Source organism: Pedobacter sp. GW460-11-11-14-TSB4 (assembly GCF_059423705.1).
This window is the reverse complement of record NZ_JBWKYI010000014.1, coordinates 1-57,671: the sequence shown is the minus strand read 5'-3', so window position 1 is coordinate 57,671 and position 57,671 is coordinate 1. Positions and strand designations below refer to the sequence as shown.

The following is a 57,671-nucleotide window of genomic DNA, read 5'->3' as shown; positions in this document are numbered from 1 at the left end:
GTTACCAGTTTTGACCTTAACGGTACTCAGAAAACTACCACTAACTTTACACTGGCACAAGCTGGCGATTTTAAAACATTCGAGCATGGTTTTGTTTCCGGAACCTATAGCGCGGCAAATCCGCCGGGCATAAATACAGGGAGGTATTCATCTTCAAGAATTGAAGCCACTAAAAATGTGGGTGTATTTTCAGGTACAGCTGGTATTTCTGGCGGCGGTGGTTGCGAGGTAGATGTTGCTACTTTGGTACCAATATCCAGCTGTTCGGGATCTAAAAAAGTTGAAACCAATAAGTTTACCGATTATAACAATAGTGATTTATCTTATTTTGGTTACATCATTACAAAAAGCACGGCCAAAATCTACCTCACAACCCAGTTTGGTACAACCAATTATACCAATACTGATATTGAAAGTATAGCAGGTATAGGAAACCGTAAAACACTGGGAACTTCGGGCTTATATTTAATCAGTTTTACAAAAGCGGATATTGGCTCACCAAAGGCAATCACCATTACCAGTGCAGAGCGGCTCACGGTTTCGATGGTGCAACAAGGTGATGGATTCTCGATGTCGAACTTTATTTCCCGTTTCCCTGAAAAGGGCGATCAACCACTGGTATCTCAAACCAATTGCGCATCAGCAACTCTTATAGCAAATCCCAATGCTTCCAATTATCAGTGGTACCTTAACGAAAGCCCGATAAATGGAGCAAACTCCAATACTTATGTAGCTAGTGCTTCGGGTAATTATTCGGTTAGTTATAGTTTAGATTGCGGACTGAGTGCACCTTCTCTACCCTTAAAGGTTTCCCTTTGTAATATCGACCGCTCTATTACTAAAACGGTTGATGTAGCTTATCCGGAATTGAACAGCAATGTCGTATTTACGCTTAAGGCCGAAAATTTAGGTAATGGTAATGCGGTTGGAGTATCGGTTAACGACCTGCTTCCCAGTGGTTTCACTTATGTATCTAGCGTAGCGCCATCAGGCACGAGTTACGATCCTATTTCAGGTATATGGACCATTGGCGATTTGGCCAGTAATGCCAGTATTTCCTTAAGCATCACCGCAAAAGTTGTAACAACAGGAACTAATATTAATACAGCAACGATTACTGGCTCGCAACCCGATCAGGTAACCAATAACGATCAGAGCTCGGTGAGTACCATAACTGGTTCTAAAGATAGAGAAGTTTGTGTGGGTACAGCCATAGACGATATCATCATCAATATTCCATCAGGCTCAAACGGTATTCAAGTTACAGGTTTACCAACCGGAATAACGTCGAGCTATAATTCATCTACTAGAAAACTTACCATTTCAGGCACGCCAACTACAGCAGGTCCGGCAATGACTTATACGGTTTCCAACACTACAGGAACTCCATTCACTACAACGGGAAAGATAACCGTAAACGGAAATGTAAGCAGTCCGGTTTTTAATAATGGATTAACGGATAAACGTTGTACGGGTAGCGGAACTGATACTTATGTTGCAACGGCAACAAATGCCACAAGCATCGTTTATTCCATATTGCCTTTAGCGGCAGGTATTATAGATGCAAACAGTGGAAAAGTAACCTGGGATAATACATTTACAGGGACAGCCACCATAACGGCTACCGCAAAAGGCTGTGTGGAGAAAACAACCGATTTTATCGTCACCGTAAGTGCACTACCCAACTTAACCTTAGGCAATGATCCTGAAATATGCCAGGGTTTTACCACTTCATCGCTCAGTTACACCAATGCATTAAACAACCCCACAACCTATAACATTAGCTGGAATACGGCAGGTTTTGATCCGGTTAACAACCAGCCTTTGCCCGCAGGAAACATTCCGATTAGCATCCCTGCAAATGCAGCATTAGGGATTCATTCTGGCATATTGACCATTAAAAATCCGGCGGGTTGCAGTACGCAAATTAATTTTAACATTAAAATAAATCCAAAACCATCAGCACCACATGTATTGGTGCCCACTTCATCACAATATTAATTAAACAAACAAAAAAAATCGTCCCCATGAACAATTCAATTACAAAAACAATTTTAGCGATTACCTTTCTGTTAATCTGCACATTTTCAACAGTATCGGCCCAGGTATTACCCACCACAAGTGGCGTAAGTTTATTTTGCAAAGGGTCTGACCTTACTTTACCTGCTGCACCATCCGGAGAAAACTGGATTGTTAAATACAGCGCAACGCAAACCACCACACCCAGTACCGGTATTACTTTAGTTTCGGGAAATAAAATTGCGGCAGCCGATTTAAACACAGGTTATTATTATTTAAGTTCTAAATCAACCACACCAGGATCTTGCGAGTCAGAATTACAGGAAATTCCGGTGTATGTGCTTAAACCTTTAGTGGTTGATTTTACGCCAGCTAATTTCTGTCTTGAAAGTCCATTAGCCCAGGTTGGTGCAGTGACCAATCCTGAAGATCCAACGATTACCTCACTGGCCTATCAATGGTATACCGTAACCGGCGGGGTAGAAACGGCTATATCAGGTGCTACAACAAAAGATTATACACCATCGGCGCCGGCGACAGTTGGAACAAAAACGCATCGCTTAAAAGTAGGTTATGTAATCAATGGCAATAAATATTGTGCACAGATGGCCGATCATGATGTTACGGTAACGGCTAAACCTGTAAAACCAACCATTACGCCAGGAACCATCACCGGTACAGCAACAGCAGTTACTTTCTAGGCTAAAGTTTCGTTCGTTTTCTGAAGATTATTGTTTCAATGAAGCTAAGGATATCCTCCTTTCTGTCATTGGCTTTGATGTTGTTTTTTATTCAAACAGCGATAAGCCAGATTGCTCCCAAAGGGCGGCAAAGCATTACGATCAGGCAAGGGTCGTCAGTGGTTTTGCGCGCAAATTCGGTTGGGGCAGCTTCGTATATATGGTACAAGGATGATGTGTTAGTGAACGGCCAGAATAAAGCAACACTTATTACGGCAACCGCTGGTATTTATAAAGTTGCTACGGTAAATAAATTTGGTTGTACCTCCGATATCTCAGATGAAATAGAAGTGATGGTATTGCCACAGCTTATTGCAGATGTAGCCATAACAAAGCGATCAGAATCAAAGATTGTCGTGAGCGATCAGGTTTTTGAGTATTACCTGAATGTTAGAAATAATGGTACAGATGATGCCACCCAGCTGGTGATAAAAGATGCACTTCCGGATAACCTTTCTTTAGAAAACCTGGCCCAGCCCACAGATGGAGTAGCCACATACGATCAGCTAAACCGAACCATCAACTGGAACATTCCGTTACTCGCCAATGGTAAGTTTGCCGAACTGATCATCAGGGTAAAATCTAAACAATCAGGAATGGTGAGTAATACCGCCACTGTAACGGCAACAGAATTTGATCCTAATCTGGCTAACAATACATCAACCGATAATAAAGAGATTTCAGGCTTAAGAATACCAAATGTTTTCACGCCCAATGGGGACGGCAAGAACGACACTTTTTATATTGAACACCTGGAATCTTTTGAATCGAACGAAGTAACGATCATCAATCGCTGGGGAAGTACGGTTTATCAATCCAATCACTACCAGAACGACTGGACTGCTCCGGGGCTAACAGACGGAACCTACTTCTACGTGGTTAAGGTTAGAAATGGAACAGCCACCTGGCAAGATTACAAAGGTTATGTAACCGTAATCAGGTAAATAAAACGAAATACAGACATGAACATTTTGAAAAGGATATTTTTTGTTTTGATCATTACGATATCAGCTGTTAAGGTTTTTGCGCAGCAAGATGCCCAGTTTGGGCAATATGTTTTTAATGGCATGTACATCAATCCTGCCTACACGGGCTACAAGGAAGAGCTTTACCTCCAGGCTTTTGCCAGAGCACAATGGACTGGTGTTCGGGGTGCACCACAAACGCTTTCTATATCGGCTGATGAAGCTGTAAATGATGAAAGCCTTGGCATTGGGATGATTGTAACCAAAGATAAAATAGGGGCACAAAATACGTTGAATGCATCGGCAAACTTTGCTTACCGGATAAAACTCGATCGTACTGAAACCAACATCCTTGCTTTCGGTTTAGGCGTAGGCGTAATACAAGCCTCTCTAAATGGCAGTATGTTAGATCCTATTGAAATGGGCGATAACCGCATCCCTACGGGATCAATAAGCCAGACCATGCCTGACATACGCGCTGGCATCCATTATTCAAATGAGAAGTTTTTTATTGGCTTTTCGGCAAATAACCTCTTATCAAAACCCTTATCGGTATTTGGCGATTATAATTCACTTAACGTAAAAATTCAACCGCATTTTTACCTCAGTGCAGGAGTGGCCTTACCGGTAAATGATGATTTTGTTTTTAAACCAACCTTTTTAATTAAAGACGATTTACACGGACCAACTTCGTTAGATTTAAATGCCTTTCTACTGGTAAAAGAGCGTTTCTGGTTAGGGGCAGTTTATCGCACTTCGGTAAAAATTTACCCGAAAGAGAACCTGCAGCGCGGATTAACCAGCAGAGCCGCCGTTGGTTTCATCAGCGAATTATTCATCAGATCTAATTTACGCATTGGCTATGGCTATGATTACAGCCTCAACAAACTGAGCAATTATGATTACGGATCGCACGAAATCTCAGTCGGTTATTACATCGAAACCAAAAAGAGCCGAAGACCAAAGTGTTATTTTTAGCGCTTAATGAAAGCGGGAGATACAGATCATTTATTAAATTAATCCCCTACCATGCAATACCATAATCTTCGCCATGGTTACTCGATCCGCCTTGCAAACTATTGTGCTTCCAGTCAAAATAAATGGCATTAATAGGCCCGCTGGTGCGCTCTGAAAAACTGAGCGTATAACCCATTTTTTTCAGTTCACTACGTACCTCCTCTTTAGTATTGGTATTTAACAAGATCTGACCGGGCTTTGGTTCCCTATCACTCGTTTTAGTCCCACCAAGTGAAAGCCAAAGCTGATTGGTGTTGAAATTAGCCGCTTCGGTTGCCCTTTGAACATTCATCCCAAACTCAGCCATGTTTAAAAAGAACTGCAGCAAATTCTGGTCCTGGGTATCTCCGCCCTGCACTGCTGCCGATACAAAAGGTTTGCCGTCTTTGATAAACAATGAGGGCGACAAGGTTACCCTTGGCCGTTTGCCCGGTGCAACAACATTAAAGGGATTTAAGGCAGAATCGAGCACAAAACTTTGCATGCGCTGACTCATCCCAATACCTGTATTACCAGCAATACAGGCCGGAAGCCAGCCTCCGCTTGGCGTAACCGATACCACCCAACCCGCTTTATCGGCAGCTTCTATCGATGTTGTTCCCCGCCATAAACGGTCTTCATAAATTTCTTTTGGTGTATGGTTACCCAGGTCGTGTTTCGGTGCAAAGTTCCGTTTAGCTGTATCGGGATTAAAACCTCTGCTTTTTAACAGATTTAAGTACGGGTTTTTCCTGCCCTCATATGGGTAAGGATCGCCAGGGCCAATGCTTGCATCATTTTTATCAGTCTGAATAAGCGATGCCCGTTGTTTTGCATAATCTTTACTCAACAGGCCTTTTATCGGCTCAGCAGGATTTTGGTTTGGATCGCCATAATAAAAATCACGGTCAGCGAAAGACAGGTTCATGGCCTGATAAACCGTATGGATATATTTTGAGCTATTGTAACCCATTGCTTTTAGGTCGAAATTCTCTAATATATTCAAAGCCTGAAGTAAAACCGGTCCCTGTGTCCACTGTTTTAATTTATATACTTTAATGCCTTTATAATCGGTACTTAGTGCTTCTTCTTCAACCGGTTTCCATTTAGCTAGGTCATCCATGGTGATTAAGCCACCTTGTTCTTTACTTCCACGAACAAACTCCTGTGCAATATCTCCTTTATAAAAACGATCATAAGCAGCCATTAAAGCCTCTTGTCGCGAGCGACCTTTCTTCAGCGCAGCCTGCTCTGCTTCAACCATTTTGGTTAGCGTGGCCAACAATTCTTTTTGAATAAAAACCTCTCCTGCTTCCGGGGCTTCACGTTTTTCGCCCAAATGTGGCAACAGCACTTTTTTACTGTAAGGCCAGGTTTTAATTAGTTCTTTATCACGCTCCATACTGTTTGCCGCCTGTGCTTCTATGGCATAACCTGCAGCCATATGCATGGCAGGTGCCAGCACCTGCCCCAGGCTCATGCTGCCATATTTACTGAGCATGTAGATCAGTCCGCCGGGTGTACCTGGGGTAGTTGCGGCTAAAGGACCATATTCCGGTGGAAAGTTATAACCTTTCGCTTTAAAAAAGGCTACAGTTGCACCTGTTGGCGCAACACCCATGGCATTAATGGCGATCACCTTTTTTGTGTTCGGGTTATAGATCAGCGCCTGTGTTTCTCCTCCCCAGCTCAGGGTATCCCACATGGTGCAAGTGGCAGCCAGCATGGCACATGCCGCATCAACGGCATTCCCACCCTGCTGAAAGATCATCGATCCTGCCGTTGCGGCCATCGGCTTTCCGGTAATGGCCATCCAACTGTTGCCGTAAAGCATTGGCTTTTGCGTTTGCTGTGCAAATAAAGGCTGAAGAGAGAGTGATAATAGCAGAAACATGGCTAAATTTTTCATAGCTCCAATATAGCCAAAATATGAACCATAGCTGTACTATACTCAAACCCCATTCCTCCATTTAGCGCATTAAAACAAGCTTGTTACAAATTTAAGTGCTATGCAGACAAATTATCATCACACATGCATCTTCACCAGCACATTACCCTTTCGCGTATGGTGATGATTTATCCCCCTCATTAAACCGATTCCTGACCCTATGCTTTTTGGCTTTTCATTGAAATTAGTATATCACCCTGGTTGCCAGCCACAACCATTGTGTACCATCCATACGCAACCAATTAAAACTTAACCAAATACTAATCTCAAAAAACAATGAAAAGAAAAACCCAATTTCTATGCCTGGCTTTAAGCCTTCTCTTATTATCCTGCAAAAAAGAAAATGAGGAGCAGGCCACAACCTTCGATGCAAAAAAGGTATCGATGATGGAAAGTCAGACAAGTTCGGTGAGCGATTTAACCATTAACACCGGAATGACCCTTGCACAGATTAATCAGGTAATTGCCGCTGCAATAGCCGGAGATACAGTTTGGGTAGAAGCCGGCACCTATGCTATTACCGGTAAAGTGGTAATGAAAACCGGTGTGATATTGGCTAAAAAAACGGCCACCAACCCTATTTTTGATGCTACAGCAACCACTACCGACCTGCTCGCTGCAAGTTATGGAACAGAACTAAGCAACTGTGTTTTTTCGGGGATCACTTTTTGGAATTACAGGTTCGTAATAGCCAATGCGGCTAAAGTAACCTTTAAGTACTGCATTTTTGATTATGGAAGAAGAAAGGCTGGAACCACTGAAAGCTATTATTCGGATGCTTACCTTCAATTCAGTGATACCGATTCTTCATTGATCAATACCTGTACTTTTTCACGAAGGGAGAATAATAGTGGAAGAGGGATCTGGCTAAAAAGCACCACTAACAGTAAAATTTTAAATTGCACCTTTGGCAATGGCGGCACAACGGGTTATTTTGTTACTGCAATTAACGACAACAGCGAAAGCAATAGCCTGATCATCAACAATGTAGCCAATAGAAACCCCGCTTTAAACACCGATTTAGCACAAACCGACCATGGCATCTATGCCCATAGCTTTAATGGTTTAACAATAAGCGGCAATACGATTTCAGGGTGGCCGCCAAACGCCGATGGTGGTGCGGTAAAAGCAAGAAACGGACAACAGGTAACCATTTCTGGCAATACTTTTAATACCTCAGGGATTCTACTTTACGAATATGCAAATACGCCCGCGTATCCGTATTTAAACAATGTTATTGTACTCAACAATACCATTAATATTGGCACTAATGTTAATGATATTTATCATGGAATAGGTTACTACCGCGATAATACCACAGGTACTGAATATTCTTTCCGCATTGAAGGGAACCTGGTAACGAATGGAACCATTAGTTTTGCGGGGAATAACCTTAATGTTGCTAATTTTAATGCCGCAAATGGAGGAGTTTACACCAATGATTACGGTATACTTAACCTTAAAGCAGGCATTAACCAATCTGGCAATTATTAAATAAAAAAAAGATAGCAGCCATTTTTAATGACTGCTATCTTTTAAAGTGATGAAGTGACTATAACTACTAACCTACTTCTGGTATTTATTGGATGAGTTGATTGCCTTTCCGGTTTCGCTGAGTGCGGGTGATTGTCCTTTCAGTTTTTGGTACCTCAACAAGGCCTCCAGAAAATAATAATCAGCATAAATAAGCGGAACATCGATTTCGGAGTTGTGAGGAAAACTACCCACACTATGTTTTAAGATAAAGCCCGAATTAGCACCTGGTTTTGCCAAATACTCATTTCCTGAAAGCGATTCGAGCATCTGCTCTGCTGATTTAAAATACCTGCTCCCCTGTGCAGAAAATGTGCTCAATTCTAACAAGGCCGAACTTACCAAAGCACCAGCTGAGGCATCACGTGGGATATATGAAAGTTTCCGTGAGGCATAATCCCAATCTGGTGTATAACCTTTCTCGCCAACATTAAAATCCCAGTACGGAACCTTATCCTTTGGCAGGTTAGGATGCCCCAGATAAAAATCGGCAGCTTTTTCTGCTGCCTGCAAAAAGCGTTTATCCTTTGTTTCCCTATACATCATGGTAAAGCCATATATGGCCCATCCCTGCCCTCTAGACCAGGTAGAATTATCTGAATAACCCTGATTAGTTTGTTGATGCAGCACCTTGCCTCCGACACCATAATCGACCACATGATAAGTGCTAAAATCAGGACGAAAGTGGTTTTTCATCGTATTTAATGCATGGCTTACGGCCACATCTTTGTACTTAGGGTTACCTGTAATTTTCGAAACATAACACAACATTTCCAGGTTCATCATATTATCTATAATTACCGGATATTGCCAGGTGGTTTTATTGTCCCATGATTTTTTAGCTTGCCAGGATTTGATCAGTCCAACTTTAGGATCGAAACGTGTAAGTGCAGATTCGGCCGACTGGATCAGGATCTTACGGTATTTTTCTAATTTTTGCGGATCTTTTTCTAAACGCATGGCATTGCCGTAAGAACAATACATTACAAAACCTACATCATGGTGTTTGGTTATAAATTGTCCCTGTGCTAATGCTTCGGTCCATTTTGTAGCAGCAGCTTTCCATTCCGGCTTTTTGGTATACTCATAAATATACCATAAACCGCCCGGAAAAAAGCCGCCTGTCCAATCCCAAACATCAGTTCCTTTAACCGTTCCATCTTTTTTGGTTGTCCTCGGAAAACTGGTCAGATCGGTAGAGGTTTTAAGTAAGGTTTTATACTGCTCTTCGGCTACGCTAAAATCTTTCCTGATCAATTCTTCTTTTGGCGACAGCGATAAAAATGCTGAGGCGCTAACTGCAACCATTAACAACAGGGTAAGGAAAAAAGCCAATTGCCTGTTATTAAAATATTTTTTTTTCATAGATGTAATATTTTTAAATTTCAAAAAAAGATTATGATGAATATTGGGCTAGGGAGCGATGATTGTTAAAGGGATTTCTTTTACAACAGCTGAAGTTCCATCAACGGTGTTATTAGTCGCTACAAAAGTTGGCTTGTAATTACCTACTGGGTATACAGTTGCAGCAGTATAACTCGCTACCTTAGCCGTAATATCTTTGATTCCCACCCCTGCATCAGGCGTTACTTTTCGCAGGTCGACCGGACCAACTATGGCCCAAGCTTCAGCAGAAGCCGTTGCCGTAGCCACCGTTGAAGCACCTGTAATGACCAGCGAACCAGCCGTTCCAACACCGGTAGTATACACCCAGGCGTACTTGTTTGCATTCACTTTTTCATCGAGTATGCTAAGCCAGCCTAAACCCGGGGTATTTACACCATAATTAGTGATAGACTGATTGGAAGCGGCAAAATTAGCCTGTGTATAAATGGTGTTGTCTTCCAAAAGATTATTTAGTGAAAAATTGGTAATCGTCCATTTATTCTGGATACTACCTGCAGCAGCATTGTACTTAAAAGCGATAAACACTGGTTTTTCCTGTTTGGCGTAATCAGACAGGTTGATGATACCAGATGCCGTTGCTGTTATTCCTCCTGCTGACCATGTTGCCCGGGCCGAAATATCTGTCCAGCCTGCAGCCGCAATATTTGCATTAGTTGCCGCTGTATCCCTGGTAATCACACCTGTAATGGTCTGCGATTTGGCTACCACACCTTTAAAATCAGAAGAGATGAGTAACTGTATAGAATTTGTTTGTGTACCATTAGCCCTCAGCGAACTAAATTGAAGCTGAGGCGTACCATTTGCTGTGGTCCTGTTCCTAAACGCATATCGCTGACCTATTGCTCCGGAATAGAAAGTGATGATATCGGCATTGCCACTCAACTGATAAACAATAGTGTCTGTTGTTTTAAATGTAGCGGTAGACTGGCCATTAGTTTTTGTACTGAAGACATCAAAAACAACTGGTTTTGACTCAATCGTTTTTTCGCATGCGGCCAAAGTTAGTACCCCTGCTAACATGATGATATTTAATAATTTCATGATCTTTTCTATTTAAAATTTACCAACCTGGATTTTGGGTAGCCTGCTTATTTACCGTAATTTCTGCTGCCGGAATCGGGAACAGTTGATGTTTGGATAATACGTTTGAACCGGCCAAACCACCGTAAGAAAAAGTAGCACCAGCGTTTGCCCTAATCTCAGCGCCAATGCTATTCATCGTTTCAACCCACTTACCCCATCTAATGAGATCGGGTTTTCTCAGTGCCTCAAAACACAATTCTCTCGAACGTTCATCTTCAATGGCCTGCTGAAAGCTGCTTTGGCTTAATCCGCTCAGATCAACCGCTGTTGTTGCGATAGTAGCCGTAGCAGTAGCCCGTGTACCAGTCCAGGTAAATACCGCTCCGGTTGTTGCCGCAGCAGAAGCCCCTGAAGTTTGTACCGGTGCCGTCGCAGTAGATTTACCAGCCGTTGTAACCGTATAAACATTGTTTCCATTAAAGATTTGTGTACCCACCGCATAATCTGTATTGCTTAGCCATTGCATCCCAATGGTTACCGTTGGAGCAGCAGTATAACCTTTGCCTGGATTAAGTACAGCAAGAGCGATTACTTTACCTGTACTGGCCGAAACCGTTGCATCGGCAGTTGCACCCGTACCACCACCGCCTGATAATGTTACAGGAATATTATTCACCGTGGTGAGGTATCCGGTATTTCCTGCAGTAGCTAACGTCATGTTGTTTACCACTGAAACGGTTGCGCCAGCAGTTGCCGCATCTACTCCATATCCTCTTCTTCTAACCTGGTTAATGGCATCGTAGGCTAAGGCTGTTGGTCCATTAAGGTGATTTTCTGCCTCAGCAAGCATTAACAATACATCCGAATACCGCAATAAAGGATAATTGATCGGTGTGGTATTCTGGTTTTTGTTATCCAGCACATAAGCTTCTCTTCTAAATTTAGCGGCGTCGCGGTTATATATCTGGGCAGCCGTATAATAGTTATAGTAGTATCGATCGGGATAAGTGGCAATATAATTGAACTGTGCAAGGTTCCAATCTCTTCTTAAATCTCCCGGCTGAAAAAGGTTGAAGAGTTTTGCGGTGGTATGCAAAAAGCCATAACTGTATCCGATTTTCAGCCCTATACCAGTTGCAACCTGCATTTGAATACCGCCTAAACTGCCTACCCTGCCATTAGAGCCCAATCCATCGGCACCATTACCCTTAAATTCTACTTCCCACATGCTATCTTTAATGTCGTACAAATCCTGATGCATGTTTACAAAAAGCTGTTTATAACTTGGATTTAAACGGTGTTCGCCTGATTCTTTCACTTTTAAAGCCCAGGCTTTGGCATCAGCATATTTAGATTCGTCTTTAAGCGGAGCACCAGCCATAGTCAGACAAACCCTGGCCAATATACCTTCAACAGTGGTTTTGCTTACCCTGCCGCTAAAGCCCAGATCAGTTATTTTACTGGTCAATCCTTCGGCTTTGGTCATATCTTCAAGTATCTGTGCATATACCTGTTTTAATGGTGTACGCGGAACCTGTACATCTTCTGCTGAGGGCGATTTTGTAGGTAGGGTTTTAAGGGGAACATCGCCATAGTTACTGGCCAGTAAGAAATAATAATAGCCCCTTAAAAAGAGCGCTTCTCCTAAAATCGGCGCACGTTTGTTCTCTGCAATATTGGCCACATTGATATTGGCAATAAGCATGTTTGCCCGTTCAATACCAACATAACACTGCTGCCACAAGGCGGCAACGCTGGCATCAGAATAGTCGAAATTATAAACCGATACACCAGTAGTTTGCGCACTTCGCTGATAAAATGCTTCATCAGAAATATTATAATCACTGCTAAGGAAATTCCCATACAACGCTGAGGTTTCTAATGGATAATACACGCCAGCCAGCGCATTAAGTAACTTCGCTTCCGAATCGTAGTATTCTTCCGGCAAAAGATTGTCGGTCGGTACCGTAGCTAAAAACTTTTTACAGGAGCCTAAACCTGTAGATATAATGAGGAGAAAATATAATATCTTTTTCATGTCAATTGAATTTCTGTGAATGTCTTCCGTTCTTAAAAAGTAACATTAGCGCCAAAAGCGATGGTTCTGGCCCTTGGATAGGCACTATAATCAAAGCCACCGGTAAGCACCGAGCTGTAAGTACTCACCTCAGGGTCTAATCCTGTATATTTAGTCCAGGTGTAGAGGTTTTGCCCCGATACGAAAATACGTGCAGTTTTAATTTTCACCCTATCTAACAACGGTTTAGGAATATTATAACCTAGTGAAACCGTTTTTAAACGGAGAAACGATCCGTCTTCAATGGTTCTGGATGAATAACCTGCAACAGAGAAACCACCGGTCCGGTAATTAGATGATGCCTGATTTTCTGGCGACCACCGGTCTGTATAGCTTGAATATTGCTGCAGAAATCTTTTACCTAGTGCATTTCCTTCAAAAACCTGCCGGTTAATATTCTGAATATCATTACCGTACGACCATTGAAAGAAAACATTCAGGTCGAATTGTTTATAGGTAAAATTATTGCTAAAACCACCGGTGTGCAGCGGCAAACTATTTCCGATAACAGCATAATCAGAGGCATTTACATTCCCATCGCCGTTAAGATCTCTGTACCTGATATCTCCGGGCTGAATGTTTTGGCGGGCACTGCCATTAGCGGGCACATTGTCTTTTAACAGGTACTCTCCTGTTGAGGTCCGGTTAAAATCGCTGTACTGGTATACGCCATCCCATATAAACCCGTACATCAGCCCCAAAGGCTCGCCGATTTTCGCAATGTAAGAAGGGATATTGGTATAAGCGTTATCCCAATTTGTGGTCGAAAGTAAAGTTTGCTGGTCTTCGGCAAGTGCCAAAACCTTATTTCTATTAAAGGAGATATTAAAACTGCTGTTCCATTGAAAATTCTTGTTGCTGATATTTATTGTACTCAGGCTAATTTCTAGACCGCGGTTAGCAACAGCACCTACATTTTTAAATGCACTTGTATAGCCTGATGAGGTAGGCAATGTTGCCCTTAGCAAAAGATCTTTGGTGTTTTTCTTGTACACATCAGCAGTTAAGGAAATTCTGTTTTTCAGAAAACCAAGGTCAACGCCCGCATCGTACTGATCGGTAGTTTCCCACTTTACTTTGGGATTGCCCAGTGAGGTAGGAATAATACTGCTTACATAACTGTTGTTCCATGGGTAAGAGTTTCCAGGCACTACATCATTAGAAGAGAGGTAAGCAAAATCATTTACCCTATTGTTACCTGTTTTTCCGAAACTGGCCCGTAATTTACCTTCTGATAATACTTTGCTATTTTTAAGAAAATCTTCTTTAATAAAACGCCATGAGCCACCGATTGAAGGAAAATAACTCCATTTATTGCCATCGGCAAATTTAGAAGAACCATCAGCGCGATAAGAGGCTTCGAGGTAATATTTAGATTTAAAATTATACTTAATCCTTCCAAAAAAAGAAGATAAAGTCCATAATGAGCTGGTTGCTATCGTTACCGGATTCAGAATCCCCTCGTTTAAACCACTAAGACCTAATTTTTCGTTTGGCAAAAATGTAGCCCCGAAACCAAAAGCGTTACTGGTGTTGCCCTGTGTAGAAAAACCGCCTAAAATATTCAGGTTATGGCTTTTATTATAGGTTTTGGTCCAGGTTAAGGTATTTTCATTCGACCAGTTGTTTGTATTGGCTTCGGCAATAGATCCATTTACACCGCTGGTTCTGCCAGGCGTGGTATTAGGGCTTCCGGGATAAGTTTTAGAATTATTGAATTCTTCGCTAATTACCCTGGTATTATTGATCCCACCAGTTATTTTCAGTTTTAAATTATCGGTAATGGCATAATCAAAATACCCGCTTACATTTAAGTTATGTGTTTTATTATTCCGAAGCAGGTTGTTCTGGTTCATGATCGGGTTGAACTTATAATCTACACCGCTGGCAGTGGTTTCATCAATAGCTTCATCTTCGGTGAGCTCACTTAGCGGACTATAACCCCATACACTGTATAAAATATTGGTTGTTCCACTACCACCAGTGCCTTGCGCAGCCGAATTTCCTGAACGAAGTAAATAAGCATAGTTGGCATTTACACCCACTTTTATTTTTTTACTTAAGGTTTGATCGAGGGTTATCCTCCCCTGATATCTTTTGTAGGCGGTATTGATAATGGTACCTTTTTGATCGTTCAGGTTACCAGATAAAGCATAAATGGTTTTATCAGTTCCTCCCCTAAGGGCAAGCGAATAATCTTGCCTTAAACCGGTTTGAAAAAAAGGCGACTGCCAATCGGTTGCCGGTGCGTTTCGATAATCCTCAAGGGTTTTACCGGGTCTGGTGAGTAAGATATAAATCGGTGTAGGATCGTTTGCCGAACCTGGTGCACCTGGAACCAGCTCGAGCTGCATTTTGGCAAAATCGTAACTGTTCATCAGCTCCATGGTTTTAATATTGTTATCAAAACTTACCGTTGGACTGAAAGAGATAACTGGTGCACCCATCTTTCCTTTTTTGGTGGTGATCATAATTACGCCATTAGCACCCCTTGCTCCATAAATAGCCGTGGCTGAGGCATCTTTTAACACATCAATAGATTCTACTTCCTGTGGATCGAATACATTCAGGTTAAAGCCTTCAATCGGGAAACCATCAACCACGTAAAGCGGACTATTGTTCTGGGTAATGGAGTTCGCACCCCTGATTACAATATTTACGGATGATCCAGGCTGGCCGTCAGAAGAATTAACCTGCACACCAGCTACACGTCCTGCAAGCGACTCATCAATGGAACGAACAGGTGCTTTGGCCATATCATTCATATCGACCTGCCCGACTGAACTTACTAAATCGCCCTTTTTACTTGTTCCATAACCAACCACCACTACATCGCCCAGTGCTTTTTCGTCAGAGGCGAGGCTCAGGTTGATTACGCCCTTATCGCCCACCGGCATTTCTCTTTGAAGATAGCCTACATAGCTAAAAACAAGCGTGCTTTTCTCCTTGGTGGAGACTTGAATGGCATAATGACCGTCCTTATCGGTAGAGGCCCCAGTTTTGGTTCCTTTTACCGATACACTCACCCCAACAAGGGCTATCCCCGATCCCTGCTCGGTCACCGTTCCTTCCACCTTTCGGGTTTGTGAAAAGGCACCGAGGGCGTAGATCATACACATTAAAAAGAGGTAAATCTTTCTCATATTTCATTTGTTTAAATTTGGTTTTCTCATCATCAATCCGCAGATTAATCCATCAAATTTGCAAAGCAACCGACTGAAACGAGGGGTATAAATTAATTTATATAAGGGTAATAATAAGTTAACATGTGGCTAATGCGCATAATTAACCGATTTTTTCAGAAAAAGTCTTAGTGTAATAAAACTGTTGAGCCAGCAAGTTCCCGCTGTGGAAGTTCAGCGCTTAGTTTTTTTATCTTTCCTGTTTTAACATCTTTACAAATCATATTAATCAAAAGTTCTTTTTGCAAAGGATCAGCAACTGACCATAGCTGGTTTCCATTAACATGATTAACCATTAGCGCACAGGCTTTATCTGTACTGATTTCCATTCCCGCCAAAGTTATGGTGCCTGCCTGATAGAATATAACCTGGAAAATGTCTAAGGCTTTATGGTAAACTGCTTGTATTTTTTCAGTATTGGCTACAATAATCAGATCACTGGCTTTAAAGTTTTTGAGTTCTCCTGCTTTAGTTATACCAGGTAAAATGATATAAGAATATTTGGCATCGACAGGTTTAGCGCCATGATTTATCCATAATTTAAAAACCTGCCCCGAAACATCGCTTTTAGCATGGGCATTATTAATGTGGTACCAGTTCCCCTTTTGGGTTTCGGTACTCAAAGTAAGGTTGTTTTGCTCAGGGAAATAATAACCAACTCCATCGTGCAGCAACCAGCTGGGGTGCTTATCGTTAAACACAGCAACCTTCCCGCCAGCAATTTGCTCATGATCAGCACCCAGCACCTCTCCATTCAACCAACATTGGTTAACGGTCGTCGTAACCGATTCAGGCGCATTACTGTTTATACCTGCACCAAGACAAACAATCTCTTTATCAAAAAAGAACCATGATTTTTTTGCCTGTAAACTATCGTAATCCAGCATATACCCACTGGCACCATATACACCATCAGATACACCACCTGCAAAATCATTGCTACCCTGTTCTCCCCAGAATTGGGTTAACGGCCGGTCTACCAGATAATCTCTACTGGTAACGCCCGGTATTTTGTCCCACTCCCATACAGGCATAATATTATAATACTCGGGGCCCCGCAATTGTATATTGGTGGCTCCATCAGATAGGTATCTACCCAAAAGATTTTCCTTATTGCCCGATTCGCTTCGTTTGGTGCGCTTACTAACCATCCGTACATTAAAGGCATAAGTACTTCTGCCGTGCTGAACGTAATCTCCGTTCCAGAAATGTTGATGATAAGGTTGTATTTTGTAATCTGGCGTTTCTTTATTTTCGGTCCTTGCAATGGCTGCATTCCAATCGCTGGTATTTTTAAAATCCAGTAACTGTGCAACCAGAAGCCTGTTTCGTTCGTTGCTTTTATCCAGGATGTTAGGTCTGCTTATTCCCCTGCCTTCTACATTAAAATCGATATAACTTCCACGTATTGCTTTTAAATAACTATTGCGGTAATATTTCGAGAACAGCTCCAGTTTTTCACCGTTCAGGCCGTACTCAGTTCCCCTTACATAATTAGCCAGTTTTAATACTCCGGTGATAAACACAGAACCATAACTGGATATCTGGAGCTGTGGCCCGTGCTGCAGATAGGAATAATCGTACTGAAGGCCTTCTTTACGGTATACCAACTGGATAGGCTCGAAAAGCTGATCGGTAGAAAAACGAAGCAAATCCTGGTTATTCGTTAACAGTGCGCGATAAAAATAATGTAAAGCTACATCTGTTTTGTTAGCTCCGGTCTGCTTTCCAATATCTCCACGTTTCATCCGCTCAATCAGTTTATTTTCGAGGTTCACATCTAAATGTTCCTTTCCATAACGCATCATAATGAGCATTTCGCCCAAGGCCTGTGGCGTAGCTATTTCATTGTGCCACCAGTTGCTGCTTTTGGGATCGTGATCGTACCAATATTGAAATGACCTGCCAATGCCATCAAATACTTTTTCATCTTCAAAGTAGCGGCTTTCTTTTCCAACATAAGCCTGTATCAGGTTTTCAAGGTTAACCAGGTGCCTGGCAGGTTGCCATTTGGTAATCTCCTTATCCTGATAGGGAATATCTTTCCAGCTTCCGTCAGCTTGTATCGTCTTCAAACTTACAGCAGCTGCGACATCAACAGATTTTGCCGGTCTTTTAAGATCGTTTATTATCCTGTCCATGATTAATTTGGTCGTTTCCGTTTGCTGTGCCCTGATTACGTTTGGCAAACACATCCATAAAAAAAGCAGACCGGTATTCAATAATTTATTCATTTTGGTTTTGTGGTTGGTTAGTTGGTATTATTTTATGATTGATTAAGGATACAGTCTTTCCATAGCCCTGCCTTTTGTTTCCATGCGGTGTTTCATAATCTGGTTCTTGCCACCATAAGAACTGCCCCAATGAGGTGTATCCAGGTCATTTTCCCACCGTGCAAGACTATGCAACATCAGTTTAACCTGTTTTGGATACTTAGCCGCTAAATCGGTGCTTTCGGAGAGGTCATTAGTGAGATCGAAAAGCAATACATGCTCGAGTTTGCTGTTTTCCCTAACGCGGATCAATTTCCAGTTGCCAGTTCGCATGGCGGCTGCGATTCCCCTTCGCCAGAAAAGGGCCTGGTGTGGTGTATTTTGATTACCTGCCTTTAAATAAGGAATCAGGTTTACGCCATCAAGTTTCTTTATGCCTTTTTGAGTGCCATGACCAGCGGCAATAGCTGTTGGCAAAATATCTAATGCGCTTACGGGCTTGGCATAAATATTACCTGCTGCAAGGTGATCGGGCCACTTCATCATCATCGCCACACGGATACCGCCTTCCCATTTCGATCCTTTCATTCCCCTTAACACACCATTATCGGATGAATTGTTGGTCGCTCCACCATTATCGTTAATAAAGATTAAAAGGGTATTTTTATCTAGTCCTTGCGCTTTTAGACTTGCCATGAGCTTGCCTATGCCATCATCAAGAGAAGTCATCATGGCGGCGTAGGCTCTTCGTCCACTATCAGGAATATTGGCATAACGGGCCATCAGTTCTTTTTTGGCGTTCATGGGGCTATGCACGGCATTATACGCCAGGTACATAAAAAATGGACGATCTTTATTTTCCTCAATAAACCTTGTCGCCCTGTCGGTTAGCATATCCGTTAGATAAGTAATCTTACTTTCGGGAACAGGTTCATGGTTATCGTAGAGCAAATTCTCCCGCGCAGGCTTAGCTTTATAGGCGAAAAAACTCCTCTGACCACCGGTAAACCCATAAAATTCATCGAATCCCCGTTTCAATGGAAAATGCTGTTCTTCATCCCCCTGATGCCATTTACCTATAGCAATTGTCCGATATCCGTTGGCCTGCATCTCGTTGCCAATGGTACGCTCACCGGGGTCCATTCCTACATCAGCCAGGGTATAGCCAGGCGAAACCAATGTTGAGGTATTGTGCTCGAAGCCAAAGCGCTGCTGATAACGGCCAGTTAAAAGGCCTGCCCTGGAGGGTGCACATACTGAAGCTGAAACATAAGCACTGGTAAAACGAACACCGTGACGGGCAATAGCATCGATATTCGGAGTCGGTATTTCCTTTCCGCCATAACAACCAAAATCTGCATAACCTGCATCGTCGCTTACAATTAGAATAACATTGGGTTTATCAGGATGGGCTACTTGCGCAATACCTGGTACTGATGTTACGAATAGAACCGATATAATAAGGATATAACTACGCTTACATTTTATAAAAGTAGTATCAAGCGCATGTAGGCTTTTACCCTGACCGCAAAAGTTCAATAATATTCGAAAAGAATTAATCAATGTTCTGCTACAGGCCTTTGAGAAGGCAATGAAAAGGTCTTTCATATTTAATCTTTTGTGAATTTATATTTCATTTAGATCAAATATTGAATTTAACGGATAAAAAAAGGAGGAAAAATCGGTTTAAAAAGGGGGATTAATCTGTTTTTTGCTGGTATTCTGATGGCGCCACTCCAAATTGCTTCCTAAATTCCTTACTAAAATACTTCCTATCGTTAAAGCCAACCGAATAGGCTACTTCAGCAATATTCATTTTATGATCGTTTAGTAATTGTGCTGCCCTTTTTAGTCGTTGGGATTTAATAAAATCTGAAATAGATAATCCGGTTAAGGCCTTTATTTTTTTATACAACACAGTTTGGCTCATGCCGATCTGATCAACCAGGCCGCCCACATTAAATTCGGGGTCTTCCATTCCATCTTCAATCAACTGCATCAGCCGGTTTAAAAACTTCTCCTCTGGCGAAGCGGTTTCCAATTTCCGTGGATTAAGCATAATCTGCTTGATGTATTTCTGCCTGAGCTCCTCACGCCCCTGTAACAAATTGCGGATACTCAGTTCGAGTACCTGAATACTGAAAGGTTTCGTAATGTATACGTCTGCACCTGCCTCTAGTCCATCTATCTGATGAACGTGTGAAGCCATTGCCGTTAGCATAATCACCGGAATATGATTGGTGGTCTCTTCCTGCTTTAATCTCTGGCAAAGTTCAAAGCCATTCAATTCAGGCATGGTTACATCGCTTACCACAATATCGGGCACATGTTCCGTAGCTACTTCCCAGCCCACTAAGCCATTTTTGCCTTCTAAAATATGATAGGTATGCTTTAACGATTGTACAATAAAGTCACGGAGTTCATCATTATCCTCAACCACCAGCACTGTATGTCGTTTTTTATCCTCAGGCGCTACCAGTTGTATTTTAGCCAATTCATGATCTAATGAGCCAACCGCTACAGGTTTGTCTGTCACGATCGGATTGGATGCAATTTGTTCATCGCTAAAATGATTTTTACCTAAAAGCAAGCTTACGTGAAGAATGGTAATGCCCTGTCGTTTATTGTTAGCAGGCTCACTGTATACATTAACCTCTCCTTTATGAAGGTCTAAAATATTCTTAGCTAATGCCAAACCAATACCCCAGCCTTCGGTCGCAGCAGCTCCGTTTTTTACCTGAAAAAAATTTGTAAATATCTTATCCTGCAGGTCGGCAGGTATGCCAATTCCAGTATCTGTTATGGCTATTTTGGCAAGCCCATCTGATTGTTTAAGGCTAAAGGTTATTTTTCCATTATCAGGTGTAAATTTAAAAGCATTGGAAAGGATGTTATAAAATACCTTCTCCATTTGTGCCGGATCGTAGTAAACCAACATCGATTCTGCTTCGCATTCGAAACGATAATCTATATTCTTAATTTCTGCAAGGCCGAGATAAGATTCATAGATCTGGCGACAAAAGCTAACCAGATCGTTTTCTGAAACTTTTAAGCTCAAATTTCCACTTTCTATTTTTCTAAAATCAAGAAGTTCGCTAATGAGCCGCACCAAACGATCGGTATTTCTTTTTATATTTTGCAACTGGAGGTTAACGGCACCGTTTTCAGCGGTTATTTTGATCAGTTTTTCTAAGGGTGCAAAAATTAAGGTCAAAGGTGTACGGATCTCATGAGAAATACGGGTAAAGAAATCCAGTTTCATCTGGTAAAGTTCGCTCTGGCGTTCACTGTTAAGGTGTTCATAATACAACTCTGTTTTCAGTTTCTGCTGCCTTCTGGTAAAGCGGAGCACAAAATAAAGCAGCAAACCGCCTGCAATAAAATACAAGGTATAAGCCCACCAGGTTTGCCACAGTGGCGGAAGTACCCGGATTTCCATTACCACGGGCGCTTTACTCCATAAGCCATCATTGTTGCTCCCCTTTACCAATAACTTATAATTACCTGATGGAAGATTGGTATAACTTGCTGATGGGATAGTTACATAATTCCAGTCTTTTTCAAAGCCTTCTAATTTGTAAGCATAACGGTTACGTTGTGGCTGCACATAATTTAACGATACAAACTCTAAACTAAAGATGTTTTGTTCGGCGGTAAAAGTAATCCCTTTGGTAAAACTGATGTCTTGTTTCAAAAGGCCGTTATCCTCATTGATGCCTACCGGTTTATTAAAAAGTTTCAATCCTGAAAAAACCGTGCGGGGTATAAGTGTATTCTCGGTTATTTCTCTTGGCGTAAACACCACCAATCCATCATAACTCCCGAAATAAAGCTTACCATGGATATCTCTGTAGGCTGAATTTACATTGAACTCGTTGGTTGGAAGGCCATCTCCAGTATTGTAATTTTTAAATACACCACGCTTATAATCGAACTTACTAAGTCCTCTATCAGTACTGATCCACAGATTTCCATCATTATCGTCTAAAACATCGATGATATTGTCGCTGGCCAGCCCCTGGGCCCTGGTATAAGTGCTAAACGATTTGGAGTCGGGATGATATAAACTTAGTCCTCCTCGCATGGTACCCACCCAGATGTGTCCCAGGCGATCTTCCCATAAACAGGTAATCTGACTGGATTTAAGACTTCCTTTAGTTTTATCATCCCTAGAAAAAACGCTAAAATGATTTGCTCCGGGTGGTAAAAAGTTCAAACCTCTTGGTGTACCCACCCAAAGATTCTTTTTGGTATCCTGATAAGCAAACCTGATATAACTGCTGCTTAGTTTTAAGCCATGACCAGGTTGATCATCAATGAGCTGGAAACTTTCTTTTTCAGGGTCGAAGATATTCAGTCCTTTGGAAGAAGTACCCAGCAATAACCTTCCCTGGTCGTCTTCACTAATGCTGCTGAGGTAACCCTGACTCAATCCGTTTCTGCCGGGCGGATAATGCTTAAATTTACCTGTTGAGGGAATAAAAAGTTCTAATCCGCCTTGGTAAAGTCCGATCCATATCCGGCCCTTACGATCATTAAAAATAGCTTTTATGGTGTTATTGCTAAGGCTGCCCGGATCGCGGGGATCGTTTATATATTTTTTGAATAGTCCGGTTTTAACATTGTAGAAATTCAATCCCTGCCCCTCTGTTCCGATCCATAAATTCTGATCATTATCAGCCGCTATTACACTACTAATATCGCTACTGATGCTGTTACGGTACTTACTGTATTTGAATACGGTAAATGGAATTGTATTGCGATGGGCTACATTTACCCCACCAAACATCGTCCCTATCCAAATGGATCCCTGATCATCCTGAAAAATCTCTTTAATAGAGTTATCACTTAAACTTTTCCGGTTATCGGCGTCATGTTTATAGGAAGTAAAACCCAGGGTTTGCGTATCAAGAATGTTGAGGCCATTCATGGTGGCTATCCATAAATTACCCTTTCCATCGGGCATAATTTTCCGGACAATATCGTTACTTAAAGCATTTGGCTGTAGTGCACTGTACCTAAACCTTTTAAATGAATGCGATTGAGGAAGAAAAAGATTTAAACCTTCAGATTCTGACCCAATCCAGATCCGTCCTTTTCCATCTTCTGCAATAGTGCGGATGGAATTGCCGCTGATACTACCGGGATCTCCTGCCCGATGATAAAAGGACTGGATATGATATTTACCCTCCTTGAACGATAACCGGCTCAGGCCTGTGGTGGTACCCACCCAGATATTCCCCTTACTATCTTCAAAAATAGTGTACACCGAGTTTCCGGCAAGACCGTCTTTTTGGTAGATCTTTTTAAATTTTCGGGAGCTCCCATTCTCGAGCATGCTTAGGCCCTGGTTTGTACCAAACCATACTTTTCCGCTCCTATCGGCGTAGATAGAAAGAATAATCTTATCGCTAATGCTGTTGGCATTTTTTGGATCAAAAGCAATCCTTTCAAAAGCATCTTTTTCGGGAATGTAACGGTTTAGACCGTTTTGTGTTCCTATCCAGAGATTTTTTTGCCGGTCTTCCTCCAAGGCATAAATATAATCTTCGGTACTGATAGAGGCTGGATTGTCTGGATCTGTGCGGTAAATCTTAACACTCTTCCCATCATATCTGTTCAAACAATCGCGTGTACCAAACCACATATAACCACGGCTATCTTTACAAATGGAAAGCACTGTACTTTGCGACAACCCGTTGTTTACCGATAGGTGATCGAAGGAAAGCTGTCCAAATACCGGTTTCATCAAGCATAAGAAGCTTAAATGCAGCAGCACACTGAAGATGAGTATAGGTTTGGGCAGTCGGTTTGTCATTGGTTTGATTCAGGGAATAAAAATAGAGATTTTCCTGACTTGTCAAAAAATACTTCCATCATACCTAATACATCAACCAGGTTATACGGTTTTCTTATGCCATCTTTGAGAAATCGTCTACTTATAATCAAGCAAAATTCTATTCTTATTTCTTTTTTTTGGGTTTGGGTTCAGGCAGTTCGGCTACAGTGATGCTTACCAGTTTTTTCAGCCAATCGCGATCTTCTAATTGTGCTTCGATTAGAAACTGATTTTTTGCGCCGGGATAAGGCGGTGCTTCCACCACATCTTTTATATAGGCCTTTCCAGATAAAGTTGGTTTGATAAACAGCTTATTGTCGCACACCAGGGCAAACAACTTACCATCAAAATACAAGCCGTATTCGCCAAACATTTTTTTATAGCTAACCTGTTCGGAATAATCTATCTGATCTATTATAAAGTCTACGAATTTCTGGTCTGATGCCATTTGTAATTTGATCTAATTGGAATATGAGTAAGGTTGAAGAATAATCAAAAAGCAGCTTTTAAGTGCATATAAGATCAAATTTAGTCAACTGCACTAAGATAAGCACAATCAACCATTAAATTAAACCTACAGGCAGACTAATCACCGGCTGATTGCTTTTCTTTTAATTCTGGTTTGCAATAATGGGGCTAATCACTAAATTTGCCGCCCAAATGAACAGTTGATGGTTAAGTACATTGTTGTTCTAAACCGTAAAAAAAGAATAAAATGGAAGAAAACGATTTTGTTTCGATCTGGCTGGAAGAAACCGGAAATCCTGCAATTGAGCAACTCACGCAGCTAAACCTGGAAGTTGCCCATAAAACCAGAGACATACTTGCAGAAAAGAGTTCAACAGAAAACGATCTTGCGACTATACTGGATATTAATCCTGATGAAATCAAAAGGTGGTTAACCGGCAGACATGTTTTCAGCGTCAAAACCCTTAACGAAATCGCTGTTGCAATGACTGAAATTACACAAAGAGAACAGCAGCCTGAATTACAATAACTTATTCAACTACACTTGAAGTCGTTGTTAAGGACTGATTTGAATCAATGCGATCTTCTTTGAGCTTAATGTATGACGATACAATGCTCAGCATAATTTCATGATAGCGGTTTGTGGTTCCGTTACCGGTACTTACCGAAACAATGTTTGCGTTATCCGCCTCAGCGTGGGTATAAACAATATTAAAAGCGGTTGTTAATAGCCATTCGGGCTGATTTTCGGCACTCAACATCACCTTACAGTTTACTAAACAAACGCCTGTCTTATCGCCTTCCATAACATAAACCAGCGGTAATTCTACAATACCAAAATCGGGTAAATCAACCAATACGTTTATCGTTTTTAACATATATTCCTTTCCGCTCACCAGTGTTACTATTTTCCGGCTTATTGCCTCCGTAGTAATTATGGTATAGCGAAGTTGTTAAAAAAAGCAGGCCTTTAATTGGATTTAGACGTATTTATTTGCGTAAACGTTTAAGTAGAAAAGCCTTAAACAGACACTTGAGGGCATAGCAGGGCTTGACTAACCGAAGTACAGCCAAAGGTTTAATGCTTAGGGGAACCCTTAATTATTTATCTGCGGTACTTTCGCTAAAGTTCACTGTTTTGAGCTGACTTACATTCTTTTGTTCCAGGGCTTTTCCGGCATAGCCGGGTTTATTTACACCCCATACCACATTGCTGTTCAGTAGGCTGATGTATCCGGTATTTTCGAAATGAAACCCTGCAATTGCACTTTTAACCAGTCCCTCCACATTGCTTGGCCTACGATCGTATACGCCGCCTTCTTGCTTTGTTGTTTTATCGAGATAAACAGTAACCTGATCAAAGTAGATCCCGGAAATTTTATCTGGACTTTCGCCACTGATGTACACACCGCTTTCTCCGGTACACCGGATATTACTGAAATAAATATTTTTAACCGCCCCAACCCTGCCCTTGCTTTGTCCTTTTGGCAAACGCCAACCGGCATCTTTATTGTTGCTGCTTGCCCTGGGGTAAGCCGTAATGTAAATCGGCTCTGCCTTGCCCCACCATACATCCGAAAAAAGCTTCGATTCGATAAAGAGGTTGGAGAAAATCACATTATCTACTGTACCCTCATCGCGGTTTTGAATGCCAATGCCGCGGTTGCTCTTCCTGATATTACAATTATTGATGAGCACATTGCTAATCCGGTCCATATTTTCAGAACCTATTTTGATGGCGCATGAGCTGGAAGTCATGGTGCAGTTGCTGATCACGATGTTTTCGCAGGCACCATATTCTTCAAACTCCCGCCTGTTTTTCAAGCAGATACAATCATCACCCGATTCGATAAAACAGTTCGTAATTCTCACATTTTTACTGTGATCCAGATCAATGCCATCGCTGTTACGGATCTTAATGCTGTTCAGCAAGGTGATATTTGATATCGAGACATCATTGCAACCCACTAAATGAACCGTCCAGTAGGCTGAATTCTGAAAAGTTACCCCCTCTATATTCAGTTTATTACAGCCGATCAGAGTAAGCAAATGCGGTCGCGGATCAACAATATTGAAAGGTTTTAATACATACGAGTCGTTAAGCTCCTCCCCCATAAAGGAAATCCCATTTCCATCAATTACACCTGTTCCGCTAATGCTCACCTGTTCGAGCTTTTCTCCGCCGATCCAGATGGTACCTTCGCCTTTATTTTCTCTAAAAGCGCTTTGGGTATACAGTTTTTCATCTGGACTAGCCAGGAGTTTAGCGCCACCTTCCACCCTTAAATTAACGAAGGATTTTAAGTTAAAAGGACCGGTTAAAAATACATGACCAGCGGGTACAATTACCTGTCCACCGCCAGCTGCTGAACAGGCATCAATGGTTTTCTGAATAGCAACGGCATCGTTGGTTTTGCCATCGCCAACCGCACCATAGGTTTTAATGTTGTATAATTTATTTTGAGCCACTGCGCTAAAAGAAATCAGCAATGCCAAAAAGGATAAGGTTTTAATCTTCATGATCAATTCGTTAAAAATAAATAAATCAGCTATTTAAAGCTTTGCTTACCAAAAAACAGTATAAAGTGCGGCAAGGATACCACAGATCATCACTGAGGCAATGGTAAATGCAGGAGTAACCTTAAACATGCTGCTGTCAATTTCAAGTCCCTGCGGGTTATCTTTACTTTTCGGATCGGTTAAGGTTACCACAATCATTAATCCTATGATAATCATAAACACCCACGACATTCTGTTTAAGAAAGGAATCGGTGCGATAGCTCCATTGGTAACTGCAGGCAGGAATTTAAATAATGTAGATAAGGGAATGGTTAATAATGCAGCGGTAAGTGCCGCACGCGAAGTGGTTTTCTTCCAGAAAAAGCCGAGTAAAAAGATAGCAAAAACACCCGGCGAAATAAAGCCGACATATTCCTGAATAAACTGATAAACCTGATCGAAACTACGCAATGCGGGAGCAATGATGATCGCAATTAATGATGCAATAACCACAGACCAGCGGCCAACTGAAACCAGGCGCGTTTCTGAAGCTTCGGGTTTGATAAACTTTTTATAAATATCGAGTGTAAAAATGGTGGCTATGCTATTACATTTTCCGGCAAGAGAGGCTACAATAGCGGCAGTAAGCGCAGCAAAAGCCAGTCCTTTTATCCCTGCAGGCAATAAGTTCATCAGTACCGGATAAGCATGATCGGGTTTAACCACTCCCGCAGCATCGAGCATTTCGGAATGGAAATAACCACGTTGATAAAGTACATAGGCCGCAATACCCGGGATAACCACAATTACCGGAATGAGTAATTTCAAAAATGCCGCAAATATTAATCCGTTACGTCCGGTTTTTAAATCAGCGCCCAACGCCCTTTGAACAATGTATTGGTTACAGCCCCAGTAATTTAAATTATTGATCCACAAACCACCTACCAGCACCGCAATACCGGGCAGTTCATTATAAAATTTATCTCCTTTCGAAAATATCATATGAAAATGATCGGATGCTTCACTGCGTAATAAAGGAAGTGAGGCTAAAACACTGGGGGCATCTAATTTTTCGGACACCAGTTTAAGCGCCATATAACAGGTAATCAGTCCGCCTGCCACTAAAACAAAAACCTGTATTACATCGGTATAACCAATTACCTTCATCCCTCCCAAAGTAATAATGGCAGAAAAAATGGCCAGAAAAATGATGCAGATATTAAAAGGAACGCCCGTAATGGTTTCGATGGCAATAGCACCAAGAAAGAAAATGGAAGTTAAGTTTACAAACACATAAACGAGCAGCCAAAAAACAGCCATTAGCGTACTTACCGTATTATTATAGCGGTTAGACAGAAACTGCGGCATCGTGTAAATTTTATTCTTGATGTAAATGGGCAGAAAGAATATGGCTACAATAATGAGCGTAGCGGCGGCCATCCATTCGTAACTGGCAATGGCAAGGCCCATAGCAAAACCCGAACCCGACATGCCAATAAAATGTTCGGCAGAAATATTAGAAGCAATAATTGATGCACCAATGGCCCACCAGGTGAGCGAACCTTCTGCCAGAAAATAATCTTTGGTATCGGTACGTTTTTTTTTCTTGCTCCGATAAACCCAATAGCCGTAAGCCGAAACAATAACAAAATACATCAAAAAAACAGCATAATCGAATGCAGACAAGTGGTTCATAAGGGTTTTTTATATTTGGTTTTTTTTAAAAATCAGAAAAAATCCCAATGTTGGCGGCTTAATTGGATTATTTAATTACGTAAACGTTTTCGCGTAGCAGACAGCAATAACATCGATTTATCCTCATTAACAACCCGTCGATTCGCGCTTGATCAGCACCGATTTCAGGATGATATTCTGCTCATCATCAAGCTGTTTATTATTGAGAATTTTGAACAGGCATTTTGCCGCTTCACGCCCGATTTCGAACGCTGGCTGTGTAATTGTAGTAAGCGAAGGGCTCAGCAGTCTGGCGGTATTCAGGTTCGAAAAACTGAGTATTTTAACATCATCAGGAATTTTAAGATCTGATTCCCTGCAAGCGCAATAAGCAGGAATGATAAATTCTTCGATGGAAGAAAAAAGTGCATCTGGTTTATCTTTCGCAAGCAACTCCTTAATATGCTGCAGGTTTAATTCTTCGTCATCATGGTATTTAACAACAAGTTGTTCCGCAGCATCTATCCCATGTGTTTTCAATGCATCGAGATAACCGGCAAACCGGGCTTTACCCGCAGGAAGGTTTTCCAATCCATATAAATACGCAATTTTGGTACAGCCACATTCAATTAAATGTTCAGTCGCCTGAAAAGCTATCTCGTAATCATCGGTGGTTACTTTTACCGCATCCAGATTTTCATAAACACGATCGAAAAATACCAAAGGAATTTTCTTCACCAGATTAGTATAATATTCGCTGTTATATTCACTGCTCGATACTGAGGTAAGAATGCCATCTACACGACCATTTAACAGGCTATTGGTAAAGGCAACTTCTGCTTCTATATTTTCATGGGTTTGGTAAATCAATACATGATAACCGTATTGCCTGGCAATCTCCTCAATTCCTTTTATAGCCAGTGAGAAAAAATTATTGGCTACACAGGGAATAACCACGGCTACCGTTTTCGTTTTATGGCTCCGCAGGTTGCTGGCTGCCGGATTGGGCGTATAATTTAGTTCCTTAGCCAAAGTCCATACCCTGTTCTTGGTTTTTAAACTAATCTCGTAGCTGTCATTAAGTGCTTTAGAAACGGTTGCTATTGAAATATTCAACTCCTGAGCCAACCGCTTAATATTTACTGCTTCCGCCATGTTATTAAAATTTGTTTTGTTAGTTATTTTATTGAGAAAACGGCTGTGTTTAGCAGTAAAAATTATTGAAACAATAGCTTTGGCGCTTCCTCTTTTTTACCAAAATCTTAAAAAACAAACAGCTGCTGGCAACACAGATCGGGCCGGGTGAAGTTGATGTTCATAACAATTATTTGGTTTAGCAAGCCGATATCTCTTACGACTAAGAAAAGATACCTTGCTTATAAACGAAAATAAGAAATAATCGTAACAACAACGTTTATTTTTTATTATTTAACGTATCTCCCCTCCGAATGCACCTAACTTAAAAATATACCTGCAGGCGCAGCAATACAAATTAAATACTTGATTTAAAGATATTTAAATAAAAAACAGACGTAAAAAATAATATTTTACTTAATCGTTTACGTAAATAAAATAGGCAGAATATAAAAGTTTAAGCTTTCAAAAACTCAACTTTAACTTATAAAATCAAAGAAAATTTTTTAACCAAATCAATTTCTGGCCTTATGAGAAACCAAAGCGAAGCTTCAAAGGATAATCAAAATCCATTGCAAAATCTTGATCAATGGGAAGAGGATATATTGATCCGCTACCCTGATCCGAAAAACATCAATGCTGAAAAAAAAGAAGAGCAGTTTAGAAATTATGATGAAACAGAAAAGGATAGCGTAAAAGAATTTTACAGGCTTAACCATACCTATCAGACCTATGATTTCGTAAAACAGAAAAAAGCAGATTATTTAAAGTTCGACAAACAGGAGATGCCTATCTGGAGTGCATTTGATTTTCTGAACAAGTTAGTGGATGATTCTGACCCTGATACCGACCTGGACCAGATGCAGCACCTGTTGCAAACATCAGAAGCCATCAGAAACGACGGTCATCCCGATTGGATGGTATTGGTGGGTTTGATCCACGATATGGGTAAGGTGCTTTGCTTATTCGGAGAGCCGCAATGGGCGGTAGTGGGCGATACTTTTCCGGTAGGCTGTGCCTATTCAGATAAAATTGTTTATCCTGAATTTTTCAGCCAAAACCCCGATTTCAATAACGAAACCTATCAGACCAAATTGGGTGTTTATACCCAAAATTGCGGTTTGGATCATGTAGACATGTCGTGGGGACATGATGAGTATGTGTACCACATGATGAAGCCATACATTCCGGAGCCAGGATTATACATGCTGCGTTACCATTCTTTTTATTCGCAGCACCGGGAAAATGCATATGATCACCTGATGAGCGAAAAAGACCACGAAATGTTTAAATGGGTAAACCTGTTTAATCCCTACGATCTGTACTCTAAAAACCCCAATCAAAAAAGCTGGGCAGAGCTGCAGCCTTATTATAAAGCGCTTGTGGCCAAATATCTACCGGCTACCATTAAGTTTTAACATGCTATCTCAAAACCATATAACCAAATAAAACAAACCATTTATGAACCTAAATCTACAAAAATCATGAGATTTAAATGTACAAGCTTAAAGTATGGCAGCATCTTTTTGCTGCTTTTACTCATCAGCCAGTCGTTCAATACAGCCTTTGCGCAAACTGAACGAAAAATTACCGGAAACTTAATAGATACCGAAAATAAGCCCGTTATTGGCGCCTCCGTTTCGGTTAAGGGCACTAGCAAAGTAACGGTAACCGGCGATAATGGTGCTTTTAGCATCCCGGCCAAAAGCGGCGACAAACTGGTGTTTACTTTTATGGGTTACGAACCCAAAGAGATTACCATTGGGGCTGCTTCAAGCTATAAAGTAACCCTAAAAGAAGCTACAGCATCGTTAACAGATGTGGTTGTAGTGGGTTATGGAAAAAGCTCGCGCAAAACTTTATCAAGTGCAATCACATCGGTAAAACCTGAAGAACTGAATAAAGGTGCCATTGCAGATGTTGGACAATTGCTACAGGGTAAGGTAGCGGGGATGAATATTACGTCCAGTGGCGACCCGAACAAACCCGCGGCCGTTATATTACGTGGCGCCTCAACTGTGAATAGTCCCGGGGCTCCTTTTTATGTAATCGATGGTATACCTGGGGCAGATATTGCAGCAATTGCACCTGCCGATATTGAATCAATTGATGTACTGAAAGATGCCGCTGCAACAGCTATTTACGGTAACCGTGCGGCGAGCGGCGTAATCATGGTAACCACCAAACGGGGCAAATCGGGTAAACCGCAGTTAAACTATAGCGGTTATGCTGCAGCAGAAAAAGTAAGCAGCCAGCTTGATCTGATGAGTGCCGATCAGTTAAGGTCATTTCTGACAACGAATAAAGTAGCCTTTTCACCAAATGATGATAAAGGCGAAAATGTGAATTGGATGAAAGCCATTGAACGATCTACCGCTTTTTCGCAGAATCACAACCTTTCTTTTAGTGGTGGTGCTGAGCACAGCAACTATAGTGCAAGTTTGAACTACTTCACCAAAGAGGGTATTTTGGCCAAAAGTTCATTAGACCGCATTATCGGCCGCTTAAACGTTGATCAATACGCCTTTAACGATAAGGTAAAATTTAGCCTAAACCTATCCAATTCGAGCAGCAAATCGATTAATGAACCTTTGCAGAACATCGTTTTATTACAGGCAGCCAAACGTTTACCGGTTTCGCCCATCTATAATGCAGATGGAAGCTATTTTGAAAACCTGAATAATACCGGCTACTTTAATCCGATTGCAATATCAGATAATGCACAGGATGAAACCAAATACAATGTGTTGCTGGGAGGCTTTAATACAGAGGTAAAACTGCCATTCGGCTTTACCTATAATATCAATTTATATTACCAGAAAACAACCGCTTCACATGGTGAGTTTTATAGCAGTTACTTTGGAAAGTATCCAACGTCAAACTTTTATAACAACCCCGATCCTGGTATTGGCATCGCCCACACCCTTATTGGGGGCTTGTTTGGCACCAATGGCTCAGCCTTAAGAAGCAATTACGAAAACACCAATAAAACCCTGGAGACATTTTTAACCTGGGATAAAAAAATCGGTGATCATACCATAAATGCGGTATTGGGTTATACTTATCAGGATAATGTATATGGAGATGGTTTTCAAACTTCCAGCACTAATTTCCCTACCGATTACATTGGTTTCTCGAACTTATCCCTGGGTAATCCTTATGCGATCTCTTCTTACCGTATTAATTTAGGGAACGACCTTACTTATGGTAGAATACTCATGATTTCGGACTTTTTGCGGGTAAATTACAACTATAAAAACAAATATCTTTTTCAAGGATCTATCAGACGTGACGGAAGTTCAGTTTTCGGAAAAAACAACCAGTGGGGTTATTTTCCATCTGCTGGTTTAGCATGGAGAGTGAGTGAAGAGGAATTTATGAAGGGCCAGTCCGTCATCAGTGATTTAAAACTCCGTTTGAGCTATGGTGTAACCGGAAACTCTTCAGGTATCGGTGCTTACACCGGCCAGTTAATTTATGGCATTAGCGGCACATATTATAACAATGGCGTTCAGGCAGCCGCCTATGCACCAATTCAGGGATCGAATCCCGATCTGAAATGGGAAAGAACGGCAACAAAAAACATCGGACTCGATTTCGGTCTCTTCAATAATAAGGTTACCGGAAGTGTAGATGTGTACGATAAAAACACAACCGATATGCTTTTCAAATATAATGTACCTGCATCGCTTGTTCCGGGAGGGGCAATATGGGCTAACGGAGGAAGTATTAACAATAAAGGTATCGAAGTTAGCTTAACTACTTCTCCTGTTACAACCAAAAGCTTTTCCTGGTTAAGCACCATCAATATGGCTTACAACAAGAACAAAATTACCAGTTTACAGGGGCCTTACGCTAATGGCGATTCTGTCCGTTATTCAGATCCAGAAGGACCGGGCCAAACGAATGCTACCCTGCAGATCCTTAAGGTAGGTTATCCACTTGGTCAGTTTTTCTCGCTGAAATACGCAGGTAAAGATTCAAATGGCAACTCACTGTTTTATAAACGCGATGGTTCTACCACCACTACCCCAGGTATAGGTACCGATTATTTTTACCTGGGCAGTGCACAACCAAAAGTATTAATGGGCTGGAGCAACACCTTCAAATATAAGGATCTGGAGCTGAATATCTTTTTAAGGGGAACCTTCGGAAATAAGATATTTAATGCAACACGCGCCGATTTATCGTACACGGCGGGCGCAACGGTTAACAATATATTAAACAGTGCCGCCGATGATAAAATAACAGATACCAGAAACTCCTTCTATTCAGACCGGTATATCGAAAATGGTTCTTATGTGCGCTTAGATAATGCTACCCTGGGTTATAATTTTAAAAACCCTGTTAAATATGTAAACAATATCAGGCTTTATTTATCAACTAATAACTTGTTTACCATTACCGGTTATAAAGGTATCGACCCCGAAATTAACCAGGGAGGCGTTGCACCAGGTATAGATTATAATAATTTCTATCCCAAAACACGTACATTTTTATTAGGCCTAAACGCATCGTTTTAAAAATAAATTTCAAAAACATGAAAAAGATATTATTTGGAATATTGTGTGCACTAACCGGGACACTAATATTCACCTCTTGCCAAAAACTTGAGGTACCCATTACATCTGAGCTTACCCCAGAATCTTATCCGCAAACCGCTGCCCAGTTAACTTCGGCATCGGGGCCAGTATACATCAATCTAAGAAGCGATTATGCCACCACTTACTTCTTTTTACAGAGCAGCTCGACAGATGAGTCAGTCTTACCAATTTTTGCTTCTGATTGGATCGATGGCAATAAATACCTCGAACTACACCGTCATACCTGGAATAAAGACAATGCCTGGGTTGCTGCAGGCTGGGCATATTTAACCAATATTATTGGCACCGCCAACCAGACCATTTCGATTATCGGCCAATCGGCACCTGCCGGGGCACAAAAAAATACCAGTCTGGCGGAGTTAAAAACCATGCGTGCCCTCTCCTATTTTATGATGATGGACATGTATGGCAATGTACCTTTAGATACTTTATACGGCGTTACAGATTTAAAAACAAACACTCCACGCGCACAGGTATTCAACTATGTAGAAAGTGAGCTTAAAGCAGCAATACCTTATTTAAAATCGACCACCGGTATATCAACTTATGGTTTACCAACCAAATACCTGGCTTATTCGATATTGGCAAAAATGTACCTGAACGCCGCCGTATATACCGGAACAGCCCGTTACGATGATTGCATAGCGGCCTGCGACCAGATTATAAATTCAGGTTTATATAGTATAGAACCGATGTCTACTTATCTGCAGATGTTTTATCCAACCAATGGACCATCGCAAAAAGAGTTTATTTTTGCAATCCCCTTTGATGCATCGACCACTACGGGTAACATGTTTATGGCCCGTTACGATCTGAACCGGAATCTGGGCATACGCTACCAGTACTCTGGCTCAACAGCTGGCTCATTTACCAACCCGGTAATGAACCAAAGTAGTGGCGGCGGTTTAGCAAATAATAAACCGAGTGGACCAAGAATGACCACAACTGAGTTCTATGCAAATTTTACCGATGCTAACGATATCAGAAATAAACAATGGCTGGCCGGCCCACAGTACTGGCCAGATGGAAGCCCCATAATGGTGAGCACTACAAATTTAGGGTATGATCAGTTTTACACAGGTGGTACGCCTGCCGGCGCTTTAACTTATCAGCTGAACTTAAGCCCATTGAGCAGTTCACGTTTAGGTGCAAATGCTTACGATTTGGGCAAAGATGAAATTGCCTGGAACACCGGTTACCGCAACATTAAATTTATAGCGGATTATACCAATCCAACCAACCGGAACCAAAATAACGACATGCCCTTATTCCGCTATTCGGATATTATTTTAATGAAAGCAGAAGCCATATTCAGAGGTGGAAGCCCAACACTTGGTGCAACTGCATTAGGCCTGGTAAATAACGTAAGAAGCAACCGGACAACTTCGGCAGCATTAGGTGCATTAACTTTGGATGTACTTTACAACGAGCGTTCAAAAGAATTTGCCTGGGAAACCTGGCACCGCAACGATATGATCAGATTTGGGAAATTTGAGAATAGTTATGGTTTGTCTAAAACAAATACCGACACTTATCGCCGTATATTTCCAATTCCTAGCACAGCTATAGCAACAAACAATAAACTGGTTCAAAACCCTGGTTACAACTAACCTGCACTTTACCGGAAATTTCTCTGGCTTTTAAGCCGGAGAAATTTCTTTTCCAATCATGCTAAACACATGATCCATTAAAATCCTTCAAAAATCTTAAATTTATTGTCAGCAGGAAACCATTACTTCGTTGATTAACAAATAATCAAGCATTGCCGTCAAATAGATTACCGCGATAACATGCCCGATACTGAAACCATACAACAGAATATACACGCTCCAGAAAAGAAAAGGCTACTTTCGCTAGATGCGCTTCGCGGCTTTGATATGTTCTGGATCATTAGCGGTGAAGGCATCTTTCACGGGCTGGCAAGCGGTGTAATGAAGGAACATGCTTTAATCAGAGATCCCAGCGATTGGAAGATTGCAACCAAAAAGAGTCTATCATTTTTCGAGGAGTTATTGATTGGCATCAGCAATCAGCTGCACCACAGTACATGGAATGGTTTTACTTTCTACGATCTGATTTTTCCCCTCTTCATCTTCATATCGGGTGTTGCTATGCCTTTTTCGTATGAGAAACATTTAAGCACAAAACACGACAATCAAAATTCGGCAAAAAGCATTTATACCGCCCTGATCAGAAGAACTTTGATTTTAATTATACTTGGAATGGTGGTAAACGGTTTATTAAAATGGCAGGGCTACGAAGCGACCCGTTTTGCCAGTGTGCTCGGTCGTATCGCCCTATCTACTTTCTTTGCAGCCTTAATTTACCTTAATTTTTCACGAAACCAACAGATTATCTGGCTGGCAGGGATCTTGGTGGGTTACTATATTTTTATGATCATGATACCCGTACCGGGTTTCGGAAATGCGGTATTAACACCCGAAGGGAACCTCGCCGCCTATATCGACCGTTTGTGGTTACCCGGGAAACTTCATCGAAGCGTTTACGATCCCGAAGGATTACTCAGCACCATTCCTGCAATCGCAACAGCGCTACTGGGCGTATTTACAGGGTCATTTCTTCATTCAAAAAATAACCGCTTTACTCCGAATAAAAAAGTTATTTTACTCCTTACAGCAGGATTGGTGCTCATTTTTGCCGGATTATTCTGGAATATCTTTTTTCCGATCAATAAAAACATGTGGACGAGTTCTTTCGTACTGCTGACTGGCGGCTTTAGTGTTATTTTATTGGCGTTGTTCTATTACATTATTGACATTAGCGGTCATCAAAAATGGAGCACGCCCTTCATCTGGATAGGCACCAATTCTATTTTAATTTATGTTTGTGCGCATGGGCTTTTCAATTTCGAATCTACTTCGCAATTCCTCTTTGGTGGAATTATAACTAAACTACCTTTAATCTGGCAGCAGGCAGGATTATGGACTGGTGTATTGTTGATCCAGCTTGCGATATTGAAATTTCTTTATGATAGAAAATGGTTCTTAAAAATTTAACGAGCAATTTTCTATTAAAAACACCAGATTACCACTAGGCATTAATAAACGATAAAAGAACTTCCGTAATATTGATTTTTATATCCATTATTTCTATATGTTGCTAACTGATTTAAAAAAGATAACATCAAATTATAAAAAGAGACTATAATTGCTGTTCCTTTTAGCTGCAGCTAGCACTTATACCGATGTTACATATGCACAGCAGCAGCATTTAATTCCTTATGTTCAACCCTTTTCGGGTACTTCGGCAAGCACTACACTGGCAAGTCAGCACATCGAAGATAAAACAGAGCGTTTGGCCAATACCATCCCAGCGGTTGCGCCACCATTCAGCATGACCCAGTGGACTCCACAAACACAACTGACTGAAAAAAAATGCCTTGCCCCTTATTATTATAACAACAAAAAATTTTATGGCTTTAGGGCAACACACTGGATTAGCGGTTCATGTACGCAGGATTATGGAAGCTTTACCATAATGCCCATTTCTGGCCAGCTTAAAACCAAATCAGCTCATTATGCAGAAGATTATATACACGAAAACGAAGTTTCTACCCCTTCCTATTATAAGTTAAAATTACCTCAGCATCAATTGTTGACAGAAATTACAGCCAGTCTTAGAAGCGGTGTAATGCGAATCACCGCGCTAAAAACAGATAGCGTTTATATCCTGGTTACACCCAACAGCGATCAAAACAAGGGTTTTATTCAAATTGATGCAGAAAAAGGTGAAATTTCCGGTTATAATCCTGTTCACCGGATTTATCAGGGATGGGGAACACCTGCGGGCTTTAGTGGTTATTTCTTCATCCGTTTTAAAAAAGTCTTTACTTCAGCAGGGGTTTATAGCGAGGGCCATATTTTCAATCAGCAAAGTATCAGCAACAAAAAAGACATTGGTGCTTTTGCAGGCTTTAAACTGCAAAAGGGGGAGCAACTCATCGTGTATTCAGGCACATCATTTACCAGTATCGATGCAGCCAGGGCAAACCTGGAAAGTGAAATTAAACATGATACCTTCGATACGGTGTTGGCACGAACGAATCAGATTTGGGAAAAATCGTTATCACAGGTAAACATTACAGATACCAATGAAAAAGGAAAAAAAATCTTTTACACGGCCCTTTATCATGCCATGCAACATCCCAGGTTATACAATGATGTAGATGGGAAATATCCACAGTTTGATGGGAAATATCAGAACAAAACCATAAATAAAGGCGATTATTATGATGATTTTTCGATGTGGGATATTTACCGCGCACAACTGCCCTTAGTTGAACTACTGAAACCCGATTTAGCGAATAGCTTTGTTCAATCAATGATCTTAAAAGGCCAGCAAGGTGGCTGGATGCCGATTTTCCCCTGCTGGAACAATTATACTGCCGCCATGATTGGCGATCACGCTACCGCCTTTATCGCCTCGGCTTACAATAAAGGCATCCGTAATTACGATATTAATGAAGCCTACCGGCTGATGCGACAGAATGCCTTTCAAATGCCCGATTCGGTTGATTATTTGAATGGAAAAGGCAGGCGTGGCATTAACAGTTACTTAAAATACGGCTATATCCCAATGGAAGACAGTATCCCTGATGCTTTTCATAAAAGGGAACAGGTGAGCCGGACTTTAGAATATGCTTATGATGATTATGCCCTTGCCAGCATAGCTAAAGATTTGGGCAAAGAAGCCGATTACCGGCAACTGTTGAAACGATCATTTAACTACCGGAACGTTTTTGATCCAAAGGTGGGAATGGTTCGGGGGCGTTTTTCTAATGGAAACTGGTATAATCCTTTTTATCCCGATCACCGTGAGCCCTATATTACGGAAGGAACCCCAAGACAGTATACTTTTTACGTACCTCATGATATGCCCGGATTGATTAAATTAATGGGCGGAAGCAAAAAACTCGAAAATGAACTGGATGCTCTTTTCGACAAGAAGGAATACTGGCATGGGAACGAACCTGGTCACCAGATCCCCTTTTTATATAATTATACCGCTTCACCCTGGAAAACCCAGCTGCAGGTATCGCGCATTCTGGCAGAAGAGTATGGTGAAGGTGCTGGTGGTTTAAGTGGTAACGACGATGCCGGACAGATGTCGGCATGGTATGTTTTTGCAGCACTCGGCTTTTATCCGGTAGATCCCGTTTCAGGCAATTATCAACTCACCAGCCCCCTGTTTAAGCAAACCATCATTTCATTTAATAACGGCAAAAAATTAACCATTATAGCCATTAAAAAGAGTAAAAAATCTATTTATAGCTCAAAAATCACTTTAAATGGAAAGACTTTTACCAAAAACCAGATTACACATCAATCGCTGGTTCAGGGCGGCAAATTGGTCTTTTATCTGGAAGATCAACCGGCCATGCTTCGAATCCTGAAAAACCAGTCTAAACAGCAGTAAGCCTAAATGAATATCTACGCAGTTAATTTCTAAATAAAATCAAGGTCATGAGTAGCGCACTTAGTACCAGGATAAAAAGTATCATCCTTTTAGGGAAGATGCTTTCAGGCACCTCATTCTCGGTTTTATCTGATGTATTTAAAGTTTTCTTTTCCACCTTCATTGTTATCATGGTATAGGTGTTGATTTGACTATATCTATGCCAAAAAGATTAACAGCAGAAAAATTTTATCTTTATTCTTGAGGATACCGCCCAGCAGTATGTTAACCACATACTCACCATCAATTTCATTGATATAAAGGTTAGCGGCCCTCCATAAAACACACAAGCAACTACCAGATTGGGCAATTGCTTGCAGAACTGCATTTGAGGTGGAAAATGCCAAAAATGATTATCTTAGTAAAGAAGACTAAAGAGCTGCTATCTGTGCTGAAGGATAAATCTGATTGATTTAAATGCTTAAATACATGACGCTTTAACACTCAAATAAATTAATATGCGATCAACTACCCTTTTTCGAGCTAAAAACAGACTTACTTTCTCCCTTGTCTTTTTGAATATGATATTGATCTGCCAAAGTTCCTACGCTCAGCTAAATCATGTTACAGACTCTGTTCGTATAAAAAATAGCTTTTGGAATTCAAAGCCAGTCAGGGTTTCTGTTGTTCCCGCCCTATTGCTGGCAGGAAGTGCAGCCACATGGGGAATAAGAAAAGATGTACGCAGTTTTCGCAACCGCTACCTGCCGACCTTCCGATACCATTATGACGACTATTTGCAGTATGCCCCTGTGGTAACCGTATTAGGGTTGAATGCTGCAGGAGTGAAAGGAAAGCATAAAATGGGTAGAGCACTTGTTTCCTATGCTTTCTCCGCAGTAATTATGGCTTCGGTAGTGAATACAGTAAAATATACTGCAAAAGTTGAGCGGCCTGATGGAAGTTCAAAAAATTCATATCCATCAGGGCACACGGCCAATTCTTTTATGAATGCTACATTTCTGCATAAGGAATATGGCCAGTACCGTTCTCCGCTGTATAGTGTAGGTGCCTACACCGCTGCTACGGCTACTGCAGTGGGCAGGGAATTGAACAACCGTCATTGGATCTCCGATGTGCTGGCGGGTGCCGGAATTGGCATCCTATCAACAGAACTTGGGTATATTGTTGCAGATAAAATTTTTAAAGAAAACGGCACACATATCAAGTTAACGAATAATCATGTCCCTGTACGTCTTAAACCTAGTTTCATCGAGCTTAAATTAGGCTATGCTCAAGCTTTGAGTAAAGACCTTACCGCACGATCTGAAGATCTTTTTGCAAGAGGTGGTTTTAATTTTGGTATAGATGGTGCCTGGTTTTTTAGCCAGAATTTCGGGATTGGCGGAGAGTTCGCTTTTTCAAGTTTCCCAATAAACGACGACAACCTCAAATTCAACGACATAGATATCCCAACCGTTAGCGAAGGGCATTATACCCAGCCAATGGGCATCCGTTATATTCATGCAGGTCCGTATTTTAATATTCCGCTCGCCAGAAACTGGTTTATAACCGGAAAACTAGGTGCCGGAACAGCTGTAGGCGCACAAGGTGAAATCATCCTGAACCTACGGGAAGATTTCCAGGGGCTTTTCGGTACAGTAGAATTACCTTATTTCAGATACAAACCCGAAAGTTCTTTCAGCTGGTCAGCAGGTGCAGGGATCCAGAAACAGATCAAAAGAAATATTGGGATCAAAGCCTATGTTAATTATTTTAATTCAGATAACGACTTCAAACTTGATATAATAGAAGAGATCGACCAGGATGGTACTTATCGTTTCAAAGACTATGGGATGGAAAAAGTTAAATTTGACAACCTAGCCTTTGGATTGAGTCTCACCGCTTATCTCTGGTAATCAAGTCATTCATTAATCTGTATCTATGGAGACCTTCACCCACATCAAAACTGTTCTCGGTATTATTCTGGGGCTAAGCATCACGCACTCATTAAAAGGTGTAGTTAAAATCATTGAGCACCCAGATCGGCTAAAACCATACATCACACACTTGTTGTGGGCTTTTTATATGTTTTTAAGTACGGTGTACTTTTGGTGGTTTGAGGTTCACTTAACCGAAATAAAACATTGGGATTTTCTAAAATACCTGTTTTTGGTGATTTATGTGATCACTTACTACACCTTAGCTGCTTTGCTGTTTCCAGAAGATATGAGGGATTACAAAGATTATAAAACCTATTTTTTGTCGCGGAAAAAGTGGTTTTATTCTATCCTGGCTGTACTCTTTTTATTTGATGCTGTAGATACTTATTTAAAAGGCCCTGGTTATCATACAGAAATGTTAAAAGTTTATCCCATCAGAGAGTTTATTCACATTATTGCTTGCCTTAACGCTGCAAGAACAAACAATAAATGGGTGCATCTGATTACCGTATCAGCATTTATTATATTTCAGTGTTACTGGATACTAAATTACTATATGAATGGTTAAATAAACGTTGCTTTACATGTTAGAAAAAACACACTTCGCCATTTTTTACTTAAAAACAAATCCCCCACTAAACGCTTAACAAATAAACAACAAGCTGCTAACCTTAAGGAAACATAGATGGGCTAAATTAGAAATGCGTTTGTATGCTCTAAGCAGAAAACAGGTAAATAACATGTTTCAATAAAACAGCAAGCTATGAAACCGCAGGCCCGAACGATCCCCGGAAAACTTGTAGATTTTGATTACAACAGGTACCGGCTGCCAACCTTTGTCATGCAATTTAAACCCTCCGTTTATCAGGATGGCGATTGCTATTATGCGGTATTATCCTTTGAAGAGGAACACGATGTTTCAGGCCTTGGTACTTCTCCCGAAGATGCATTGATAGACTGGAATGATAAAGTATGCGAAATGCTTGCCTTATCTGCCCCCTTACGTACATCGTTAAATGCCAAAAACAAATAAATTACCTATAACCAAATTGACTACTTGACCTTTTGTACTTTAGCCTTTTAAAAAATGCTGCCCTAAAATAAGGCAGCTTAAGCTGGTTATAAATTAAAACTTAATATTTTTCATCCAAAAGATACAATCCAAATTCTGCAAGCGAAGGGTTCAATCTTGACGATAAAATCTTAAACCTTACTTTCTTTGTGGTAACTTCATTAAATTTTAATAAGCGCTTATAACCTACAGTGCTTGCTGAAGTGAAATTTATCCATTCTTTACCATCAAAATATTCTGCTTCAAATTTCTCTATGCGTTGTCCGATGGCAATATTTTCCTGTAACGACAATACATTAAAGGTTACAGCTTTAGCCCAGTTTAATTCGATTGTTGTTGTGGTATCTTTGCCCGGTGTGGTAAAGTAAGTATTCAATTTCCCGTCAAATAAAGTCTTTATGTTTTTACCGGATGTAGCACTAACCGTTGCTGTTTTGGCGATATTATTCGAGAATGTGCTCCTCATTTTTTGTCCAAAGGCAGCTAAATTTTTAACATCACTATCCGCAATTAAACCTTTTGTATTGGGTGGAATATTTAAAAGTAAAACCCCGTTTCTACCTACTGATGTAAAATAGATATCCATTAACTTCTTAGGTGTTTTTACTTTAGCATCTTCATTGGTGTGGTAAAACCATCCCGGACGAATACTTACATCTGTTTCGGCCGGATACCAGACTAAACCTGTTGCATTGATCAATTTACTTCTGCTGCCACGGTCCTGGTCTTTGTATGAACCTGATAAGGTTGGGATTACATTTACCTCCTTCTGTGATAATGCTGCGATTTTCTCCTGGCTCTGTTCAGCCATAGGCAGAACACTCCATTCTGTTTCGCGACCAACACCTGTTTCTGTACCTACCCAGCGTACATCAGGTCCCTGTACAGCGATAACCGCCTGGGGCTGCAGTTTTCTAATTAGCGTATACCAGGTATTAAAATCGTAAACCTGTTTTTTGCCATTGGGTCCTTCTCCGTTTGCTCCGTCAAACCAAACCTCATCTACCTTACCGTATTGGGTTAGCAGTTCGGTTAATTGGTTTACGAAATAAGTATTGTAAGCATCTGATCCATAAGATGGGTTATTACGATCCCAGGGTGATAAATAAACACCAAAACCGATATTATATTTCCTGCAGGCATCTGCAACTTCTTTTACGACATCTCCTTTGCCATTTTTGTATGCAGTATTTTTTATACTATGCTCCGTAAATTTACTTGGCCATAAGCAAAAACCATCATGGTGTTTAGCAGTGATTATGGCCTGTTTAAAACCAGCCGCTTTAATGGCTTTAACCCATTGTTCGGCATCGAGCAGCTCGGGATTGAATTTAGATATATCTTCTTTACCATCGCCCCATTCACGATCGGTAAAAGTGTTGATCCCAAAATGAAAAAAGGCAGTTAGCTCTAATGTTTGCCAGCGCAGCTGCCTGGGTGATGGCACAACATTGGCCGCCTTAGCTATTATAGTACTTTGATTATCTGCTTTGGAAATACTTACAATGCTTTTTTGTTGCCCATAAGCATGAGCAGTTAACAATAAGGATAATACAATTAGTGTTCTCTTCATTTGTTTATTTAATCGTTTGTGTGTTAAGTTTTGTTTTTTGATAAAGTATTGATCTACAGATAAAAAAAGGCCCTCCCTAAGAAGGGCCCCAATTTAACTAAACCAACTAACCTAAAAAGGCTAATTAAGGATTTTAATAAGCGCCAATTTCTGCAATCTGGGCAAACTGGTTGGTATCGTACATTTCCAGCACATTAAACTTGAAATACCGTGCATTAACCGTACTGCTAAAATTAAGCTTCTGCCTCGCACTGCTTTTGTCAAATGAATAGGTGCCCTGGTCTTTCCATATTGAATTATCTGTACTAACCGCTATATTTATTTTTTTTGCACTCGCACCACTTCGTGGAATAAACCAAACCCCATGCATCACCTGGGTGGCAGACATATCAATAGTGACCGAATGCGGTAGTACAGGCTGTGCGTTCTGCCATTGTGAATGCCAGAATGTAGCATTGTTATTGTCGAGTACAAAAACAGCCCTGCCATTGTTAGGCCCCTCACCGCTGGACTCCTGCGAATCGAAATCGGTTATTGTCCAGCCCGCCCGGCTAAATGGAGGAGTTGGATCTTTCTCAACATGAAAATAAGCGGTCTTCATATTGTTATTTACTTCATACCCTGTATTACCCATAATGCTAACAGGTAACAGATACCCCGTTTGACTAATATCAAATAAAGATGGATAAACTGCAATTTTAAACAGCACTGTAGTCTGCCCCGCTTTAATGGTTGCATTTGTTGCTGGTATTTTATAATAAGCAGAAGGCATCAATGCATACTGTTTATTATTTTTATTGGCCAGGTATGTATTGAAAGCATTCTGATCTAGACCTATCGTCACGCTCATATCGCTACCTGAAGGGTTGCCGATATTGGCCGATACTGAAATCGTATCTGTGGTTTTTGACAGATCGAGATTGAGTAGCGCTGCATCAAAATAGTTTAAGCCACTACTGGCCAGATTAAAAAATTTCGTAGCAGGGTAAGCCATTACCAGCGAATTGCCATTAGGAGCCGCCTCGTAATCCTTTTTTTTGCAAGCGCTAAATATGATGACTGTAATACACGTTAATAAGAATATCTTTTTCATTTCTTTTATGATTTAAGCATTAAAACTACCAACCAGGATTTTGCGGCAATAATTTAGGGTTTAATGTTGTTTCCTGGATCGGCAGCGGATAGAGGTACATTTTATCATTCCAGGATCTCGCAGTTATGTCAGTGTAAACACGGATATAGTTATTTGCATCAACTACGATACCACTTACCTGGCTTGCAGGATACTGTGCTTTTAGTGCAGGCGTAAGTTTCATACCTAAAATGGTTTCAGCTTTATTGATCTGTGTGCCTGCTTTCCAGCGCAATAAATCGTCAAACCTAAAGCCTTCCTGCGCAAGCTCTATCCTGCGTTCTCTCCTGATCTCATCCAAGAGGACTGGAAGAGAGGGAAAATCAGAGTTAGGATCTTTAACCAATGTGGAAACAACCATATTGGCCATACCTACCCTTGCCCTTATTTTATTGATCGTATTATCGATAACGGTTTGATCTGCCTCACCCAACTCAGCTTTTGCTTCGGCATAAATAAGCAATGTTTCTGCATACCTAAAAATAAACAGATCTAATGTAGACTGATTGGCATTGAACTGTAAGGGGTCAGCACTCCGGTATTTTACACTCGAATAACCTGTTACCGTTCCTGGGATACGCGGCAAAGTCATTGCATCGGTAGTGCCATCTGCATTACGGGTTACTACAAAACCTCTCGACATGATCAGCTGTGTATATCGCGGGTCGCGGTTTGTACTCTCGTTATCGGGCGTATCATCATTCACATAAAGTGGGCTTAATGCTGTAGGTTTCCCATCTTTGCATAAAAACGACCTTACAAAATTCTTACTGAAACTTGGCGGTATATCGCTTATTTGCCGGGTTGTATTGTGCATCGTTACATCTTTGAGGTATCTCCTAGCCATAATCGCTTCTTTGTTACCCCTTAACTCTTCCTGTAAAAAAAGATTATAATAATCACTTGCCGGATTATTTGTTGAATAAATGGCATAAGCACTAGCAGAATTCATTACTGCAAGAGCTGCATCAGCTGCCGCCCTCAGGTAAGGGGCTTCATCTCCTAAATTATGATACTTTCTATAGGTACCCTCCCATAAACATATCCTTGACTTCAGTGCATTGGCAATATCTTTGTTTAAGCGGTCCTGTTCTGCATTTGCGGGATTCGGAAGGTAGGCCACTGCAAAATTTAAGTCGTTTAAAACCGAATCCATTACTATTTTTCTTGGTGTACGCGGGTTATAAAGTTCAGGAGAGGTTTCCGTTAAATCTTTGCTTAACCAGGGTACATCGCCAAAGCGGACAACTCTGCGCCAATAAGCATAGGCCCTGAAAAACCTGATCTCTGCAGCATAAATATTCTTTACTGAAGCAGATACTTCGGCCTTCTGATAACGGGCAAGGAAGTAATTGAGCTGCCTGACAGTTGTCCAGTTCCAGTTTGCATCGGTATTGGGCACTACATAATTTCCATTCAGAAAAGAATCCTTGTCTCTTGGTACAAAATTATCAGAGTTGTTATCTGTATTAAAAGTCTGAACCAGTAGCGTTGAATAAAAGTTGTTTGCATATAATTTCAGATCATTCTCATTCTTAAAGAACGTCTGTTCACTGATCTGATCTAAGGGATACCTGTCAAGAAAATCTTTTCTGCAGGCCTGCAGTGATACCACGATGATCAGTAAAATCGTTAAATATGAATATTTTTTCATTGTAATAGTTTTAAGTGATTACGCTAAAAGCCCAGTTGCAGACCAAATGAGAAACTTTTGCTTAGTGGATAATTCGTTGTGCCTAATAATTCAGGATCAAAGCCTTCGTTGAGCTCGGTGATGGTAAACAGGTTCTGTCCGGTGGCATATATCCTTAACTTACTGATCTTTGCTTTTTTAAGTAATGCATTATTAAATGTATAGCCCAACGTAAGCTGTTTGATACGGGCATAGGCTGCATTTTGTTTATACTTACTCTGGGTTGCAAAATTACCACCGCCACCAAACCTCAACCTAGGATAATAGGCCTCTGTATTGCTTGGTGTCCAATAATCCATGTTATAGTTCATTGGAACTGCATATTCGCTGGTGAAACCCCAGAAGTAGTTTCCCCCAAGCCAAAAGTCTCTTTTTAAAGTGCCTTGAACAAAGCCGGTAAAATCAAATCCCTTATAATTCAAACCTAAGTTTAAGCCAAACTGGTAACGGGGAGCATTGTTTCCCAGTACTTTTTGATCGCCTGGATTGCCCAATGTATTGGTGCCGTAATCAATTTTGCCGTTTCCATCCAAATCGACATATTTAAGGTCACCAGCCAGCCATTTCCCACCCCATACCTGTGCCTGGTTAGTTGCTGCAGCCTCTGCATCACTGTTGAAGAAACGATCGGTAACTAATCCCCACACCTCACCAATTTTTTGACCGTTGTAATAGTCTGACAGACTTCCCGTAGGATTGTTTTCATATTTTGTAACGACAGCTTGATTATCGGAAAGAGCCAAACGAAGGTTATAGTTTAGATCTGAAACAATTTTATCTTTCCAGCCAACTGATAATTCCCAGCCTTTGGTACGCACATCTGCAGAATTTCGTTGTGGAACAGCAGTGCCCAATACGGCAGGTACAGCAAAGCCAGGTCTCAAAATTCCTTTGGTATCTCTTTGGTAGAGATCGAATGACAGATCCAACTTATTCTTAAATGCAGTTAAATCAAGTCCAATATTTTTACTGGTTACCTTTTCCCAGGTAAAACTGGTACTTACCAAACCTGGCGCAGTTACCACATTCCCCTTCTGGCTGCCAAATATATAACTGCTCTGGCCGGTAGGCATGGTTACGATGTAGGGATAATTCGATCCGGAAACTTGATTTGGCGATGTACCATAAGATCCACGGATTTTTAAATCACTAATCACCGATTTTATTGGTTCAAAGAAACTTTCGGAAGAAACACGCCAGCCAAGAGAAACAGATGGCGTAAATACGGTACGCTGTCCTTTTGCGTAGCGTGATGTAGCATCCTGCCTACCTGTTACTTGCAGCAGGTACTTGTTTTTATAATCGTAGTTAAACCGTAAAAAAGCACCTTGTACAGCCCATTCAGAGAGTGAATTTCCCACCGCAGAAGAAACGGCTGTTGCATCAGAATTTGGTGTTAGACTGATAAGGCCTGGATCGAGCTGGTTGTTGGCAATTACATTAAAAGAATTGGCCTGTTTTAATTCTTCATTATACCCAACCATCAACTTTACACTGTGATCGTTAAAAAATGTATTGCCATATTCTGCATAAACATTTATGGCATGATAGTTATCACTTGCATTACTGCGAAAAATCCGGTCAGGTGTGGTCCAGGGGTAAGTGCCAAGCAAAACCCCGTTTACACCATATTCGTTAAATTTCTTAAACTGTGTTGTGATGTTTTCTGCGTAATTGTTCCAGGTTAGATCGCCTACCACCTTAAAGTTTTTAAGTGGCTTTAACACAAATCCGCCGGTGAGCCAAAGGTCATTTTTAACATCGGTTGCGCGTCCATTCTGAGCCATCACCCCCACCATATTGGTATAGTTTCCCTGACCTGCATAATTCCCATCAGGATGCTTCACAGGCATTACCGGACGTAGATCGGTTGGAATAAAAGCAAAATCGAATGTTGCTCCTGTCGTTCCAGGTACATTTGCCGTATTGTAGGTGGTCCTGTTTAAAGTGCTCTTGAAGTTAAGATCCAACCAGGAAGTTACCTCAGCGCTTAGCTTTAAGGTTGCATTATAACGGTTAAATTTTTGGTCAGCCTCTTTTAATAAACCTGTTTGATTTAAATTACCCAAGCTGGCCATATAGGCAATCTTACCCTGTCCTCCGCTTATCGAAATGTTATTATCTAACATTGGTGCCCATCCAGGATATAATACATCAAGCCAATTGGTATTGCCTACATAACGGTATTTATTTGGATTTGAAGGATCTGGATAAACGGGAGAATTATTTGCTGGATCATTAAAGTATTTGACCGTCATTTCCAGATCTTTATCAGTAAATGGCTCGCCTGCTGCAGTGCCCCCGTTTTTACCAGTTTGATCAGCTTCCATAAACATGCGTACATAATCTACAGAGTTGAGGTATTGAGGCAAGTAAGTTTGTCTGGAAGAACTGTAAGCACTGTTTACGCTAAACTTTGGCGCTGTGTTCTTATTAGGATTTTTTGTTGTGATCAGCAATACGCCAAAAGCAGCACGGCTACCATATATGGCAACGGCGCCTGCATCTTTTAATAAGGAAACACTCTCTACATCAGAGGGATTGATCAAATTAGGATCCATTACCACCCCATCTACCAAAACCAATGGATCTCCGCCATTCATAGACGTAAAACCACGTATATTAAAGGAAGCACCTTTACCGGGAGCGCCATTATTTAAATTAATATTAAGATTGGGTAAAACACCCTGAAGACCTTGTGCCAGATTTACCAATGGCCGGTTTTCTAAAACCTCACCACTAACGGTTGCAACAGAACTTACCAGATTTGTTTTTTTCTGTGTACCATAACCTACAACTACAACATCAGTCAAGCTACTACTTGATGTTTTTAACTGCACGTTAACCTCTGTTTTACCAGTTACAGCCACTTCTTGCGTCTCGTAGCCTATATAACTGAAAACCAATGTAACCGGCCCATCAGGAGCAGAAATCGAATAAATACCAGATCCATTAGTTAGCGAAGCAATAGACGAACCTTTTACTTTCACACTCACGCCAGGCAGCCCCAATCCTTTTTCGTCCTTTACCGTTCCTTTAATCTCACTATAAATTTTAATGGTATTAAGGGCGGTTTTCCGCTGTAAGACAATGTTTTTATCAACTATGGTGTAGGTTAAAGGCTGATCTTTAAAACAGGCATCAAGAGCCTGTTGTAAAGAGGCGTTATTTAAAGATAAATTAACATTATGTGTTCCCTGTAGCAGATCATTTTCATACCAGATTACGTATTTAGTTTGTTTCTGGATAACTGAAAATGCCTTTTTTAAAGAAATATTTCTTTCCGATAAGGTTACCTGTTGTGCAAAACCTGTTGCAGATGCCTGCACACAAATTAATACGGTAAAAAGAAAAGTGAGCTTCATGGTTAGAATTATTTTAAAAAGTAGCCTGTGCTTTTTACGCATAGGTTTATAAGGCGTATAAAAATTCATACATTTAAGGATTATTTGGTTATTAAATTATTAGCATAGTTTACCGTTTCGGCGGAAGGTTAATCAAATACTACCGGTGGTGTTCGCAGCACTGCCGGTTCTTAATTAACCCAGTTCGGTTTAGGTTGGTTAGTTTTTTCTCATATTTTGTTAGTTGGTTAGTATTAGGTTAGCTACAATCAGGGACTTACTATAATTTTTCTGCCCTCCATTTTAAAGTTTATATGACTCAGTTCCAGTATTTTCAGGAGCGCTGATAAATTGGCTTCCCTTGAGATTCCTCCGGTAAACAACCTTTTGGGAATTACACCCCGATATTCAACATCCAGATCGTACCACCTAGAAACCTGGCGCATTATGCTTTTCAGGTCTTGGTCTACAAATAGCGTCTGACCGTTTTTCCATGCTATCGATTCATTTACATCTACCTGGTTAATAACTATTTGCCCTGCATCCGTTAGCTCAGCCTGTTCTCCCGGTTTTAGCAGATTATTAAAGTTATTGTTTGCAATTTTTACCGATCCTTCTATCAAGGTCGTTTTGATAACAGGCTCATCATCAAAGGCCATAATATTAAAATGAGTTCCTAAAACGAGCACTTCTGCCCTGTCATTTATACGCACTAAAAAAGGAATTTTCTTATCCCTGGCCACCTCGAAATAAGCTTCTCCCTTGAGTTCGACCCTACGGGTTTTCATTGATGCAAATGATGCAGGGTATTTTAATGAGGAAGAAGAATTTAGCCACACATGTGTACCATCTGGTAAAAGCACCTGATACTGTCCTCCTCTCGGTGTTTCAATAGTATTAAAGTTAGTAGCCGCCTGATCTTTTGGCTGGTCAATAACTTTATAGATCAATTGGTGATCGGCTGTTTTGGTAATCTCAACTCCCGCCTGACTGGCCAGTTTACCGCTAAGTGCATCGTTAAGCAGAATACGTTTTCCGCTGGATAAAGTCAGATAAGCCTTATCTGTCCCGGGTTTTGCATCTTTAACGATATTTTGAGAAATATCCTGTTCTGTTTTATTATTATTGTTGGTGGTAATGAAATAAGTACCTAAACACAAAAGTATTGATGCTGCTATGGCTAAACGTTTCCACAAGCTTAAAGACCATGTTTTTTGTCCGGAAGCAATTTGATTCTTAATTTTTCTTAAAATTTCCAACCGATGCTCATCTTCAGTAAAATCCACCTTAAACTGTGACAGATCAGGCTTTTCGGGGTTAGAACTAAACCATTGATCAAACTCCAGTTCCTCAGCAGGATTTAGGCTTCCATTAAGGTATTTATTTGCTAATTCCTGTAACCGGATTGGATCAAACTTGGTCATTTCTATTTGGTTTATATATACAGGTACCCTGAAGTATATAAATGACTCAAATTATTTCAAAAAAAAATCCATTAAAGTAAAAAACCGCACAGAAAGGTATCTAAGCCGGCCCTTAAGATTTTTTTTGTTCTCACTAACTGAGAGTTTACCGCCTTTTCTGTCATATTTAAAGATTGTGCAATTTCCCGGTGACTCATTCCTTCATCTTTATTCATCCTATAGATCAATGATGTTTTTTCGGGTAAGGCACAGATTAGTTTTTCCAGTCTGTCTCTTAGCTCCTCAAAATCAAGGTACTGCTGCGTAGAATCATCTAATACATCTGCTGAAACGGCCATATTCTCCTGGTATATACGGATGGATCTTAGTTTATCCAAGAATTTAATAACGCGGTATTTAACGGAAACGAACAGATAATTATTGAAAGAGGTATTAATTACAAGTACTTCTCTTCTATTCCATAGTGATACAAAAATATCCTGAACTATGTTTTCTGCTTCGTTCAGATCACCTGATTTATGTACAGCAAGGCTCAGCGTTTTTTTCCAGTAACGGTTGTACAGCTCTTCAAAAGCAGTATGATTTGATTCTTTTAATAAAAGAACCAGCTCATCATCAGTTAAGGAAGGCAGTATTTGATTCCGCATTGAATTTTTATCAGGTTAATGAAAAGCTGTAAATTGTAAAAAAAATGGTATGCTGAAATACAATCAGTACACTTTACCATCATCATTTGTTCTGTTTTTTCAGCATGCAAACTGAAACGCTATTATTAGAAACCGGGAGACAACATATAAGCATTACGATTTATGAAAATAAGGCTAAACACAGGTTGTTTATTAAATGTATTTGGCAAAACGTTCACTTTAATAAGCATAAGATCCTTGTAAAAAAATCAAAAATAGAAACAGGAGAAGCAAGTAGGCTCAACTAATTTCGAACAACGAAAATTTGAAAAGTTTAGGCTTTTAATTACTTTTATCATCATCCGAAAAGCTAAACTAAAGAATCATGGCCGGCGCACAGGAAAACAGCAAATGGGACTCCTATAATGGTGCTTCCCCACTTATTGCCCTATACAATAGCTTTCATCCCCTAACTGTAGAAATGGAGGCATTAATCGATTCCCTCACCTTTCCGGTAAGTTTTCGTAAAAACAGATACATTATTTCGCCAATAGACCGTAACAGATATCTTTACCTGATTTTAAAAGGAGTAGTAAGGGGATTCTACAAGGATTCGGGAACTGAAATTACTTCATGGATATGCCAGGAATATGAAATTGTAGGAACCATCCGCAATCTATGGACTGCTGAAGAATCAGACGAATACCTTCAGGCCATAGAAGATGTGGAACTGATTGCCATACCTCATGAGCTCACTACTATGCTTTATAAAAATTTTCCAGAGGCAAACATTATTGGGAGAAAGATTATGGAGCTTCATTACAGAGGGGCCTACGACAGGGGTTTTATCTGCCAGATCCCATCTGCTACGGGGCGTTATAAACACCTGCTTCAAGCCTTTCCCTGGATGATTGACCGTGTGCCGCTCCGATACGTCGCTTCATTTATCGGACTACGACTGGAAACGCTCAGTAGGATCCGATCAAGCGAAAACAAAAAAACATAAGACTGCTTTTGCGTATTTTTAATTTAATTGTTTACCATTTATCTTGAAGAAGGCATGAAAATATTAAAGGCTGCTGACGCATTTGACAAATCGGCAAAAATATACCAGGAAAAATTCATGGATGTTAGTTTATATGCTGAACCCTTCAAGGTCTTTTTTGACAATATAGCAGCAGATGATGCCCGTGTTTTTGATATTGCCTGCGGCCCTGGAAACATCACCAAATACCTATTGGATAAGCAACCAGGTTACCAGGTTTTAGGAATCGATCTGTCGTCAAAAATGCTCGGCCTTGCCCAGGCCAATAATCCTAAGGCTCAATTTCAACTTATGGATTGCCGTGAGATTGACACCATTAAAGAGAAATTTAACGGGATTACCTGCGGCTTTTGCCTGCCCTATTTAACACAGCAGGAAACCATTAAACTAATTTCAAATGTTTCTAAGTTGTTAAAACCAGGTGGTGTTTTTTATTTGAGTACCATGGAAGAAGACGAAAATAATAAATCGAGGTATCAAATATCCAGCACCGGCGACAAAGTGTACGTAAATTACCATAGCGAAGATTACTTATCTACAGCCCTCGAGCAGAACAACTTTGAAACGCTCCTCCTCAAACGCTATGATTCTCCTGGTCAGGGTGATCTGGTCATTACAGATCTGGTATTGGTCTGTAAAATTAAATAGCACATTAACATCGATCTCCTATCCTTTAGCGGAAATACTATGCTTGTTAAATTCACAGCTTATTGAACCGTTATCGTATATTCTCCGGTCAACACCTTAGCTTTAACCAGGGTTGTTTTATTTTTGTATACCCGTATATCCTGAATATAAAGCGGATGTAACCATACACCCGACTCGATCGCCAGATTTCCGGTGGTATTGAGCATATAAAGACTGATTTTACCATTTACAGCAGTATATTCAGGAAAACTGTAGGTCTTAACCCGGTGAAGTAATGAATCAGCAGATACCTTAAACGCCGTTTTTTCATCATAAATTTCAGATACCTTGAAGTTAGGAGCGTCATTCACTTCAAATTCGAGTTTGCCTACAATACGTTCCATAACCATCTCAACGGTTTGATTATTATTTACATTAACTGTTTTTCGGGATAAAAAGGTGTCACCAGTTTGGTAGTGCCTCCAATAGGGATCAGGACCCTCCTGTATATATTCGATAGTAGCCTGCGTGTAAGGAAGGTATACCGGAATAGTATCGAGTTTATAAAACTGATTAATGCCAAATGCCGACTGAGATCCAACGGCCACAAAATTGTACTGTGCCGGATCAAGATTAAATACCACCTGTCCAAAACCTGACTGTGTAGAAAACTGTGTCAGCCGTTTAACTTCAGAACCTGTCTTGGCATTGTAAGCAATCACACTGAGCTGGCTAATGTAATTTTGTAATGGTTCAGGCTGCATCCCCACATTTGGCTGCCCGACGGTGTGATTAAGTCCCGAAAACTGAAAGGTAATCTGGTGTGTGGTACCCCCTGGCTGACCGCCGTGGCCTTCCAGAATTTTTCGGCAAGAACAAATTATAATAATCTGCGTAAGCGCGAGTAGAATAAATAACTTTTTCATAGGTTTTTACCTAAAGTTATTGATTATCAGGTAATTTAAACCTTCAATTAATGCAATGTATACCAATCTGTAACCCCATACACATGTTTTATATTAAAAAAAACCTGTTTAACCATAATTGGAAATTCCGTTTACAAAAATGTGTGCAATAAAGACAACTACGGTGACTCGTCCCCGAATTTATAATTAGTTACCTGAGAATATGCCTTCAAAGCCGCTAAACCGGTAGCTCAAAATGAAATACGGAACCTATACCGATCTCACTATCTACCCAGATCCTGCCGCCGTGGAGCTGTACAATCTCTGCGCTTAGGTAAAGGCCAATGCCAAAGCCTGAAATCGTAGTCGTGTGGAGCGTCTCTACACGATAGAACCTTTCAAAAAGTTTGGGAATTTCAGATTGTTTTATCCCCATTCCTTCATCTGCTACACTTACCCGCACGTTATTGCCATAAACACCACATTTTACGCTTATTTTCCTACCCCTAGGCGAATATTTCATGGCATTATTAAGCAGATTGGAAAGCACTGAACTGATTTTATAGCGATCGGCCAGAACTGAAACCACACAGGACTGCTGGAAATCAATATTAAAATCTTTTGCCACCAGCTTAAATTCTGCAAGAGATTCGCTAATCAGCATATCAAGATCAAAGCGTTCCTTATCCAGGTAAATCTTGTTCGACTCAAGCCTTGAGATGTTTAAAAAACCATTAATAAGCCCCTCCATTTTTTTGAGCTGACCATTAACCTTATCCAGCAGCGATGCGGTAACCGGATTTTCCATCACCTTTGCCTTGGTACCCAGAAGCTGGAGGTAAAGACTAATCGACGTTAACGGGGTTTTCATTTCATGGCTTACCATACTGATGAAATCATTCTTCCTGTTTTCATTCAATTTCTGTTCTGAAATATCCAGAATAGCCCCGGTCATATAAAGCGCATTTCCACCCGCATCGTAATAGGTTTTACCCATTGAACGAATCCATTTTGGAGCCGTAGCACCCAGTGGGATGATGCTATATTCTTCACAATAATCACTACCAGTCTCCAATGCCAGTTTCCTGGCCAATAAAATCCTTTCCCTGTCTTCAGGAACGATAATTTCGCCTACTTTTTCCATGGAAATGTTATTCCGTTCCTCAAAGCCAAAAAGTTCAGCTGTGCGTGAAGAGATATTTAGGGTCATTTTATTTAAATCTACCGTCCAGGTGCCAATCATAGCCGCTTCGATTGCGAGATTGAGTTTATCCTCTGCTTTTTCCAGATCGCGAGTCACTTCAACCATGGCGGTTACCTCAAATGCAAAAACAATAATTCCATCAACCTCACCTTTGTCCCCGTATTTTGCCTGATAAACAAAATTGAAATAACGATCGACAACCGGACCACTATCGGTATAAGCCAGCGGAATCAACTGCGATTCACCAGTATAGGTCACTCCTGTTGCCAGAACCCGATTTAATATATCATGTATTTCCTGATCACGGATTTCGGGAACAGCCTCCAATAACTGTCTTCCAATCAAGTTTCTGCCCGGAAAAAACTGTTGATAGCCTGGATTTACAAAATCATATACCAAATCTTGCCCTTCCAGTATACATATCCCAGCTGGTGCCTGCATCAGAAACTGTTTTAACCGATCACGCTGATTTTCTGCATCACGTTTGCTTTTTTCCAGCGCATTCTTGGCATGAGTGAGCGAAAGAAGTGCCTCTACCTTTTCTGTTGTCTCATTACAGATTACCATTACACCACATACATTTCCATGCTCATCGTTTACACTGCTGTAGCCAAAAGTCCAGTAAACGTTTTCAAGTTTACCGTTACGGTAAATCGGAATCAACTGATCTTCGCTCCATGTCGGTTCACCGGTATTCATAACCTGATGAATCAGCGGAGAAATTACACTCCAGATTTCCTCCCAATAATCAACAGCTTTTGCGCCCAGTGCTCCCGGGTGTTTGCCCTGATCGCCAAGGCTGGGGCGATAGGCATCATTATAAAATTGTATCAGGTTTTCTCCCCACCAAAGGAACATCGGAAACCTGGAATTTAACAAGATACTTACAGAAGTCAGCAGATTTACCGGCCAGGTTTCAGGAGGCCCAAGTTCAGTCCCTGCCCAATCAAAATTTCTGGTCAGTTCCCCCATTTCGCCGCCACCCTTTAAATAGCCCTCGAAGAGATTGGGTTTATTGTTCAGTTCCATAGTACCGCTTTAACAAAAGGTATGGCGGCACTCCTAAAAAGTAAATTTATTTTCAGATTCATTAGACTTGCTTAGATTTAATCAACATTAATTCTGACGATATGTTTGAAATTAGCGATTATTGATCCAGTTTTTTATCTTCTAAAGCGAAAAATCACCCGATTTGCTGATCTGATGAGTAGAAATGCCAGATTCAATCCAACACAATACTGATTTACAGCTCGCCGCAGAATAATTTATATGTCTAGTCCTTGAAAAAGTTGACTATTTATTTTACTAAATTATAAAAATAAAAGAACCATTAAAATCTATTTTGAT

Annotated in this window: 38 protein-coding genes (1 of these 38 running past the window's edge); 16 read left to right on the top strand and 22 right to left on the bottom strand. The window is 40.8% G+C overall.

The genetic code is table 11. From position 1 onward, the window contains the following. The 4 genes in view from AC07YT_RS15005 to AC07YT_RS14990 are tightly spaced (at most 38 nt apart) and all read left to right on the top strand, a layout consistent with a single transcriptional unit that may run on beyond the window. On the top strand, positions 1–2,001 hold the 3' portion of the coding sequence (locus AC07YT_RS15005) for a DUF11 domain-containing protein (protein ID WP_086545826.1). The gene continues 915 nt to the left of window position 1, outside the view; the window shows 2,001 of its 2,916 coding nt (coding positions 916–2,916); its start codon lies beyond the left edge, outside the window; its stop codon occupies positions 1,999–2,001. A 26-nt stretch (positions 2,002–2,027) separates the two neighbouring features. Further along, complete coding sequence (locus tag AC07YT_RS15000; protein ID WP_086545825.1) at positions 2,028–2,720, top strand: hypothetical protein; 693 nt, start codon at positions 2,028–2,030, stop codon at positions 2,718–2,720. A gap of 38 nt (positions 2,721–2,758) precedes the next feature. After that, complete coding sequence (locus AC07YT_RS14995; RefSeq protein ID WP_086545824.1) at positions 2,759–3,703, top strand: T9SS type B sorting domain-containing protein; 945 nt, start codon at positions 2,759–2,761, stop codon at positions 3,701–3,703. A gap of 18 nt (positions 3,704–3,721) precedes the next feature. After that, complete coding sequence (locus AC07YT_RS14990; protein ID WP_086545823.1) at positions 3,722–4,702, top strand: PorP/SprF family type IX secretion system membrane protein; 981 nt, start codon at positions 3,722–3,724, stop codon at positions 4,700–4,702. Between the two features lie 46 nt (positions 4,703–4,748). On the opposite strand, the gene AC07YT_RS14985 is transcribed toward AC07YT_RS14990, so the two are convergent. Beyond that, a complete protein-coding gene (locus AC07YT_RS14985; protein WP_086545822.1) occupies positions 4,749–6,629 on the bottom strand; it encodes a gamma-glutamyltransferase family protein in 1,881 nt (626 codons plus the stop codon). Between the two features lie 315 nt (positions 6,630–6,944). On the opposite strand from AC07YT_RS14985, the gene AC07YT_RS14980 reads away from it, so the two are divergent. Then, the gene (locus AC07YT_RS14980; RefSeq protein ID WP_086545821.1) at positions 6,945–8,162 is read left to right on the top strand and encodes a right-handed parallel beta-helix repeat-containing protein; all 1,218 of its coding nucleotides are present in this window, start codon (positions 6,945–6,947) and stop codon (positions 8,160–8,162) included. A gap of 72 nt (positions 8,163–8,234) precedes the next feature. Here the strand turns inward: AC07YT_RS14980 and AC07YT_RS14975 are convergent, their stop codons facing one another. The 8 genes from AC07YT_RS14975 to AC07YT_RS14940 form a co-directional block, all read right to left on the bottom strand. Continuing rightward, entirely contained in the window at positions 8,235–9,566 is a 1,332-nt protein-coding gene (locus AC07YT_RS14975; protein WP_086545820.1) for a glycoside hydrolase family 88 protein, read from the bottom strand. A gap of 48 nt (positions 9,567–9,614) precedes the next feature. Next, entirely contained in the window at positions 9,615–10,649 is a 1,035-nt protein-coding gene (locus AC07YT_RS14970) for a DUF5017 domain-containing protein (protein WP_086545819.1), read from the bottom strand. A 19-nt stretch (positions 10,650–10,668) separates the two neighbouring features. Beyond that, complete coding sequence (locus AC07YT_RS14965; RefSeq protein ID WP_086545818.1) at positions 10,669–12,669, bottom strand: RagB/SusD family nutrient uptake outer membrane protein; 2,001 nt, start codon at positions 12,667–12,669, stop codon at positions 10,669–10,671. A gap of 32 nt (positions 12,670–12,701) precedes the next feature. Continuing rightward, positions 12,702–15,851: a SusC/RagA family TonB-linked outer membrane protein gene (locus AC07YT_RS14960; RefSeq protein ID WP_086545817.1), complete on the bottom strand. Its 3,150-nt coding sequence runs from the start codon at positions 15,849–15,851 to the stop codon at positions 12,702–12,704. A gap of 167 nt (positions 15,852–16,018) precedes the next feature. Beyond that, the gene (gene cslA, locus AC07YT_RS14955) at positions 16,019–18,124 is read right to left on the bottom strand and encodes a chondroitinase-AC (protein ID WP_086545816.1); all 2,106 of its coding nucleotides are present in this window, start codon (positions 18,122–18,124) and stop codon (positions 16,019–16,021) included. Positions 18,125–18,166: 42 nt separating this feature from the next. Further along, positions 18,167–19,711: a sulfatase gene (locus AC07YT_RS14950; RefSeq protein ID WP_086545815.1), complete on the bottom strand. Its 1,545-nt coding sequence runs from the start codon at positions 19,709–19,711 to the stop codon at positions 18,167–18,169. Positions 19,712–19,802: 91 nt separating this feature from the next. Next, positions 19,803–23,852, bottom strand: a complete 4,050-nt coding sequence (locus AC07YT_RS14945; RefSeq protein ID WP_086545814.1) for a two-component regulator propeller domain-containing protein — start codon at positions 23,850–23,852, stop codon at positions 19,803–19,805. Positions 23,853–24,066: 214 nt separating this feature from the next. Further along, positions 24,067–24,390 carry a TfoX/Sxy family protein gene (locus AC07YT_RS14940; RefSeq protein WP_086545813.1) on the bottom strand — a complete coding sequence of 108 codons (324 nt, stop codon included), beginning with the start codon at positions 24,388–24,390 and terminating at the stop codon, positions 24,067–24,069. A 267-nt stretch (positions 24,391–24,657) separates the two neighbouring features. Between AC07YT_RS14940 and AC07YT_RS14935 the strand changes: the two genes are divergently transcribed. Beyond that, complete coding sequence (locus AC07YT_RS14935; RefSeq protein ID WP_086545812.1) at positions 24,658–24,939, top strand: hypothetical protein; 282 nt, start codon at positions 24,658–24,660, stop codon at positions 24,937–24,939. A gap of 1 nt (position 24,940) precedes the next feature. On the opposite strand, the gene AC07YT_RS14930 is transcribed toward AC07YT_RS14935, so the two are convergent. The 4 genes from AC07YT_RS14930 to AC07YT_RS14915 all read right to left on the bottom strand — a co-directional run bounded on the left by AC07YT_RS14930 (position 24,941) and on the right by AC07YT_RS14915 (position 29,738). Beyond that, entirely contained in the window at positions 24,941–25,288 is a 348-nt protein-coding gene (locus tag AC07YT_RS14930) for a hypothetical protein (protein WP_086545811.1), read from the bottom strand. A 223-nt stretch (positions 25,289–25,511) separates the two neighbouring features. Then, entirely contained in the window at positions 25,512–26,930 is a 1,419-nt protein-coding gene (locus AC07YT_RS14925) for a glycoside hydrolase family 28 protein (RefSeq protein ID WP_086545810.1), read from the bottom strand. A gap of 45 nt (positions 26,931–26,975) precedes the next feature. Beyond that, on the bottom strand, positions 26,976–28,604 hold the full coding sequence (locus AC07YT_RS14920; RefSeq protein WP_086545809.1) for a sodium/sugar symporter: 1,629 nt from the start codon (positions 28,602–28,604) through the stop codon (positions 26,976–26,978). Between the two features lie 126 nt (positions 28,605–28,730). Then, the gene (locus AC07YT_RS14915) at positions 28,731–29,738 is read right to left on the bottom strand and encodes a LacI family DNA-binding transcriptional regulator (protein WP_086545808.1); all 1,008 of its coding nucleotides are present in this window, start codon (positions 29,736–29,738) and stop codon (positions 28,731–28,733) included. A gap of 509 nt (positions 29,739–30,247) precedes the next feature. Between AC07YT_RS14915 and AC07YT_RS14910 the strand changes: the two genes are divergently transcribed. From AC07YT_RS14910 to AC07YT_RS14890, 5 genes are all read left to right on the top strand, one after another. Next, positions 30,248–31,135: an inositol oxygenase family protein gene (locus AC07YT_RS14910; RefSeq protein WP_086545807.1), complete on the top strand. Its 888-nt coding sequence runs from the start codon at positions 30,248–30,250 to the stop codon at positions 31,133–31,135. Positions 31,136–31,201: 66 nt separating this feature from the next. Then, complete coding sequence (locus AC07YT_RS14905) at positions 31,202–34,240, top strand: SusC/RagA family TonB-linked outer membrane protein (RefSeq protein WP_086545806.1); 3,039 nt, start codon at positions 31,202–31,204, stop codon at positions 34,238–34,240. 17 nt (positions 34,241–34,257) lie between these two features. Further along, entirely contained in the window at positions 34,258–35,931 is a 1,674-nt protein-coding gene (locus AC07YT_RS14900; protein ID WP_086545805.1) for a RagB/SusD family nutrient uptake outer membrane protein, read from the top strand. A gap of 180 nt (positions 35,932–36,111) precedes the next feature. Beyond that, positions 36,112–37,338: an acyltransferase family protein gene (locus AC07YT_RS14895; RefSeq protein WP_086545804.1), complete on the top strand. Its 1,227-nt coding sequence runs from the start codon at positions 36,112–36,114 to the stop codon at positions 37,336–37,338. A 151-nt stretch (positions 37,339–37,489) separates the two neighbouring features. Further along, positions 37,490–39,757: a GH92 family glycosyl hydrolase gene (locus AC07YT_RS14890; RefSeq protein ID WP_086545803.1), complete on the top strand. Its 2,268-nt coding sequence runs from the start codon at positions 37,490–37,492 to the stop codon at positions 39,755–39,757. A 22-nt stretch (positions 39,758–39,779) separates the two neighbouring features. On the opposite strand, the gene AC07YT_RS14885 is transcribed toward AC07YT_RS14890, so the two are convergent. Beyond that, positions 39,780–39,929, bottom strand: a complete 150-nt coding sequence (locus tag AC07YT_RS14885) for a hypothetical protein (RefSeq protein ID WP_494945387.1) — start codon at positions 39,927–39,929, stop codon at positions 39,780–39,782. A gap of 604 nt (positions 39,930–40,533) precedes the next feature. Between AC07YT_RS14885 and AC07YT_RS14880 the strand changes: the two genes are divergently transcribed. The 3 genes from AC07YT_RS14880 to AC07YT_RS14870 all read left to right on the top strand — a co-directional run bounded on the left by AC07YT_RS14880 (position 40,534) and on the right by AC07YT_RS14870 (position 42,712). Beyond that, a complete protein-coding gene (locus AC07YT_RS14880) occupies positions 40,534–41,655 on the top strand; it encodes a phosphatase PAP2 family protein (protein WP_494945386.1) in 1,122 nt (373 codons plus the stop codon). A gap of 25 nt (positions 41,656–41,680) precedes the next feature. Next, the gene (locus tag AC07YT_RS14875; protein ID WP_145954218.1) at positions 41,681–42,247 is read left to right on the top strand and encodes a hypothetical protein; all 567 of its coding nucleotides are present in this window, start codon (positions 41,681–41,683) and stop codon (positions 42,245–42,247) included. Between the two features lie 195 nt (positions 42,248–42,442). Beyond that, on the top strand, positions 42,443–42,712 hold the full coding sequence (locus AC07YT_RS14870; RefSeq protein ID WP_086545799.1) for a hypothetical protein: 270 nt from the start codon (positions 42,443–42,445) through the stop codon (positions 42,710–42,712). Between the two features lie 100 nt (positions 42,713–42,812). On the opposite strand, the gene AC07YT_RS14865 is transcribed toward AC07YT_RS14870, so the two are convergent. From AC07YT_RS14865 to AC07YT_RS14840, 6 genes are all read right to left on the bottom strand, one after another. After that, positions 42,813–44,324, bottom strand: a complete 1,512-nt coding sequence (locus AC07YT_RS14865; RefSeq protein WP_086545798.1) for an alpha-L-fucosidase — start codon at positions 44,322–44,324, stop codon at positions 42,813–42,815. A gap of 133 nt (positions 44,325–44,457) precedes the next feature. Continuing rightward, positions 44,458–45,417, bottom strand: coding sequence for a BT_3987 domain-containing protein (locus AC07YT_RS14860; RefSeq protein ID WP_086545797.1), 960 nt, complete (start codon positions 45,415–45,417; stop codon positions 44,458–44,460). 25 nt (positions 45,418–45,442) lie between these two features. After that, on the bottom strand, positions 45,443–47,110 hold the full coding sequence (locus AC07YT_RS14855) for a RagB/SusD family nutrient uptake outer membrane protein (RefSeq protein ID WP_086545796.1): 1,668 nt from the start codon (positions 47,108–47,110) through the stop codon (positions 45,443–45,445). Positions 47,111–47,133: 23 nt separating this feature from the next. Beyond that, positions 47,134–50,514, bottom strand: a complete 3,381-nt coding sequence (locus AC07YT_RS14850) for a TonB-dependent receptor (RefSeq protein ID WP_494945385.1) — start codon at positions 50,512–50,514, stop codon at positions 47,134–47,136. A gap of 248 nt (positions 50,515–50,762) precedes the next feature. Beyond that, positions 50,763–51,917 (bottom strand): FecR family protein, encoded by a 1,155-nt coding sequence (locus tag AC07YT_RS14845; RefSeq protein ID WP_086545794.1) that lies wholly within the window; start codon positions 51,915–51,917, stop codon positions 50,763–50,765. A 71-nt stretch (positions 51,918–51,988) separates the two neighbouring features. Further along, entirely contained in the window at positions 51,989–52,564 is a 576-nt protein-coding gene (locus AC07YT_RS14840; RefSeq protein WP_086545793.1) for a sigma-70 family RNA polymerase sigma factor, read from the bottom strand. Positions 52,565–52,928: 364 nt separating this feature from the next. Here AC07YT_RS14840 and AC07YT_RS14835 point away from each other — a divergent pair, with 364 nt between their 5' ends. Then, a complete protein-coding gene (locus AC07YT_RS14835; protein WP_086545791.1) occupies positions 52,929–53,549 on the top strand; it encodes a Crp/Fnr family transcriptional regulator in 621 nt (206 codons plus the stop codon). A gap of 54 nt (positions 53,550–53,603) precedes the next feature. After that, a complete protein-coding gene (locus AC07YT_RS14830) occupies positions 53,604–54,236 on the top strand; it encodes a class I SAM-dependent methyltransferase (RefSeq protein WP_145954217.1) in 633 nt (210 codons plus the stop codon). A gap of 59 nt (positions 54,237–54,295) precedes the next feature. Here the strand turns inward: AC07YT_RS14830 and AC07YT_RS14825 are convergent, their stop codons facing one another. Both AC07YT_RS14825 and AC07YT_RS14820 read right to left on the bottom strand, forming a co-directional pair. Continuing rightward, complete coding sequence (locus AC07YT_RS14825; RefSeq protein ID WP_086545789.1) at positions 54,296–55,141, bottom strand: FimB/Mfa2 family fimbrial subunit; 846 nt, start codon at positions 55,139–55,141, stop codon at positions 54,296–54,298. A 217-nt stretch (positions 55,142–55,358) separates the two neighbouring features. Continuing rightward, positions 55,359–57,353 carry an ATP-binding protein gene (locus AC07YT_RS14820; protein WP_086545788.1) on the bottom strand — a complete coding sequence of 665 codons (1,995 nt, stop codon included), beginning with the start codon at positions 57,351–57,353 and terminating at the stop codon, positions 55,359–55,361. Positions 57,354–57,671 lie beyond the last annotated feature (318 nt).

Bases quoted from the DNA above. Each gene is read 5' to 3' on its own strand.
- AC07YT_RS15000 (WP_086545825.1), top strand. From the start codon at position 2,028: ATGAACAATTCAATTACAAAAACAATTTTAGCGATTACCTTTCTGTTA.
- AC07YT_RS14995 (WP_086545824.1), top strand. From the start codon at position 2,759: ATGAAGCTAAGGATATCCTCCTTTCTGTCATTGGCTTTGATGTTGTTT.
- AC07YT_RS14990 (WP_086545823.1), top strand. From the start codon at position 3,722: ATGAACATTTTGAAAAGGATATTTTTTGTTTTGATCATTACGATATCA.
- AC07YT_RS14985 (WP_086545822.1), bottom strand. From the start codon at position 6,629: ATGAAAAATTTAGCCATGTTTCTGCTATTATCACTCTCTCTTCAGCCT.
- AC07YT_RS14980 (WP_086545821.1), top strand. From the start codon at position 6,945: ATGAAAAGAAAAACCCAATTTCTATGCCTGGCTTTAAGCCTTCTCTTA.
- AC07YT_RS14975 (WP_086545820.1), bottom strand. From the start codon at position 9,566: ATGAAAAAAAAATATTTTAATAACAGGCAATTGGCTTTTTTCCTTACC.
- AC07YT_RS14970 (WP_086545819.1), bottom strand. From the start codon at position 10,649: ATGAAATTATTAAATATCATCATGTTAGCAGGGGTACTAACTTTGGCC.
- AC07YT_RS14965 (WP_086545818.1), bottom strand. From the start codon at position 12,669: ATGAAAAAGATATTATATTTTCTCCTCATTATATCTACAGGTTTAGGC.
- AC07YT_RS14960 (WP_086545817.1), bottom strand. From the start codon at position 15,851: ATGAGAAAGATTTACCTCTTTTTAATGTGTATGATCTACGCCCTCGGT.
- cslA (WP_086545816.1), bottom strand. From the start codon at position 18,124: ATGAATAAATTATTGAATACCGGTCTGCTTTTTTTATGGATGTGTTTG.
- AC07YT_RS14950 (WP_086545815.1), bottom strand. From the start codon at position 19,711: ATGAAAGACCTTTTCATTGCCTTCTCAAAGGCCTGTAGCAGAACATTG.
- AC07YT_RS14945 (WP_086545814.1), bottom strand. From the start codon at position 23,852: ATGAAACCGGTATTTGGACAGCTTTCCTTCGATCACCTATCGGTAAAC.
- AC07YT_RS14940 (WP_086545813.1), bottom strand. From the start codon at position 24,390: ATGGCATCAGACCAGAAATTCGTAGACTTTATAATAGATCAGATAGAT.
- AC07YT_RS14935 (WP_086545812.1), top strand. From the start codon at position 24,658: ATGGAAGAAAACGATTTTGTTTCGATCTGGCTGGAAGAAACCGGAAAT.
- AC07YT_RS14930 (WP_086545811.1), bottom strand. From the start codon at position 25,288: ATGTTAAAAACGATAAACGTATTGGTTGATTTACCCGATTTTGGTATT.
- AC07YT_RS14925 (WP_086545810.1), bottom strand. From the start codon at position 26,930: ATGAAGATTAAAACCTTATCCTTTTTGGCATTGCTGATTTCTTTTAGC.
- AC07YT_RS14920 (WP_086545809.1), bottom strand. From the start codon at position 28,604: ATGAACCACTTGTCTGCATTCGATTATGCTGTTTTTTTGATGTATTTT.
- AC07YT_RS14915 (WP_086545808.1), bottom strand. From the start codon at position 29,738: ATGGCGGAAGCAGTAAATATTAAGCGGTTGGCTCAGGAGTTGAATATT.
- AC07YT_RS14910 (WP_086545807.1), top strand. From the start codon at position 30,248: ATGAGAAACCAAAGCGAAGCTTCAAAGGATAATCAAAATCCATTGCAA.
- AC07YT_RS14905 (WP_086545806.1), top strand. From the start codon at position 31,202: ATGAGATTTAAATGTACAAGCTTAAAGTATGGCAGCATCTTTTTGCTG.
- AC07YT_RS14900 (WP_086545805.1), top strand. From the start codon at position 34,258: ATGAAAAAGATATTATTTGGAATATTGTGTGCACTAACCGGGACACTA.
- AC07YT_RS14895 (WP_086545804.1), top strand. From the start codon at position 36,112: ATGCCCGATACTGAAACCATACAACAGAATATACACGCTCCAGAAAAG.
- AC07YT_RS14885 (WP_494945387.1), bottom strand. From the start codon at position 39,929: ATGATAACAATGAAGGTGGAAAAGAAAACTTTAAATACATCAGATAAA.
- AC07YT_RS14875 (WP_145954218.1), top strand. From the start codon at position 41,681: ATGGAGACCTTCACCCACATCAAAACTGTTCTCGGTATTATTCTGGGG.
- AC07YT_RS14870 (WP_086545799.1), top strand. From the start codon at position 42,443: ATGAAACCGCAGGCCCGAACGATCCCCGGAAAACTTGTAGATTTTGAT.
- AC07YT_RS14865 (WP_086545798.1), bottom strand. From the start codon at position 44,324: ATGAAGAGAACACTAATTGTATTATCCTTATTGTTAACTGCTCATGCT.
- AC07YT_RS14860 (WP_086545797.1), bottom strand. From the start codon at position 45,417: ATGAAAAAGATATTCTTATTAACGTGTATTACAGTCATCATATTTAGC.
- AC07YT_RS14855 (WP_086545796.1), bottom strand. From the start codon at position 47,110: ATGAAAAAATATTCATATTTAACGATTTTACTGATCATCGTGGTATCA.
- AC07YT_RS14850 (WP_494945385.1), bottom strand. From the start codon at position 50,514: ATGAAGCTCACTTTTCTTTTTACCGTATTAATTTGTGTGCAGGCATCT.
- AC07YT_RS14845 (WP_086545794.1), bottom strand. From the start codon at position 51,917: ATGACCAAGTTTGATCCAATCCGGTTACAGGAATTAGCAAATAAATAC.
- AC07YT_RS14840 (WP_086545793.1), bottom strand. From the start codon at position 52,564: ATGCGGAATCAAATACTGCCTTCCTTAACTGATGATGAGCTGGTTCTT.
- AC07YT_RS14835 (WP_086545791.1), top strand. From the start codon at position 52,929: ATGGCCGGCGCACAGGAAAACAGCAAATGGGACTCCTATAATGGTGCT.
- AC07YT_RS14830 (WP_145954217.1), top strand. From the start codon at position 53,604: ATGAAAATATTAAAGGCTGCTGACGCATTTGACAAATCGGCAAAAATA.
- AC07YT_RS14825 (WP_086545789.1), bottom strand. From the start codon at position 55,141: ATGAAAAAGTTATTTATTCTACTCGCGCTTACGCAGATTATTATAATT.
- AC07YT_RS14820 (WP_086545788.1), bottom strand. From the start codon at position 57,353: ATGGAACTGAACAATAAACCCAATCTCTTCGAGGGCTATTTAAAGGGT.